Source organism: Pseudofrankia saprophytica (genome assembly GCF_000235425.2).
Taxonomy (GTDB): Bacteria; Actinomycetota; Actinomycetes; order Frankiales; family Frankiaceae; genus Pseudofrankia; species Pseudofrankia saprophytica.
Window position 1 is genome coordinate 4,283,756 of record NZ_KI912266.1, and the last position, 51,129, is coordinate 4,334,884.

A 51,129-nucleotide genomic window follows, 5' to 3' on the forward strand; every position below is an offset into this window, starting at 1 on the left:
CTGGGCGGCGGTCGGCACCGGCGTCGGGCAGCGGGCGGCGCCGGCCGGGGCCGGGCGCACCGGTTCCGGCCGTTCGGAGGTGGGATGGGCCTGGTCGGCGGGGACGAGCTGGTCGATGCAGTACTCGACCATCGCGAGCATCTCGTCGAGGTCCTGGCCGCCCTGGGTGAACCAGGAGCGCACGCCGACCTGCACGGCGGCGAGGAACGCCGCGGCGGTCAGCGTGGGGCGCAGGTCGGCGCCACGGCCCGGCGCGGGGCCGGTCGGTGGCGGGAAGCGGGGGGTGATCGCGGCGGCGAGGCGGTCGCCGAGGCGCATCATCCGCTGCAGCATCGCGGCGCTCACCGCGGGCGCGCTGTCGGCGATCAGCAGGTGCTCGACGTAGCCACGGAACGCCGCCGGCCGCGGGCCCATCGCGGCCCAGGCGTCCAGCGAGGCGGCGCGCAGCGCCGCCAGCGGCCGCTCGTGGGCCGGGCGGCGCTCGAGCGCCGCGAGCGCCAGCTCGCCGACCTCGTCGAGCGGGGCGAGCGCGACCTCCTCCTTGTTGGCGAAGTACCGGAAGAAGGTGCGCACCGAGACCTCGGCGCTGACCGCGATCGCGTCGATCGTGGTCGCGTCGTAGCCGTACTGGGCGAACAGCGCGTGCGCGGTGTCGACGATCGTGCGCCGGGTGCGCTGCTTCTTGAGCTCCCGCAGCCCGCCCGGTACCGCCTCGTCCAGGTCCCCGGCCTCGCCGGCACCCCCCGGCTCGCCGGGGAGTGCCGCGCCGCCAGCGGGCTGCCCCCGCTCGGCGGGTGCCGCGGCGCCGTGTCGCCCGACCGGGCGGATCACCGGGGTGCCCGCGGTCGGCGCGGTCAGGCCGGCGAGCAGGCGACGCGCAGCGGTGCCTTTCGACGTACCCGTCGCCATGCGTCCTCCCCTGGACAGTGGCCGCCGATGGACGGCTGCCACCTTGTCTGAGGAGATCGTATGACAGGAAATGGCAGATGGCACCAACTGCCACTTTTTTGACAGTCCCTGAGCCCGAGGCGGATCGGTCCGCGCCGACGTTCGCTACCTTGTGCTTACATGGCGAAGCATTCGGTAATTTTCTGTGGCGAGAAGGATGGATTCGTGGCTTTTCGCGCATGCGACAGTCGCATCTGCCGTGTCCCGACGGCCGGCTTCTGGGAAGGCCCCCTCCCGATGCGGGAGGGGGTCGGCGGCGCCGGCGGGAGCCGGCCGGGGAGGAGCCGCGCCGGCCGGCCGCCGGCGCGGCCGGGTCACTTCGGCATGAGCTGGGTGACCGAGTTGGCGACCTTGCCCTTGACCTCGCCGCCAGCGAGGTAGGCCTTGTTGTCCGTGGCCGCGGCCGCCGCGTTCTGGACGCCGTCCGGCAGGTCGCCGGCGTCGGTGACCGAGTTGTCGCTCGGGTCGAACTTGTAGATCTTCGGAGAGGCCTGACCGTTCGCCTGGCCGCCCGCCAGGTAGGTGGTGCCGTTGACGGTGAAGGCCGAGGCGCCCTTGAGATCCTGGGGCAGCTTGCCGACGGTCGTGGTCTTGCCGGTCGCCGGGTCGAACTGCTGGATCGCGTCCGTCGTGCCGTTGTCCGACTCGCCGCCGAAGACGGTGACCTTCTGGCTGGAGCCTGAGCCGGTGGTCGCGACGGCCGCGTTGCGCACCGGGGTCTCCAGTTTGCCGACGTTCTGGAACGTCTTGCCGTCGCTGGTGGCCAGCACGTCGCTCTGGATCTTGCTGCCGTCGTCGCCGCCGACCAGGTAGGTCTTGCCGTTGGCCGTCGCGACGCCGTGGTTCTCCCGTGGCGCCGGCAGCTTGCCGACCTCCTGGCTGGTGCCGTTCGAGAACGTCTGGACGACGTCGGTGACGCCGCCGGCCCCCGAACCGCTGGTGTTGCCGCCGAAGACGGTCGGCGTTCCGTTCACGACCGCGGCGCCCGCGTTCGTCACCGGCTTGGACAGCGTGCCGGCGGAGGTCGCCGTGCCCGCGCTCGGGTCGATGGCGGTCACCTGGTTGGCGGCCTTGCCGTTGGTGTCCTTGCCGCCCATCACCAGCACCTTGCCGTTGTCCGCGACGGCGCTGGCCTCGGTGACCGCGGTGGGCAGGGTGAACGGCGCGTTGGAGGCGGTCAGCGCGCCGGCACCCGGGCTCGCCGTGCCGGAGGGGCTCGCTGTGCCGGAGGGGCTTGCCGTGCCGGAGGGAGAGCCCGTGCCGGTGGGTGAGGCGGTGTCGCTGGGCGAGGCCGTCCCCGTCTCACCGGGGAGCAGGCTCGTCGAGACGCCGGGACCGCCCGTCTCGAATGTCTGGGCGGAGGCGCCCGGCTGGCTGTCGCCACATCCGGACACCAGCGCGGCCGCGAGCACGCAGGTCGCGACGCCCGCGGCGGCGGTCGTCGCACGGGTCGCCGGCCCGCGTCGGGGTCGGCGGGACGATGATCCGTTGTGTCTGTCCACGTCGGCATCCTCACCCAGGGTGACGACGCCGACGAGTCGACCATGGCCAGGGCCGCCTGGCAGGTGAAGCCGCGAAACCGTGGCGTCCTTCAGCCGACACCGGTCGGCGACGAGGATCGGTCGGGTCCATGATGGGTGGCGTTCAATGCCCGATTCGTTCCCCGGCCCGGTGCCCGCGCGGCCTCAGCTTTCCGGCCGCGGCCGTCCTGTCCGTCGGAGCGCTGCAGGAAGGACGGCGATGCGGCCGTTGGGGCTGGTGGCGCGGACCGCCACCGGGGTGCTCGTCGGCATGCTGGCGCTGGCGGTCGCCGGCTGCTCGCCGAGCCTGAAGGACGACATCCCCGCGGGGCTGACCGCGAGCCCGGCGCCGCCGGCGACACCGACCGGCGCGGGGGGCACGGCGACGCCGCGGCCCTCGGCGAGCGCCGCGCTGCCGCCTGGTGACAAGGCCTACCTGGCGCAGCTCACCCAGACGCTGCCCGACCTGAACGCCGACGAGCAGTGGAAGATCGACCAGGCGACCTGGACCTGCACCCTGTTCGACGCCGGGATGACGCTGCGCGGAGCGGCCACCACGTCGGCGCAGGTCTCCGACGACAAGCTGACCGTCGGTGACGCGGTGACCCTCGCCAGGGCCGCGGTACCGAACTACTGCCCCAACCACACCGCCGAGCTGGCGGCCGACGGCGACGCGCCGCTTGACCGGAGCCTCGACGCCTACGCCCAGGCCGCCTGCTTCTGGCTCGACTACGCCCGCGAGCTCAACAACGGCGGCAAGCAGGTCGGCGACATCAACCTCGCCTACGCGGTGTTCGCCGCCAGCGTGGAGGCCAAGAAGGCGATGCCGGTGGACTTCCGCAACGCCTGGCTCGCCATGACCAGCGACATCAGCACCCCACAGGGCCTGACGGACCGGCGCACCCTGTGCGAGCAGCACGGCTGGGGCGGTGCCGGCCAGCCCGCCTAGAACCAGGCTGGCCAGCGCGCTCAGCCAGCGCGCGCTCAGCTGGTCCCGGGGGAGGCGGAGAAGTCGCTTTCGGTGGCGTGGAAGATCGGCGTGGCCGACGGCGCACGCACGGTGCGGCCGGTCGGGCTGGTCGCGATGCTGGGCAGGCCGGGGTCGTACGTGGCGAGCCCCCTGGGCCAGCCGTCGGCGGTGACCGTCATCAGCAGCCTCCGGGTGGCGGGCCGGTTCCACAGCTCCGCCAGGCCGTCGCCGAGGTCCTCGTAGCCCTCGCGCCGCCAGGTCTCCTCCAGCAGGACGGCGAACGACGAGTACAGCATCACCTGGCGGATCTCCGCCGCCGCGATCTCGGGCGCCACGCCGTCGTGGCCGCGGATGGCGGCGCTCGCCGCTACCTTCTCCGCGTTCGCCGGGTCGGTCAGCGCGAGCCTGCGGGCCTCGTCGACGTAGGTCGGCACCGCGCCGAGCGAGGTGCTCACCCAGCGGTGGCGCCCGACGACCGACCACTCCAGCCCGCTCACGAGGTCGTACTCGGGGGAGGCGGTGAGCCAGCCGCGGATCAGCTCGGCGCGCCGGCCGAGCGAGCGGTTGAGGTTGTCGTGCGGGCTGAACTCGCGCAGCTGGCGGGTGAGCCCGGCGAGCTCGTGGAACAGCTCGGCGTCGGTCGGCGCCGTCTCGGTCAGATAGCGCAGCCGGCCCATCATCGTCAGCAGCGTCTCGGCGTCAGCCGTGTCCGACGAGCCGCGCCGGGCCTCCCGCCAGGCCTCCGTCACCCGCCGGTGCATGGCGGTGACCATGCCGGGGCTCGCCAGCGGCGGCATCGAGGAGCGCAGGTCGCGGTCGCGCCGGCGCCACTCGTCGAGGTCGATCTGGCCGTCGTAGGCAGCGCGTGACAGGTTGCCGATCTCGTCGATGAGCGGGACGGGCCATCCGAACAAATAGGCCGGCGGGGCCTTGATCAGTTCGCGAATGTCGTCGTCCACGCGTCTCAGGATGAACCGTCCTCCTGTCGCACCCGACGCCGGGGCGATCGACATGCCCGTCGGCAGCCGGCCCGCGCTCGGCCGGTCACCCACGGGTGGTCAACAGGCACAGCACAACCGTTCCCGACCGGCCGCGCCCCAGCCACGGCGGCGGGTCGGGCGGGTCGGGCGGGTCGGGGGAGGCAACCGGCCGCCGTGGCGGCATGTGGCCAGAACGGGCACATACGATTCGTCCCGCCGGCCGTTCACCAGCGGTTCCGTCATCGCCAGGGGTGGACGGCGCCTCCGTGAGCTGAGGAGCCCGACGTGCCCGCCGTCGCCAGACCTGACCGCCCAGCAGCAGTCGCCGCCGCTGTCACAGCCGTCGTGACCGCCGCGGCGGTCACCGCGCCGACCATCGCCGCCGCGGTGACCTCCCGCGCCGCCGCCCGGCCTCGGCGGGCGGCGTGATCGCGGCGGCGGGCGCCCGCCCGCTGGCGGGGCTGCACGTCATCGAGTGCGCGAGTTTCGTCGCCGGGCCGACCGGCGGGATGACGCTCGCCCAGCTCGGCGCCGACGTCATCCGCCTCGACCCCGTCGGCGGCGGCAGCGACTACCGGCGCTGGCCGGTGGCGCCGACGGGGGAGAGCTACTACTGGCACTCGCTCAACAAGGGCAAACGCTCTGTCGCGCTGGACATGCGCTCGGCCGAGGGCCGCGAGCTCGTGACCGCGCTGATCACCGCGCCGGGGCCGGACCGGGGCATCCTCATCGACAACGTCGTCGGCCGCCGCTGGATGGCGAGCGACATCCTCACCGCCCGCCGGCCGGACCTGATCCACCTGCGTGTCCAGGGCTACCCGGACGGCAAGCCGGCCGTCGACTACACCGTCAACGCCGAGGTAGGCCTGCCCGGCATCACCGGCACCGAGGAGGGCGGCGCGCCGGTGAACCACGTGCTGCCCGCCTGGGACCTCGTCACCGGCCTGTCCGTGTCGACCGGGGTGCTCGCGGCGCTGCACGCCCGCTCGCGCACCGGCGAGGGCGCCTACGTCGAGCTGGCCCTCTCGGACGTCGCGCTCGCCGGCGTCGCCAACATGGGCTGGCTGTCGGAGGCCGCGGCCAGCGGCCACGAGCGGCCCCGGCACGGCAACCACGTCTACGGCAGCTTCGGCGTCGACTTCGCCTGCCGCGACGGCCAGCGGGTCATGGTCGTGGCGCTCACCGAGGGGCAGTGGGCGGCGCTGTGCTCCGTCACCGGCACCGGCGCGGTGTTCTCCGCGCTGGAGACGGCCCTGGACGCCGACCTGACGCTGGAGGACGAGCGTTACCGGCTGCGCGAGACGATCGCCGCCGTGCTGCGGCCCTGGTTCGCCGCCCGGGACTCCAAGCAGGTCGCCGACGAGCTCGACGCGGCCCGGGTGCTGTGGGGTCGCTACCGGGGGATGACGGACGTCGTCGCCGCGCACGCCCGCGGGGTGCACCCGGTGCTCGCCCACGTGCTGGTGCCGGCGGACGACGCGCCGCGGCGCGAGGTGCCCTCGCAGGGCGTGCCGTCGATCACCGCGCGCTCGCCGATGCGCTGGGACGGGGCCTACGGCGCCCCCGGCGAGGCGCCTCGGCTGGGCGCGGACACGGCGGCCGTGCTCGCCGAGGTGCTGGGGCTCAGCGACGCGGAGATCGGCGGGCTCGCCCAGAGGGGCGTCATCGCGGCGACCGACGGGGCGGCGAAGAACGGTGGGGAGGGCTGATGACGACCGGCGCGGCGCTGGACTCCCTCGTCGCCGAGGGGCCGTACTTCGACGAGCTCGCGGTCGGTCAGGTGTTCCGCTCGGCCCCGGGCGTGACGCTGACCAGCGGGCTGGTCGACGCGCACCGGGCGATCGTCGGCGGCCGGCTCGCGCTCACGCTGGACGCGGCGCTGTGCGCGGACGTCACCGCCACCGTCGCGGCGGTGCCCCCGCTCGCCCCGCCGAACGTCGTCTGGGACGTCGCCATCGGCCAGTCGACGGTGGTCACCCATCACGTCAAGGCCAACCTGTTCTACCGGGGGCTGGTGTTCCGGCGCACGCCGCGGATCGGCGACACCCTGCGCACCACTACCGAGGTCGTGGCGCTGCGGCAGAACAAGCCACGTCAAGGCAGGCGCCCGACGGGCCTCGCGGTCCTGCGGATCACGACCGTCGACCAGCACGGCCGCGGTGTGCTCGACTTCTGGCGCTGCGCGATGCTGCCGCTGCGTGACCCCGACCGGGCCACCGGCCACGGCGACGACACCGAGACCGTCGGCACCCGGCCGGCCCCGGCGGAGCTCGCCGCGGTCGTCGACGGCTGGGACCTGGAACGCTTCGCCGGGCTCGTCGCCGGCCCGCGGTTCGCGGATCTCGCCGTCGGGCAGGCCTGGCGCGTCGGCGGCGGCGACGTCGTCTCCAGCGCCCCGGAGCTGGCCCGGCTCACCCTGAACGTCGCCCAGGTGCACCACGACAGCGCCGCCGCCGGCGGGCGTCGCCTCGTCTACGGCGGTCACACCATCGGCCTCGCGTTCGCCCAGGTCACCCGCGCACTGCCGTCCCTGGTCACGGTCGCCGGCTGGGAGGGCTGTGACCACACCGGGCCGGTCCACGAGGGCGACACCCTGCGCGGCGAGGTCACCGTCGACGCGCTCACCGCGCTCCCGGCCGGCGGTGGGCTGGCCCGGCTGCGCTGCCTGGTCCGCGCCGATGCCGAGACCCCGGGGGCTCCCGCGCGCGACGTCCTCGACTGGCGTTTCTTCGCCGTATTCCCCTGAAACCGTCGGGTGGGCTGCGGTGGTGGTCATCGCGGCTGCGGTGGTGGTCGCCGCGGGAGGCGGATAGCCTGCCGAGGAAGATAACCGCGCGCGCTTCAGGTCGGTCTGGAGGAACGGTGGGAAAATCCGTTCGACGGGCGATCCGAGGAACCTGTGAATACCTTGCCGCCGTCGTGACGTCCGTGCTTTACCACGGGCGTCCCCGCTCATACCCCGCGCATCGTGCCGAATACGGGTGGGGTGGGCGGGGCTCACCGTCGACGAGAACGTCCCAGGACGGCCCGGTGGCGCCGCGTCGGGCAGTGGACGAGCTGACCCGTACCTGAACGGGTAGCCACGCCAGGGAAACCGGGAATGCGATGAACCGGGCGAGCCGGGCGAGCTAGAGGCCTGTCTCGACGATCGTCCGGCGGATTCCCTCCGCCAGCGGGGTGGGAAGCCAGCCGAGCTCCTTCTGCGCCTTGGACGAGTCGGGCGTGGCATTCCACAGCAGATACTGAAGCTGGCAGCGGGCGATCGGCGGCGGCCTGCGGGTGATCCGTGCGGCCGCCTCACCCGCCGCGGCCATCACGGTCATCACCGGCGCCGGGATGGTGACCTTTGGCGCCCGGCCCCGGCCGCTGACCTCGGCGACGGTCCGGGTGAGGCGCGCCACGGTCGCGTGTTCATCGCAGAAGATGTACCGCTCGCCCGGCCTGCCGTGTTCGGCGGCGAGCAGGTGGCCCTGCGCCAGGCCCTCGGTGAAGACGACGCCAAACCCGCCGGGTGGGATGGCCGGGAGCAGCCCTCGGAGCACCGGTCGGAACATCTGGGTTTCCATCGACGCGTATCCGGTCGGGCCGAGGCCGTACACCGTCGCCGAGTTGGCGAAGACGACCTCCACGGCGCCGGACGCCGCGAGCACGGCCTGCTCCGCCCGCTGCTTCGACACCTGGTAGGGCGTGCCCTTGTCCGTGACGGCGAGGTTCGTCTCGTCGAAGAGGCCACCCCGTGGCGCGTCGAACACGTTGATCGTGCTGGTGTGCACCAGGCGGGACACCCCGGCCGCCGCGGCGGCTCGGGCGACATTCACCGATCCCTGGACATTGACCCGTTCGAACAGCGACGGGTCGGCCAGCCATTGTTCAGGTACGCCCATGGCGTTGTACACGATCTCACGGCCGGCGCAGGCGTCCGTCAGCGAGGGCGGGTTCGAAACGTCCCCGGGAGCCAGCTCCACTTCGGGGGGAAGAGCCCCGCCTGCCCGGATGACATCCCGGACGAGTGCGCGCACCTCGTGACCAGCCGCAAGTGCCGCCCTGGCCACGGCGCCGCCGACCTTGCCCGTGGCTCCGGTTATCAATACTCGCACCCCGGCGATTCTATAGTGAGATCAGTGGAACGCGCCTACCGCAACGCCGGCCTAATAGGTTCTGACGGAGCGGTGGTGTCTGTTTCGTCCGGCCGGAGCCTATCCTCGATGGTTTGTCGGCCGGCCTGGCGAGTGTCTCGGGCAACGGCTAGGTTGGCTGCCGGGTAGCTTTAGCGAGATCGGTTCGCGCGAAGAGCGCCAGGTGTCCTCGGATGGCGGCATTGTCGCCTCACCACCGGCCCCATGTCCCGGTTCGGGTTCGAGAATGGCTGGGGCCTGCCTTCGGTCTTCGTTTCGGCCGCTCGCCTCGGGCGTGCCCGGCGTCGACGGACACCCCACGCACGGGGATCGCTATCGATTAGAGCGGGAGAAACCGTGGATATTTCTATTCTCGGCGAGATCGAGGAGATCAAGCAGCTCAAGGCTCGTTACCTGAGGCTGGTGGACGAGAAGAAGTGGGAGGAGTGGGCCGACGTCTTCACCGATGACTTCTGTGGATGGCTCGGTGACGTCCCCGAGGAGGAGTTCAACGGCCGCGACGAGTTCATCGCGTTCATCCGGCGGGCGATCGGGGCCGCGGTCACCGTTCACCACGGCCATATGCCGGAGATCGAGGTCGTAGGTCCCGGGAAGGCGCGTGGGATCTGGGCGATGTACGACTACGTGAAGTTCGCCGGCCCGGAGGGGGATCTGGAGCTGGACGGCTACGGGCATTACCACGAGGAGTACCGGAAATGCGATGACGGCCAGTGGCGGATCTGCTCGCTGCGCCTCACCCGCATCCTGGGGATGGTCGAGCAGCTGGAGTGGAAGCTGCCCAAGCCGTCCATCCCGGCCACTCGGGCGGGCTCCGGCAAAGCGGGGTTCGTGCGCTCCTGAGGAGACGGCGCGCACGGCGCGACCCGAGCATCCCGGTGCCGTCGTGCCGTCGTGCCGTCGTGCCGTCGTGCCGTCGTGCCGTCGTGCCGTCGTGCCGTCGTGCGGTTGGTCGAGGGGCCGCGGGCCCGGGCGAGCCAGGCTCGGCCGGCAAGGCCGCTCAGGTGAGATAGGCGGCTCGGGATGGTCCGGTCGGCGGGGAACGGCGATCGCCGTGAGCGACACTTCGAACGCTATCCGGCGTTGACAACCTAAACAAGCAAGCGCATGCTTGGTTTCCGCGATCGGGAGTCAAGATCCTTCCACTCTCCGCATGGCGGTTCCGCTCGCCCCCCACGTCCTGTGCGCAGCTGTCATCTCTGCCTGCTCACCCGCGCGAAGCCGTGCCCACCCGAGATACCGGCGCAGACTTCGCCGACGCCGAAGGGACCAGTCGATGGATGCCGTTTCGGATCCCGACTTACCGTCGCCCCAGAACGCTCCCCGCCCCGCCCAGCACGCCGGACTCAGCCGCCGCACGGCGCTGCGCGGCGCGGCCCTGGCCGGCGGCCTGCTGAGCACCGGCCTGTTCAGTGGCCTCGCGACTCCCGCGTTCGCCGCCACCGAGTACGACGTCGTGGTCGTCGGCTGCGGCGCCGCCGGGATGACGGCGGCGCTGCGGGCCGCGAAGCGCGGCCTCAGTGCAGTCGTCATCGAGAAGGCGCCGACCTTCGGTGGTTCGGCGGCCCGGTCAGGAGCAGGGATCTGGATCCCGAACAACCAGGTGATCCTGGCGGCCGGAGTGCCCGACACTCCGGCGAAGGCGGCGGCCTATCTGGCGGCGGTGGTCGGCGGCGATGTGCCCGCCGCCCGGCAGAGCGCCTTCCTCAGTAACGGGCCGGCGATGATCACGTTCGTCCTCAACAACAGCCCGCTGCGTTTCCGCTGGATGGAAGGGTATTCCGACTATTATCCGGAGCTGCCCGGCGGGATGCCGAACGGCCGGTCCCTCGAACCGGCCATGTTCGACGGCAACCTGCTGGGCGCGGAGCTCGCCCGGCTCAATCCGTCGTACATTCCGGTGCCGGCCGGCCTGGTGATCTACAGCGCCGACTACAAGTGGCTCAACATCGCCGCCGTGAACGCGCGTGGGGTCGCGGTCGCGGCCGAGGCCGCCGCCAGGGGAGTCGCCGCGTCACTGGCCGGCCAGGTGCCGCTCACCATGGGCCAGGCGCTGGCCGGCGGCCTGCGGGCGGGTCTGGCGGCGGCGAGCGTCCCGGTGCTGCTGAACACCCCGCTCGTGGACCTGGCCGTGGAAGGCGGCCGGGTGGTCGGCGCGGTCGCCACGCTGAACGGGACCAACACCACGATCCGGGCACGGCGTGGCGTGGTCGTCGCGGCCGGCGGCTTCGAGCACAACGCCGGCATGCGCGCCGAGTTCCAGGCACAGCCGATCGGCACGAGCTGGACGGTAGGCGCCCGGGAGAACACCGGTGACGGCATCGAGGCGGGGGAGGAGATCGGCGCCGCGCTGGCGCTGATGGACGACTCCTGGTGGGGGCCGGCGATCCCCCTGCCCGACCAGTCCTACTTCTGCCTGGCCGAGCGCACGCTGCCAGGTTCGATCATCGTCAACCAGGCCGGGCAGCGGTTCGTCAACGAGGCGGCGCCGTACAGCGACGTCGTCCACGTGATGTACCAACGCAACACGACCTCGCCGTGTATCCCGGCTTGGATGATCGTCGACCAGAACTACCGGAACCGCTACCTGTTCAGGGACGTGGCGCCGCTGCTGCCGTTCCCGGACTCCTGGTACAACAGCGGCGCGGTGTTCAAGGACTCGACGATCCAGGGCCTCGCCGCGAAGATCGGCGTCCCTGGCTCCGCGCTGGCGAGCACGGTCAGCCGGTTCAACGGCTTCGCGCTGCGGGGAAAGGACACCGACTTCGGCCGCGGCAACAGCGCCTACGATCATTACTACACCGATCCCGGCGTGGTCCCGAACTCCTGCCTGGCCGCGCTGTGGCTGCCGCCGTTCTACGCATTCAAGATCGTTCCAGGTGACCTCGGCACCAAGGGCGGCATGGTGACCGACGCGTCGGCGCGGGTGCTCCGGACGAACGGGTCGGTCATACCGGGCCTCTATGCCGCGGGCAACTCCAGCGCCGCTGTGATGGGCCACAGCTATACCGGCTCGGGGGCCACGATCGGCCCGGCGATGACCTTCGGCTACGTCGCCGCCAACCACATCGCCGACAATCCGCCCGCCTGACCGGGCGGATATCTGGTCGTCGGTGTCCGGACCAGCGCGGACCGGGGGGCTGTTGGCGCACCCCGGTCCGCGGCGGATGCACCTCAGCTTTTCGTTTGTTCGTCATCTCTCGGATGCCGGTTGTGGAGGAGGGCGCGCCAGTCTGGGGCCCCCAAACCTCGACAAGGAGCATCCGTGGTCGACATCGATCGCCGCAGGTTCCTGAGCCTGGCCGGCGGGACGGCCGCTCTGGTCGCACTCGACCAGAGCATCGCGCGCGCCGCCGCGATCCCCGCCAACCGCCGGACCGGAACCATCAAGGACGTCGAGCACATCGTCGTCCTGATGCAGGAGAACCGGTCCTTCGATCACTACTTCGGCACGCTGCGCGGCGTCCGGGGCTTCGGCGAGCCGCACCCGGTGGTCCTGCCCGGAGGCAAGCCGGTCTGGAACCAGCCCAACGGCACAGGCGAGCTGCTCCCGTTCCACCCGGACGCCGCCGACCTCGGCGCGGCCTTCCTCACCGGCCTCCCGCACAGCTGGACCGACGGCCACCAGGCCCTCAACAACGGCGTCTACAACCAGTGGGTGCCGGCCAAGGGCACGGCCACCATGGCTTACCTGCAGCGCCAGGACGCGGCCTTCCACTACGCGCTCGCGGACGCCTTCACCGTCTGTGACGCGTACTACTGCTCGTTCGTCGGCAACACCGACCCGAACCGCTACTACATGTGGACGGGCTGGACCGGCAACGACGGCAAGGACGGCGGCCCGGTCCTCTACAACGACGAGCTCGGCTACGACTGGAAGACCTACCCGGAGCGCCTTGAGGCCGCCAAGATCAGCTGGAAGGTCTACCAGGACGAGGGCACCGGACTCGACGCCGCCGGCTCCTGGGGCTGGACCAGCGACCCCTACATCGGCAACTACGGCGACACGTCGCTGCTCTACTTCAACACCTACCGCAACGCCCAGCCTGGCAGCCCGCTCTACGAGAAGGCGCGCGTCGGCACCAAGGCCGCGGCAGGCCAGGACTACTTCGAGCTGCTGCGCGCCGACGTCAAGGCGAACAAGCTCCCCAGCATCAGCTACGTCACCGCGCCCGAGGCGTTCAGCGAGCACTCGAACTGGCCGTCGAACTACGGCGCCTGGTACATCGCCAAGGTCCTCGACGCGCTGACCAGCAACCCCGACGTGTGGAGCAAGACCGTCCTGCTCGTCACCTACGACGAGAACGACGGCTTCTTCGACCACCTCGTCCCGCCGCACCCGAACAGCGAGCTGATTCCCGGCGCGAGCACCGTCAAGACGGACAACGAGGTCTACCGCGGCCCGCTCGGCAACGGCCACTACGGCCTCGGCCCGCGGGTCCCGATGTACGTCGTCTCGCCGTGGAGCGTCGGCGGCTGGGTGGCCTCGGAGACGTTCGACCACACGTCGATCATCCAGTTCATGGAGAAGCGCTTCGGCGTCAAGGAGCCAAACATCACCCCGTGGCGGCGGGCGATCTGTGGCGACCTGACCTCCGCCTTCGACTTCTCGAAGGACAGGACTGACAAGCCGAAGCTCCCCGACACCAGCTCGTGGGCGCCGAAGGACCGCGACCGGCACCCCACCTACAACCCGGCCGTGCCGGCGACCGGCACCATGCCGAAGCAGGAGCGGGGGCAGAAGCCGGCCCGGCCGACGCCGTACGACCTCTCCGTCCACGAGACCTCGAAGGTGGGCGCTGCCATCCTCGCGGTCGAGTTCGAGAACGACGGCCGCCTCGGTGCGCACTTCCAGGCCCGGCTGCTCGCGCCCGTCGGCGTGCCGCACAGCTACACCGTCGGCTCGGGCGCCAAGCTCAAGGCGTCGTGGCCGGTCGCCGGTGACTATGACGTCCATATCCACGGCCCCAACGGCTTCTTCCGCCGCTTCGCGGGCACCGTGGGCAAGGACAAGGTCTACGTCGAAGTGCGCCAGTTGGCCAACACCCCTGTCCTGCAGGTGTCCATCGACGCGCCGAAGGACGTCACCGTCGACGTGCGCAGCGCCTACGACAAGCAGGGCGGGAGCGGCACCGGGGACCGCAAGGTCAAGATTGACACCAAGGACTTCGGTAACTGGTACGACGTCACTGTGTCCGTGTCGGGCACGAAGTGGGTGCGTACCTTCGCGGGGCATCTGGAGGACGGCAAGCCGTCGGTGAGCGACCCGCAGCTGGGCGCCTGAACCGGGATGGCCGAAACCCAGTAGCCGAACCGGGTAGCTCTGAGGCCAGGGGTGGTTGGACCCGGCAACCGGGAACTCGGTAGCCAGGACAGCGGTCGTGGGGTCCGCGTGCGTACGCGCGGGCCCCACGACACGTGGCACGGGATATCTCCACAGCGGACACGACTCGGCTGGCCATGACTGACCTGGCGGAGGGTGGAGGATTCGAACCTCCGCGGGCAGAACCCGACCTGCGCTTAGCGGGCGCGTCCCTTACCGACTCGGGCAACCCTCCATCGTTCGGCGTCTGGTACCCACGGAGGGAATCGAACCCCCAACATTCCGGCTCTGAACCGGATGCCTCTTCCAGTTGGGCTACGTGGGCGTGCACCCGGCGCGCGCCGCCGGCGGCGACATCGGTCCGAGTCTTCGGTGCTGGCGGAGAGATTTGAACTCCCACAGCGCAAGCGGCGGCTTTACGGGCCGTTGGGCTCACCAGTGCCCAGCGCCAGCGAGATCCCGCGGAGACATATGTGTCCCACGTGACCGCGGGGTGGAAACCCCCCGGCCTCGTCCGCGCAGTAGGACTCGAACCTACAACCTCAGCCGTCGGAGGGCTGCGTTCTCTCCGTTGAACTATGCGCGGTCGGTCGCGCCTGGCCGTCGTGGCCGGCGCGCGTGCCCAGGGAGGGGTTCGAACCCCCGACCTTCTGCTTGTAAGGCAGCCGCTCTCCCTGCTGAGCTACCCGGGCGTCGCGCTGGTGAGGGGACTCGAACCCCCGCTGTCCTCCCTGACAAGGAGGTGCCCTGGCCGCTAGGCGACACCAGCATCGTGGAACTGGGGAGACTCGAACTCCCGACCTACGGTCTGCCGAACCGCCGCTCTACCGCTGAGCTACAGCCCCAAAAATGGGGTGACCGAAGGGACTCGAACCCTCTCGTACCAGGTTCACAACCTGGTGCCTCGACCACTTCGGCATCGGTCACCATGCGCCGAGTGGAGCCTCGGGGATTCGAACCCCGTGCCTTCTCCGTGCGAGGGAGACGCTCTTCCTAATGAGCTAAGACCCCATGTGCTCCGGACCTGGACCGGCCGGCATGTGGAAACTCGAGCTTCCAGCGCTCTTCCAGCGCTGCCGGTCGGACCTCTCGGTCCGTGGTAGCGGGGGTGGGATTCGAACCCACGATTCCGGGATTATGAGCCCCGTGAGGACGGCCGAACTCCTCTACCCCGCCGTAGCCGTGGAAGGCCTCGAACCTTCGCCATGCCGCTTAAGAGGCGGCTGCTCTGCCGACTGAGCTACACGGGCAGGTACTACGTAGGCAGGTACTACAAGGTGGCGGTGCCAAATGCCGGTCCGTGCCCGCCATGTCGCGGGCCATGCGGGCCGGGTCGCGGAAGACGGAGGACTCGAACCCCAACGGCCTGCGCCGCCCATCCGTTTTCGGGACGGTGGCCACCCCGACGGTGACTTCATCTTCCAGAAGGCCGCGGCGCGGCCCAGTGCTCCGTGCGGGACTTGAACCCGCAGTCTCCGGATTGAGAGTCCGGCGAGTTGACCTTCTTACTCCAACGGAGCATAGTGCCGCTCGGAGGAGTCGAACCTCCACTGGCCGCGATCTCGGCGCGGTGCCTCTGCCCGTTGGGCTAGAGCGGCATGGTGGCCCGTGGGCTGGTACCTAGCCCTTAACCCTGCCTGCCGGTAGCGAGCGGGTGCAGGGGCGCCGCGGGCCGCGGCGCGTGGGAAAGCAGTCACAGTGGTCGCCCGAGGACTTGAACCTCGCGCCCCCCGCGTATCAGACGGGTGCTCTGACCTGATGAGCTAGACGACCGGGCGAGCTGAGGTGAAAGGACTCGAACCTCTATTTCCGGGTCCAGGGCCCGGCGGCCTGCCATTGGCCGACACCCCATCACGGGTACCGCGTGGGTCCGGAAGGTACCGAGCCTTCCTCTCCCGCTTTTCAGGCGGGCGCTGATCCCTCTCAGCTACAGACCCCTGGAGTGGGCGGCCGGGCTTGAACCGGCGACCTTCACCATGGCAAGGTGATGTGCTGCCAACTGCACCACGCCCACACGAGAAACCGAGCCCAAGGGCGGATTCGAACCGCCGATCTTCCCCGTACCGGGGGGACGCACTGCCACTGTGCTACAAGGGCACGCCATGCCACCGGGAGTACCCGGAGGAGCCGCGAAAAGCGTACCTTCGCGTCTCCTCCAGGCCCGGAGCCGCCGGGCGGGCTCGAACCGCCGACCTGTCGCTTACGAGGCGACTGCTCTACCAACTGAGCTACGGAGGCATACCGCGGGGGTTCCCGAGAGCGGTCACGGAGAATCGAACTCCGGTCTGATGCTTGGAAGGCACTCGCTCTGCCACTGAGCTACGACCGCGTGCGGCGGGACCGGTCGCCCCGCTGGTACCCCTCACAGGAGTCGAACCTGTGGCCTCCCGGGTCGCGGCCGGGTGCTCTGTCCTCTGAGCTAGAGGGGTGTGCCGCCGGGCGCCGGAGTCACCGTGATGGTGGCCTCGGGCGCGCCGGCGTCGTCGGGACGGCCGGATTCGAACCGACGTGGGCCTGATCCCAAATCAGGTGGGCGACCTCTACCCCACGTCCCGTCTCGGCGGCTGTGGGGCAGGATGCCCCGCAGCCACCGGTGTGCCAGGGATGGCGCCCTGGCGTGTCATGTCCGCTGTGGAGTTGTCAATCATGCGAGCGCTTCCCGAAAAGGGCGCGCGAGCAGGGACGGAGGGACTTGAACCCCCAACGAACGGTTTTGGAGACCGCCGCTCTACCTTTGAGCTACATCCCTAGGGGATAATCCGCCGGTGGCGATTCCCATGGAAAAGAGAAGACCGCCTCGCGGGTGGATTCCCGGGGCGGTCTGAGTCCAGTGACCTGTCAGGTCAGGACGTCAGCCCCGGGCTTGCGGCGGTGAGCCACATCGGCGCGGCCAGATATGAGAGCCGACCTCGGAAGATATCGGCCTGAGGGTGCAGGGGCTCGCAGGTCGGTCGCATGCCACTGGCCTCCTCTGGTCGTCTCCGCCACTCGGCGTCGCGCTGCTGGGTGCTGTGCTGTGTCGTGCCGTTCGGTACCGTGCCGCCGTGCGTCGCTGCTCTGTTCTGTGCCGTGCTGTTCGGTGTTCTGGGCTCCGTTCGAGCGCCTGGAACAAGAATGCCCCGGCGCCCGCGTCATCTCAAGGGATTTTCCGCGAGAGCCCGCCCGGACGGCGAGCGGCGTCCTCGGCCGGGCGGCGGCGACCGAAGGCCGGGACCCGAGCCGGGGACTTGTGGGTCAGCGCGCGGACGCGGGCGGCGTCGGACCGTCAAGACCGGCGACGAGGCGCCCCAGTGCTGGGAGAGCGGCGCGGAGGCGGCCCTGGTCGACGTCGGTGAGCCGCGCGAGCACCTCGACGACGGCGGAGTGCAGATCTCGCTCGACGCCCGCCACCTCGGCCTGGGCCGTCTGGGACAGGTAAAGGCGGGCGACGCGGCGGTCGTGTGGGTCACCGCGCCGCTCGATCAGGCCGGCGCCGACCAGGTCCGTGATCAGGGTGCTCAGATTGTGCGGGCGCATCGACAGTGCCTCGGCGGCATGCCGCACCGACATGCCCGGCTGGCCGGCGAGCAGGCGCAGCACCTGGATGTGGCGCGGGCGCAGCTTCTCGAACGCCGCCGGGGTCGCGGTCGGCTTCTCGGCACCGACGACCCGCCACAGCAGCCTCGCGGCCTCGACGATCTCGACGGCGAGCTCTTCGGTGCGCCCGTCACGGGCCGCCGTGACCGACAGGACGGTCTCGCGCGCGACCCGGTACCGAGCGTTCGATGCGCCTGGGCGTGCGGTCGAGGCGGTCATACCCGTCGCCCGCGGTCGAGCCGGCTCGGGCTCGGGGCCGCGGGGCGCCGGGACCCGGACGGGCTGGGCGCGCCGGACGGGTTGGGCGTGCCGAACGGGGGAAATCTCCGCGTGCGGAGGCGTCGGTTGGTCGTCGACCGGCCGGTGCTCGGGCGGATGGCCGGTAGGGCCGGTGGCGTCGGAGCCGGGACGAGAAGCAGCCGCGGGCGGATGGGCGGGCTGGGGGTGGCGACGGGTGGGAAGGTGGACCGCTCGCCCCGGAGAGGTTCCTTGTGGAGTCCGCACATCACGCAGCCTGTTCTACCGGAGTTTCCTCTCCGTTCAGTCCAAGTTTCCTGAACGTACCGAGAGTCATAGGTCCTATCGGTCAGACATCCACCACCGGCCGCGACCCCACCATCGACGGACCATCGACGGCGAGAGTCGGTGCCGCGTCTGAAGGCCCGCCTCAGACGGTAGCCGCCGACGGCGCCAGGCGCGATGCCGGGCGGCCGGATCCCGATGACGGCCGCGGCCGGCCCGCGGGCGGAGGCTCGTCCGGCGGTCCTGTCCGAGGACAGACTAGCTCTGCCGGGCCAACAGGTCCGGAAAAAGACTCATCGCCGGCAAAGCGGACCGGCCGGTGTGCCCGCTGTGGGCGGGCATGGGCTGACTGCCGGCAGCGCGATGACGTCGGCTACTGTCAGGCCTCGTGACCAGGTACGGAACTCCTCCGGGCGGTCAGCCCGAGAGCCGTGGCGCCCTTGCCGTAGACGCCACCCACGTCGGCACCCCCGGAGACGCCTCCGCCCTGCCCGCCCGCGGGGTGACCACCCGCGAGGCCGGCCGCCTGGGCGCCGTCCGGCACTCCCGTGTGGCGGCCGCGTGAACTGGTTCCAGGGTGGTGTCCTCGGCCTGGTCCAGGGACTCACCGAGTTCCTGCCGGTCTCGTCCAGCGCGCACCTGCGCATCCTGCCGGCACTGGTGGGTTGGCCGGACCCGGGCGCCGCGTTCACGGCCGTCAGCCAGATCGGCACCGAGACCGCCGTCATCCTCTATTTCCGCAAGGACATCGCCAAGATCGTCTCCAGCTGGGCTCGGTCCCTGGTGAACCCCAAGTACCGCGGATCCCAGGAAGCCCGGATGGGCTGGCTGATCATCATCGGGTCGATCCCGATCTCCATCCTTGGCGTGACGCTCAAGGACTCCATCGAGGGCCCGTTCCGGGACCTGCGGCTGATCGCGACGACGCTCATCGTGCTCGGCCTCGTCCTCGGCGCCGCGGACTGGTACGCCGCGCAGGCGGGCAGGCAGGGCCGGCATGCGTTCCCACGCCGGCGCAAGACCGTCGAGGACCTGACCACCCGGGACGGTGTGCTCTACGGGCTTGCCCAGTCGCTCGCGCTGATACCCGGTGTGTCCCGCTCGGGCGCGACGGTCAGCGGTGGCCTTTTCCTCGGCTACACCCGGGAAGCGGCGGCCCGCTACTCGTTCCTGCTCGCGATCCCGGCCGTGCTCGCCTCCGGGTTGTTCGAGCTGAAGTCGGTCGCGGACGGCTCCGACGGCGACGTGGCCTGGGGGCCGACGATCCTCGCCACCGTGATCGCCTTCGTCGTCGGCTACTCGGCGATCGCCTGGTTCCTGCGGTACATCTCGACGAAGAGCTTCGCCCCGTTCGTGATCTACCGCGTCGCCCTCGGCGTGTTCCTGCTGGCCCTGATCGCCTCCGGCCACCTCGACGCCCATGCCGGCGCGGACGCGGCGACCTCCGGCTGACCCACCCGGCCCCCGGCCTCGCGCGGACACGAGAGACCCGAGGTCCTGCCGCGTCGGCCTCGCCTGATCTGGCCGTACCCGGGCAGGGGCCCGGCGACCAGACCTCCGAGGTTCGCCTGTCGAACCATCGTTCGTAGTCGACCCGAGTTTCGGTTGTCTTCTCATGCGTGTCAGCATCAGGAGACCTATGGCCGCCACGACGCCGACGTACCCGACCGGGAACCGCCCCCCCGCCGCATCCGCGGGCGATCGTGACGCCCCCGCCGGCGGCACTGACCCCGCCACCGACCGTGGCGACGTCGTCGGGCCGCTCGAGCGGGGCCTGGCCGTGCTGCGCTGGCTCGCGGCCCGCGCCGACTCCGGCCCGGCCGTCGGGCCCCGCCCGGCCCCGCTGGCCGAGGTCGCCCGCGCCACCGGCCTCGCCCGCGCCACCGTCGACCGGGTGGCCGCCACCCTGGCCGCCGACGGCCTGGTCCGCCAGGACGGCCGTACGGTCACCCTCGCGCCGCGGCTCGCGGCCCCCGGCAACGCCTACCTCGCCTCGTGCCGGATCCCGGACGTGCTCGCCGCGACCGCGGCGCGCCTGGCGGACACGTTCGACGAGTCGGTCTCGGTCGCGGTGCCGGACGGCGATGGCGTCCGGTTCGTCCTGCAGGTGACCCGACGGCGCGCCATGTCGCCGGTGTTCCGGGTCGGCGACCTGCTGCCGGCCGAGCGGTGCGCGCCCGGCGCGCTGTTCGCCGCCGACTGGGCGCCGGCGCGCTGGGCGGCCTGGCGCGCCCGGGTCGACACCGACCCCGGCTACACCGGCTTCCCCGCGCTGTGGTCACCGGCGTCCCACCCGGCCGGTACTCCGATCGCGGGCCCCGGCGACGTAGAGGACTCGGCCCCCGGACCCGAGGCGGGCGCCGTCACCGGCTTCGCCGCCCGAAGCGCCGCGGCCGCCCGGGCCGGCCACGCGGTCGACGACCAGCTCGTCGAGGCCGGGCTGATCGCCGTCGCCACCCCGATCCACGACCGCCGGCCCGGCTCGCCCACCGCCGGCCACGTCATCGCCGCACTCAGTGTCGTCAGCCATACCAGCCGGCACACCGCGAGCTCGCTCGCCGCCGACGTCCTGCCCCGGCTGCGCGCGGCCGCCCTCGACGCGGAGGCGGCGCTCGCCGCCGACGCGGCCGCCCCGAACGCCGGGTCGGACGCCTGGCCAAACGCGGACCTGCTGCGCGAGACCAAGGCAGAGCTCGGTTCCGGCTACCTGCAGTCGATGGCCCGGGGCCTCGCGGTGCTCGGCGCGTTCGGCGCCGGCTCGCGGGCCCCGACGCTCGCCGACCTGGCGCGGGCCACCGGACTGCCCCGGGCGACCGTGCGCCGCTCGCTGCTGACCTTCGGCCACCTGGGCTACGTCGCCAGCGACGGGCGCCGTTTCCGGCTGCTACCCCGGGTGCTGGAGCTGGGCTACGCGGCGGTCACCGGCCTCTCGCTCGCCGACCTGGCCGAGCCGCACCTGACCGAGCTCGTCGCCGCGGTACGCGAGTCGGCGTCGGTGGCGGTGCTGGCCGGGGACGAGATCCGTTATGTCGCCCGCGTCCCGGCGAGCCGGATCATGAGCGTCGCGATCACCATCGGAACGCGGTTCCCGGCGTACCCGACGGCGATGGGCCGCGTGCTGCTCGCCGACCAGCCGCCTGCCGCCCTCGCTGAGCGGCTCTCCCGCCTGCCGGCGGCCGGCCCGACGGCGCGCGCCGTCACCGATCCGGAGCGGCTGCGCGCCCTGGTCGCCGACGCCGCCCGCGACGGCTACGCGTTGGTGACGGGCGAGCTCGAGGAGGGGCTGCAGTCGTTGGCCGTGCCGCTGCGCGACCGCGCCGGCCGGGTGGTCGCCGCGGCGAACGTGTCCATGCCCGCCGGCCGGGTCCCGCCCGAGCACGCCCGCGGTGTGCTGCTGCCTCGGCTGCGCGTGGCCGCCGCCGCCATCGAGGCCGACCTGCGCACCGTCACCGCCTACCGCGCCTCGCCGGGGGTCTGAGCACGACCCGCCCGCGCGGCGGAGGTCAGTGCAGGTTCCAGAGACGGAGCTTGTCGCCGCTTTCGGCGGCGATGAGGACGCGGCCGTCGGGTGAGAACCGCACCCAGTTCCCCGAGGTGGGCAGTGTCTGGCCGACGGGGTGGGGCTTGGCGGGATCGGTGACGTCCCAGAAGCGGACGGTCTGGTCCGCGCTGCCGGCGAAGGCGAGGGTCGTGCCATCGGGGGACAGGGCGATGTCATTCGTGCCAACCGTCTCACCGACGGAGATGGGCGGTCCGACAGGGGTGGGGGCGGTGGGCTTGGCGAGGTCCCAGATACGGATGTCGCCGCCGAGGACGACCAGGAGATGGCCGCCGCGGGCGAACAGGAGCCGCGCGGTATGCCCGGCGCCGACCGGTTCGGTGAGCGGTATGGGACTCGCGGGGTTGGTGACGTTCCAGAGCTGGAAGGCGCCGGCTCCGGTGGTGGCGAGCGTTCGGCCGTCGGGGGAGAACGCCACCGGCCCGTAGGCGTCCTTGGTGACGACCGGCCCGCCGATGCGCGAGGGCCTGGTGGGTTCGGTGATGTCCCAGAGCTGGACCGTGTCCGCGGCCGTGGCGAGGATGTGGCCGTCCGGCGACAGCGCCAGGTGGACGGTGTTCTGGATCTGGGCGACGGTGAAGGCCTCGCCCAGCTGTACGGGGTGGGCGAGATCCGTGACGTTCCAGAGGCGGACCTGGTTGTCTGCGACGTCGATGTCGGCGGCGGCGCCGATCTCCTCGGCGGCGAGGATATGGCCGTCGGACGACGACGCGAAACCCCAGCTGTCCGTGGTGGTCCCGCCGATGGTGACCGGATCTCCGGGGTCCGTGACGTTGTAGAAGTGAATGGTCCCGGCGGCGGCGACGTCTCGAACGGCGACGGTCCGGCTGCCCAGGAACTCCGCGGCGTCGCCGAGCAGAGGACGACTGTAGGGGCTGGGCGCGGTGGCGGCGAGTCTCCCCGCGGTCGTCGTCGTGGCGGTCCGCACCGGCGTCGTCGGCGATGTCCCCGGGCTGCCACCAGTCCCGTCCCCGCCGCCTGTCGTGAGGATGATCGCGGGAATGGCGACCGCGGCCACTATCGCGGTGGCGAGCGCGGCGATCAGGACGTTGCCCGGTCGACGTCGGGCAGACCGCCGCCGGGTCGGCGGGGCGGTGATGGCCGGGTCCTGGCGTGGCGATGTGTGGTCTGCCTGCTGGGCGGTCGGTGCCGCCTCACCGGCCGGCCAGGTCGGCGGGGGCGTGGCCGGTGCCGGCACCGGGAGCGGGCCGGTGGACGCCGCGTCCGTCTCGGCGGTGTCGAGGCTGGCGAGATGTGGTGCGGCGCCGCGGGAGCTGTCTGGATCCAGGACGCCGCGGAGATGGTGGAGGGCGAGGAGGAGCTGCTCGGCGCTGGGGCGTTCGGCGGGTTTCTTGGCCATGGCCTGGGCGACGAGCGGCCTCAGCGCGCCGGGGATGCCGGTGAGGTCCGGGGTGTCATGGACGACGCGGTGCAGGATCACCGGGGTTGGCCCGTTACCGAACGGGGTGCGGCCGGTGGCGGCGAAAAGGGTGACAGCGCCCCAGGCGTAGATGTCGGCCGGGGTCGCGGCGGGACGGCCGAGGGCCTGTTCTGGAGCCATGAATCCGGGAGTGCCGATCGAGCCCTGGGTCAGGGTGGCGTTGTCCAGCGCGCGGGCGACGCCGAAGTCGATGACGCGGGCGCCGGACGACGACAGCAGGATGTTGCCGGGCTTGAGATCCCGGTGGACGACGCCGGCGGCGTGAATGGCGGTCAGTGCCGAGGCGATGTTGATGAGGAGACGGTCGAGCTCGCCGGTGGCCAGAGGCCCGCGTTCCCGGACCGCGACCCCCAGGGTCGGGCCGTCGATGTACTCGGTCACCAGGTAGGGGCGTGCGCCGTCGGTGGCGACGTCGAGGACGGCGGCGGTGCAGAACGGCGCGACCCGGCGGGCTGCCTGGGCCTCCCGCAGGAACCGTTCCCGGAACTGCGGGATCCGGGCCAGGTCGGGCCGGATCACCTTGACCGCGACGAGTGGCCGGGCGTCGGGCCCGTCGGCGCGACGGGCAAGGTAGACGCTGCCCATGCCGCCGTCACCGAGCCGGCCGAGCAGCTGGTAGGGCCCGAGGCTGGTCGGGTCCATCTCGTCCAGTGGCGCCACACCCGGCGGCATCACCGCCACGTCCATCCCCCCGCCGCACGACGCGACCCGGCCCCACCCCAGTGACGTCGACCGAAGTGAGGAACTCCACGGAGGTTATATCGCGCTAACGCCACCATCCGGGCACGACCCGTGTCCGCTGGACGACCTGCCGGCGCCGCGACCGGCGGCGGTCAGCGCAGGCGCCACAGGCGGACGGTGTGGTCGTGGCTGGCGGAGGCCAGAGTCGCGCCGTCGCGCGAGAAGGCGACCGAGTAGACCCAGGGATCGGCGCCGGTGTGGCCGATGAGCTGGCCGCGGGAGTGCGGCCGGCCCCGGTCCGTGACATCCCAGAGGGTGACCGTGCCCGTGCGGTCGCCGCTGGCGAGAGTGCCGCCGTCGGGGGAGAAGGACAGGGCGAGGACGGAGTCGTGGTCGGCCGCGCCCGTCCTGCCAGTGCCGCCGGCTGCGCGCACCGGCCCGCCCAGGGCGGTCGGGCTGGTGGGCCGGCGCACGTCCCAGAGCCGGATGTCGCCGTCGGAGCCCGCGCTCGCCACCGTCGCGCCGTCCGGCGAGAACACGACCGACCGCACGTCGCCGGTGTGCCTCACGGGCGTCTCGGCGAGCAGCCTGGACACCCGGGGGTGGCTGACGTCCCAGAGGCGGACCGCGCCGTCGCCGCCACCGGTCGCGAGGGTGGCGCCGTCGGGAGAGAACGCCAGCGTCCACACCGCGCCGGTCTTCGGGCCGCGCAGCGTGCGCACGGGCACGGGGTACATCCGGTCGCTCAGGTCCCAGAGGCGGATGGTGCCGTCGGCGCCGGCCGTGGCCAGGACGTTCTGGCCGGGGTCGAAGGCGACCGCCTTGATGGCGTCCCGCTGGCCGCCCGACAGGTCGTCGGTGAGGAGAACGGGACGCGTCCGGTCCGTGACGTCCCACAGGCCGCACCAGCCATGGTCGCCCGCGACCGCGAGGGTCGTCCCGTCGGGGGAGAACACCGCGGCGAGCGCGGCGCCGTCCCCGGGACGCAGCGAGCCGTCCTCGTGGCGGGTGATCGGCTGGCCCAGCGGCGTGGGGCGCTTCGGATCGGCGAGATCCCAGAGCCGGACGGTGCCTTCGGCGCTCGCGGTGGCGAGCGTCCCGCTGTCCGGGGAGAACGCGGCCTCGTAGACGCCGGCGGTGAACGCCGTCAGCGGCCGGCCGAGGAACTGGGGCCGCGCCGGGGCGGTGGCGGTGGGGGTCGCGGTGGTCGATGGCCGAGTCCCGGCGTCCTCCCGCCCGCCCGACCCGAGACCCGTGGTGAGCGCCGCGGTGAGCGGGACGGCGACCGCCGCCGTGACGACCGCCGCCGCCAGCGCGGTGAGCGGGACCGTCAGCCACCCCCGCCGCGCCGCGTCGTCGGCAGGGCCTCCCAGGTGCCGCGGCGGACGTGCCCGGTCGAGCGCACGTCGCCACCACGGCCCGGGCAGTACCGCCGTGGAGTCGAGGCTCCTGCCCGCCCACCCGTACCCGCCGCCCGTGGCCCCTTGGTCGGCGACGTCGACGGGCGCGGGGTCGACGGGCGCGGGGTCGGCGCCGGCGCCGCCGGCGAGCAGCAGGCTCAACAGCTCCGCCGCGGTGGGCCTGTTCTCGGGGTGCTTGTCCATGGCCCACTCGACGAGCGGGCGCAGCGCGCGAGGCAGGCGGTCGAGGTGGTCGGGCGGGTCACGCTCGATCCGCAGCAGCGTCTGGGGAGTCGACGCCGCCAGGAAGGGGGGCTCGCCGGACGCGGCGTAGACGAGGACCGCGCCCCAGGCATGGACGTCCCCGGCCTCGCCGACCCGCTCGTTGCGCGCCTGCTCGGGGGCCATGTACGCGGGCGTGCCGATGATCCGCTGGCTGAGCAGCGTCGTGGCGTCCGGCGGGCGGGCGATGCCGAAGTCGATGACCCGCGTGCCCTTCGCCGACAGCATGACGTTGCGCGGGCTCAGGTCCCGGTGGACGACACCGGCGGCGTGGATCGCGACCAGCGCCGCCGCGATCTCGATGGCCAGGCGTTCCAGCTCCGCCGCCCGCAGGGGCCGCGGCTCGGCCCGGCCGTATGGCTCAGCGTGGCCGTACGGCTCGACCCGCTCGGACAGCGTCGGGCCGTCGATGTACTCCATGACCAGGTACGGGCTGGGGCCGTCCATGTTCACGTCGAGGACCTCGGCGGAACAGAACCGGGGAACCCGCCGCGCGGCCGCCGTCTCGCGCGCGAAACGCCGCCGGAAGTCGGGCAGCTCGGCCAGGTGGGCGTGGATGATCTTCACGGCGACATGCCGGCTCGGGTCACCTTCCGCGGCCCCGGGGCGGTCGGCCAGGTAGACGGTGCCCATTCCGCCGGTCCCGAGCCGTCGGAGCAGCCGGTACGGCCCGATCGCGACGGGTCCGCCGTCAGGGCGCTCGTCCACGGCTCGCGGCGTGATCATCGCAGTGTCCAGAGCTCGATGCCGTTCACGTCGCCCGCCGCGCCGGTGGCGAGGACGGAGCCGTCGGGGGAGAACACCGCGGTGACCACATCCCCGGTGTACTCGCCGGGGCGGGTGATGCGCGCCTGCTCGATCTCCCTGGCCTGGGCCGGGTCGGTGACGTTCCAGAACCGGACGTCGGCGTCCTCGCCGCCTGTCGTGGCGAGCGTGCTGCCGTCGGGCGCGAAAGCCATGGCGAAGTACGCGGGGCCGAGGATGAACAGGGGTTGGCCGAGCGGAACCGGCTCCACGGGGTTGGCGATGTTCCAGAACCGGATGACCCCCGGCATGCTGTCCGCGGTGGCGAGTGTCCGCCCGCCGGGGGAGAGGACCACGCCGTCGTAGGCGGGGATCTCGCCAGGCGGGTCGAGGCGGGTGGGACGGGCGGGGTCGGTGATGTTCCATCGATGGCTCCCGGTGACGAGCATGTGCCCGTCGGGGGAGAACGCGACCCCTTCGCGCGCCAGGTAGACCGATTCGTTGGGCAGGGGCTGGCCGACGGCCGCGGGGCGCGCCGGGTTCGCGACGTCCCAGAGGCGGACGGTCTCGTCGTTGGCGGCCGTGGCGAGCAGGCGGCCGTCGGGAGAGAAGGCCACGCCGAACACGATGGCCGTGTGGCCGGTGAGGGACGAGCCCCGCGGGATGGGTGAGGCCGGATGGGTGACGTCCCAGAGGCGGACCGTCTGGTCCTCGCCCACGGTCGCCAGCAGGCGGCCGTCGGGTGCGAAGGCCACGTTCTCCACCCCGCCGGAGTGGCCGGTCAGCGGCTTGCCCAGCGCGGTGGGAGCGGCGGGGTTCGTGACGTTCCAGAGGCGGACCGTGCCGTCCTGGCTCGCGGTAGCCAGCGTGTGTCCGTCGGGGGAGAACACGGTGGCGTTCACCGCGCCGGTGTGACCGGTGAGCGGTGAGCCGGCGAGGCGCGGCGGGGTACGGGCGAGCCGGTCGGCGGTCGTCGTTCGGGGCGTCGCCGCCCGCGTCCCGGTCGCCGACGAGGCAGCGGGGCCCCTCGCCCCTTCGCGGTCGGACGTGCGGAGAACGATCGCGGTGATGGCCACGACCGCCGCGACGGCCAGGGCGAGCGCGAGGGCCAGCGGGCGGCGCGACGACCAGCGACCCCGCTGCCGCCCGGGCGCCGCCGCCGCCCCGGCCGATCCCGCCGCCATGGCGGGACGGATGGCGGCCACATCGTCCTCCCGCCCGGCCGCCACGGGCGACATGCCGGCGGTTCGGGTCCTCGTCTGAGCTCCCGCCAGGCCCGGCGGCGGGGTGGACGGCGTGCCCGTGGGTCGCTCGCCGGAGGTCGGCGCCGGCCTCGGAGCGGCTCGGAGGTGGTGCAGGGCGAGGAGGAGCTCGTCCGCGTCGGGCCGCCGCGCGGGATCCTTCGCCATCGCGCGCGCGACGAGGGGACGCAGATCGGCGGGGACACCGGAAAGATCGGCGGTCTGCCTCACCACACGGCGAAGGATCTCCGGTGTCGGCCCCTCCCCGAAGGGGGGCCGTCCGGTGGCGGCGAAGAGCACGACCGCGCCCCAGGCGTAGATGTCGGCGGCGGGGGCGGCGGGTTGGCCGAGGGCCTGTTCGGGGGCCATGAAGCCGGGGGTGCCGATGGTGCCGTGGGTGAGCATGGTGGTCGCGTCGAGGGCGCGGGCGATGCCGAAGTCGATGACGCGGGCGCCGGATGACGAGAGCAGGATGTTGCCGGGTTTGAGGTCGCGGTGCACGACGCCGGCGGCGTGGATCGCGGTGAGCGCGGAGGCGACCGCGACCGCCAGGCGCGCCAGCGCGGTCGCGGCCAGTGGGCCGCGCTCGTGGACGGCCTCGCCCAGGGTGGGCCCGTCGATGTACTCGGTGACCAGGTAGGGCAGCCGGCCGTCGGTGCTGACGTCGAGAACCTCGGCCGTGCAGAACCGCGCGACCCGGCGGGCGGCCTGCGCCTCCCGCAGGAACCTCTCCCGGAACTGCGGGATCCGGGCCAGATCCGGCCGGATCATCTTCACCGCGACCAGCGGCTGGCCATCCCGAGTGGGCATGGGCTCGGCGGCGTTCTGGCGGCGGGCGAGGTAGACGCTGCCCATGCCGCCGTCGCCCAGCCGTCCGAGCAGTTGGTAGGGCCCGAGGCTGGTCGGGTCCGTCTCGTCCAGTGGCTCCACACCCGGCGGCATCACGGCCACGCCCATCCCCCCGCCGCACGACGCGACCCGGACCCCATCCCGACGACCCGCGCCGGAGCGAGGAACTCCGCAGGAGGTTATATCGCCCTAAGGCCACCATCCGAGCACGACCCGTGTCCGCTGCACGACCTGCCGGCACCGCGATCGGCGGCGGTCAGTGCAGGTTCCAGAGGCGGACGGCGAAGCTGTCCCCGGCCTGGACGAGGACGGCGAGGGCGTGCCCGTCGGGGGAGAACGCCACGCCGGCGTTGCCGGACGCGGCGCCGGTCAGCGGCCAGCCGATCGCCGCGGCCTTCCCGGGGTCGGTGACGTCCCAGAAGCGGACGTTGCCCTCGAGACCGTCGGCGCTGACGAGGGTGCTGCCGTCGGGGGAGAAGGCGATGTCGAACCCGCCGTTGCTCGGTACGTCGAAGATCGGCTGGCCGAGGGGAGTGGGTCCGGCCGGGGCGGTGAGGTCCCAGAAACGGATCGCGACGCCGACGGCCACCAGCGTCCGGCCGTTCGGGGAGAAGGCGACCAGCCAGGCGCCGCTGGCGTCGACGGCGTCACCGACGGGAGTCGGGCTCGTCAGGCTGGTGATGTCCCAGAGCTGGACCGTGCCGTCGCCCCCGCCGACGGCGAGGCGGTGGCCGTCGCGGGAGAAGGCGAGATCGACGATGCCGTCGGCGCGGCCGATCGGCTTGCCGAGAGCCTTGGCGGCGGCCGGCGACGTGACGTCCCAGAGCTGGACGGTGCCGTCCTCCTTGCTGACGGCCAGGGTGTGGCCGTCAGCCGAGAAGGCGACAGTGGCGTTCTCGGCGGGCACCGGCTTGCCGACGGGCGTCGGGCTATCGATCTTGGTGATGTTCCAGAACCGGACCGTCTGTCCCTCGACGGCCAGGGTGCGGTCGTCGAGGAAGTGGAGCGATGCCCAGTCCTCGTGGATGTCGAGAGGCTGGCCGAGGAGAGTGGGGGTGTCGGGCTTGCTGGCGTCCCAGAAGCGGACGACGCCGTCGCCGCTCGTGGCCAGTATCTGGCCGTTCGGGGAGTACGCCACGCTGAACGCCGAGCCGGTGAACGTCCCGGCGAAAGGACTGGGCGGGACCTTGGACAGGGTCTGCGCGGTGGTGACGCGCGCCGGGGCCGCCGCCGACGCCGACGCGCCGAGCGTGGCCGATCCGGAGGGCGTCGTCGCCGCGTCCGTCCCCTTGTCCCGGTCGGCGGTGGCGAAGATGATCACGGGCACGGCCGCGGCGGCAACGACGGCCGCGGCGATGGCGACGGCGAGCCGGCGGCGGCCCGCCCGGCGTTTCCCGGGCGCCCCGCCAGGCGCGTCGGCGAAGGACCCCGGCCGTGCCGGCCGGCCGGTGGTGGCGGCGGTGGCCGGGGCCGCCCAGCCGGCCGTGGTCGATCCGCGTCGGGGCGGCGGGAGTGGGGTGGTGGCCAGGCTGACCAGGTCGGTGGCGTCGTCGGACCCCCGCGGCGATGGCGCGCCGCGGGGCGCCCTGGGGGCGGTGTGGACGCGGTGCAGGAGGAGGAGCAGCTCGTCGGCGGTGGGACGTTCGGCGGGGTTCTTCGCCATCGCGCGCGTGACGGTGGAACGCAGGGCGCTGGGGAGACCGGCGAAGTCGGGCGTCTCGGTCACGACGCGGTGCAGCACGGCCGGGGTCGGGCCCTCGCCGAAGGGGGGCCGTCCGGTGGCGGCGAAGAGCACGACCGCGCCCCAGGCGTAGATGTCGGCGGCCTCGGTGACAGGCCGGCCGAGGGCTTGTTCGGGGGCCATGAAGCCGGGGGTGCCGATGCTGCCGTGGGTGAGCATGGTGGTCGCGTCGAGGGCGCGGGCGATGCCGAAGTCGATGACGCGGGCGCCGGATGACGAGAGCAGGATGTTGCCGGGTTTGAGGTCGCGGTGCACGACGCCGGCGGCGTGGATCGCCGTCAGCGCGGAGGCGACCGCGACGGCGAGCCGCTCGAGCGCGGTGGCCGGCAGCGGGCCGCGTTCGCGGACCGCCTCCCAGAGGGTGGGCCCGTCGATGTACTCGGTGACCAGGTACGGGCGCGAGCCCTCAGTGCTGACGTCGAGGACCTCGGCCGTGCAGAACTGGGCGACCCGGCGTGCCGCCTGCGCCTCCCGCAGGAACCGGTCGCGGAACTGGGGAATCCGGGCCAGGTCCGGTCGGATCACCTTCAGCGCGACCAGCGGCGCCTCCTGGCCATGCCCTGGGCCCTGGCCATGCCCGGCGTCGCCAGCGGGCCTGGTGGCACCGGCAGGTCCGGTGACGGCGCCAGGTCCCGTGGCGCTCCGGCGGCGGGCGAGGTAGACGCTGCCCATGCCACCGTCACCGAGCCGTCCCAACAGACGGTAGGGCCCGACCGTTCTCGGGTCGGTCTCGTCGAGCGGCGCCACCCCCGGCACCACGGCCACGGCATCCTCCGGCCCGAACGACTGGCCGTGTCCGTCTTCCCGACAGGCCTGGGAGATCTTCTTCGCGGACCTTATATGCCGCTTCGCTGGCACACGCGGCCGAGTAACCGTTACGACAGGCGCACGCCCCTCGCGGTGGATCGCCGGCGCGGGAAGCGGGCCGGCGTGGGCGCGGACAGGCTCAGGTCCTGGGCGACCGGAGGCCGCGCAGCAGCCGGGTCCAGGGCCGAGGGCCGGGCTCGGGCGGCCGGGGCGGGGGTAGGGGTGCGCGCGGCGGGGCACCCGCCCAGCCGGGGGGCGGCGGCCCGGGGTAGGCGCTTGCCGGGGGAGGGGTCGGGACCGGGGTCGGGGGAAGCGGGAGGAGCGCGGTGCCGGCCGGCAGGCGCAGCGTGGCCTCGCCCGTCGGGTCGGGGGCGGTGACGTCGGTCAGCCGAAGAAGGAGCTCGCGGGCGGTGGGACGGTCGGCCGGGTTCTTCGCCATCGCCCGGGCGACGACCGGGCGCAGCGCGGCGGGCAAACCGGCCAGGTGGGGCGCCTCGCACACGACCCGGCGCAGCAGCTCGGTGATGCCCGGCTCGCCGAACGGGAGCTGGCCGGTGGCGGCGTAGATGACGTTGCCACCCCAGGCGTGCACGTCGGTGGCGGTGGTGGCCGGCTGGTCGAGGGCCTGCTCGGGCGCCATGAACACCGGCGTGCCGAGCTTGCCGATGGTGATGGCGGTGACGTCCTCCAGCGGCCGGCAGACGCCGAAGTCGATGACCCGAGCCCCGGACGAGGAGAGCATGATGTTGCCCGGCTTGAGGTCGCGGTGGATGACCCCGGCCGCGTGGATCGCCGTCAGCGCCGAGGCGACCGCCACGGCGAACCGCTCCAGGTCCGCGGGCGGAAGCGGCCCCCACCCGACGATGGCGGTGGAGAGCGTCGGGCCGTCGATGAACTCCGTCACCAGATAGGGGCGCGGGCCGGAGACGTCGACGTCGAGCACCTCCGCGGTGCAGAACCGGGCGACCTTGCGCGCAGCGTGCGCCTCGCGGCGGAACCGTTCCCGGAACGCCGGCACGCTGGCCAGGTCCTCGTCGATGACCTTCACCGCGACCAGTGGCGCCGCCTCACGACCGGCGCCGCCGTGGCCGTGGCCATGACTGGGGCCGTGGCCGTGGGCCGCGCCGTTCAGGACCGGCGTGGCGCCGCCGACGCGACGGGCCAGGTAGACGGTGCCCATGCCGCCCTTGCCGAGCACGCCGAGCACCCGGTACGGCCCGACCTGGCCCGGGTCGTCCGGGCCGAGCGGCGCCACGTCCGGCAGGCCCACCACGCACACTCCTACCCGAGAGCTCGGCGCCTTCCCGGCTCGCCGCGGTCCGCGTTACGAATCTCCCCGTAGGGCAGGCTATCCCGCGGACCACCCCGGAGCCGGACCACCCCGGAGCCGGACCACCCCGGAGCCGGGCCAGCCCGCCGGTCGCCGGGTCCGGCGGGGTCAGCGCAGCCTCCAGAGGCTGATCGTCTGGTCGTTGCCGCCGACGGCGAGGACGTTGCCGTCGGGAGAGATCGCCACGGCCCTGACGAACAGGCGGAACGTGAGCCCCTGGCCGATGGGCCTCGGCCTCGACTTGTCGGTGATGTCGTAGAGGCGGACGAGGTTGTGGCCGGCGCTCGCGGTGGCCAGAACGGTGCCGTCGGGGGAGAGCGTCACGCAGTAGATGTTGTCGCCGCTCTCGATCGGCTGCCCGATGGGAGTCATCTGGCGCCCGACGGCGCGCCGGTCGGGTCGACCAGAGGCACCCCTGCCGGATCGGTCGGGGCTGGCGGGTAGGAGCCCGGGGCGGCGCCGGTCCACGGCGCGGTGTCCCCGGTCGTCGTGGGGGTGGCGGCGCCACGCGGGTCGGGTGGCCGGGTGAGCGCGGGTGAGATGGCGCCATCCGCGCCATGCAGGTGATGCAGGAAAAGGAGCAGCTCCTCGGCCGTGGGACGTTCGGCGGGGTTCTTCGACAGTGCTCGGGAAACGACGGGCAGCAGCGCCTCGGGAATGCGGCCGAGGTCGGGTTCGTCGTCGACGACGCGGCGCAGCACGACGGGCGTCGCACCCTGCCCGAATGGGGAACGGCCGGTTGCGGCGAACAGCAGGACGGCGCCCCAGGCGTGAATGTCCGCGGCCTGGGTGGCGTCCAGGCCAGTGCCTGTTCGGGGGCCATGTAGGCGGGGGTGCCGAGGCTGCCCTGGGTGAGCCCGGTCGTGGCGTCGAAGGCACGGGCGATGCCGAAGTCGATGACACGGGCGCCCGACGGCGACAGCAGGATGTTGGCCGGCTTCAGGTCGCGGTGGACCAGGCCGGCGGCGTGGATCGCGGTCAGCGCCGAGGCGATCGCGACCCCGAGCCGTTCCAGCTCGGCGGCCGGCATGGGTCCCCGGTCCCGCACCGCGGCCGCGAGCGTCGGCCCCTCGATGTACTCGGTGACGAGGTAGGGCCGGCCCGCGGTGTTGACGTCGAGGACCTCGGCGGTGCAGAACCGGGCGACGCGCCGCGCGGCCTGGGCCTCCCGCAGGAACCGGTCCCGGAACTCGGGGATCCGGGCGAGGTCGGCCCGGACCATCTTCACCGCGACGAACGCCGCTCACCGCCCGCAGCGGGGCCGTCGGTTCGCCAGGCCAGGTAGACGCTGCCCATGCCACCGTCACCGAGCCGTCCCAGCAGCGTGTACGGCCCCAGAGACCGCGGATCGTCGTCGTCCAGCGGCGCGACACCGGGCACACCGACCATGCAATCCCCCCGAAAGGAAGACCGGTGCGGACCCTCCCCAGGCAGGCCCGCAGGTCGAGCCCTCCGCGCTTCTGACATTACGGAAACCTCGCTCGAAGCGCCCGTCCCACGCAGGTCGTCGAGACGACAGGGAACCGTTCGGGGCGAAGCGGGGAGAGAACTCCGGATCCCGCGGTCACGAGTCGTTCCGTGTTCCGCGCCCGAATGCCCGAATGCCCGAATGCCCGATGGCTTGTGTCTGGTGAATGCGGACACGCGAATTCATCGAATTCTCCCGGCGTTCCCGGATCCGGGATCTGGGTCCCGGGGACGCGATCGCCCCGGCAGACCGGCCGGCGGGCGATGCGGCCAGCCGCGCGGCGTCGCGTCGGTCAGCCGGGCGGCGCCGCGGTGGTGAAGAGGCGGCCGACGGCGCGGATGTGCTCGGCGAGTTCCGGCGGGCCGAGCACCTCGAACGGCGCGCCGACCCGGGCGAGCAGCAGCATCGCCCAGGCGGGGTCGTCGGCGCCCATCCGCAACCGGCACGGGCCCCTGTCACCCGGCTCCCCGCCGGCGCCTCCTCCGCCGCTCCCGGTACCGGCCCGCCCGGCGGTACCCGTCTTCCCGGATGTACCCGCCGGCCTCGTGGCGTCGCCCCGCTTCGCGGGGTCCCAGGGCTCGACGGCGGCCCAGCGGCCGACCACCCGAGCGACCTGGTCGGCGGGCGCCCAGATCAGCACCTCGGCCTGGCGGCGCGCCGGAGCGGACCGGACCGCGGCACGGACGAACGCCGCCGCGTCCCCGCCGGGAAGCTCGCGCGGGCGGAACCGGCCGCCGGTGGTCAGCGGCTCGGTGATCCGGTCGAGCCGGAACGTCCGCCAGCCGGACCGGTCGACGTCGAAGCCGACCAGGTACCAGCGCCCGCTGAGCGACACCAGCCGGTGCGGCTCGACGTGGCGGTGGGTCGCGGCGCCCTCGCGGTCGGTGTAGCCGAAGCGCAACCGCTCCTCCGCCCGTGCCGCCAGCGCGATCGCGGTCAGCATCCCGGCGTCGACGGCCGGCCCGCCGACCGGCACCGGCACGGTGTAGGCGCCGAGCGCGTCCGCCCGGTGCCGCAGCCTGCGAGGGATCACCTGCGCCACCTTGGCCAGCGCACGCACGGCGGCCTCCTCGACCCCCGCCACCGAACCGGCCACGGCGGCCCGCAGCCCGACGACGATCGCGACCGCCTCCTCGTCGTCGAGCAGCAGCGGCGGCACCGCGGCCCCGGCCTTCAGCTGGTAGCCGCCGGCGACGCCCCGGCTGGCGAGTACCGGATAGCCCAGCTCGCGCAGCCGGTCGACGTCGCGGCGCAGCGTCCGGGCGCTCACCTCGAGCCGGTCGGCCAGCTCCACCCCCGTCCAGTACCGGTGGGTCTGCAGCAGCCCGAGCAGCCGCAGCATCCGCGAGCTCGGCGAGGTCCGGTCACCGGCGTTCCCGCCGCGCCCGCCCGCCGTGGCTTCGGCTTCGGCTTCGGCCTCGTCGAAGGCGTCGCCGAGGACGTCGTCGGGTGGGTCGCTCGCCATGCCTACCAGCATGCCCGGGATTGCGGCCAGATCCTGGCCGCAATGTGCCGCAGGCCGGGTGGCGGGCCGGCCTTGGGCGGTGGGTGTGGAAGGTCAGCGGCCGTGCGGGCGGTCGCACTGCATGACCCGCGTGATCTCGCCCGGGGCGAGCGCGGGGTGCGGCAGCGGGCTCGGGGCCGCGCGGTCGGTGCGCAGGCCGTCGAGCACGAGGGCGAGGAAACGGCGCCACGACTCGGGTGCCACGTCGCGGGTGAAGTCGGCGACGGCGGTCAGCATGAGCTGGACCAGGGCGAGGTCGGTGCCGGCGACGTCGGGGCGCAGCGCGCCGGCCCGCTGCGCCCGTTCCACCAGCGCCATGAACAGGGGGCCGATGCGGTCGCGGTCCGCCGCGATGCGGGCCCGGCCATGCGCGGTGCTGAAGACCAGCTCCTTCAGACCCCGGTCGGCGACCTGGCGCGCGGTCGCCTGGTCGAGGAAGGACACGAGGCCCAGCCACGGGTCCTCGGCGCGCAGGCACTCCTCGGCGAGCTCGGCCAGCTTGCCGATCCGGTCCTCGAACAGGGCTTCGATGAGCAGTTCCTTGGTCGGGAACCGACGGTAGAACGTGCCGATGCCGACGCCCGCACGCCGGGCGATCTCGTCGGTGGTGACGTCGAGACCCTGCTCGGCGAACGCCGCCGCCGCGCCCTCGAGGATCCGTCGCCGGTTGCGCTCGGCGTCGCGCCGCAGCGGCCGGTCGGCGGCCGTCGCTCGCGTCGCCTGCTCCGTCACGTACTGATCATAGGCGCGGGCCCCGCCGCGGGGTCCGCCTCGTCGTCGCCGCCGTCTGCGGCCTGGTCCTGCCCGGCGGCCGGACACTGCCGCACGTCGCCCCCCCGGCGAGGGCGCCGACGGCGCCGAGGGTGAGCCCGCGCCAGCAGCGGTCCACTTCTGACCCCGCCGAATCCCGCCCCCGCCCCCGCTCCCGTCCCCGGGGCGCTGGCGCCGGCAGCGGCCCCACCGCGTCCTTCCGTGGTCGATGGTCGACCGCGGGGACACCACAGTCGACCACGGATCCACCATCCGCCGATGGATCGTGGTCGATGGTCGACCGTAGGAAGTCGACCATCGACCACGCTTCCGCCATGGAGGGTCAGCCGCGGACGGTGGCGTGCATCTCCCAGACGAGGATCTCGCTGGGCTCGGTGGCGGTGATCTCCTGGCCACCGGAGGCGGTGAAGCGGACCGCGTCGCCGGTGTCCAGCGCCCCCGCGCCCTCCAGGGTCACCGCTCCGCGCGGCACGAACAGGTGCAGGTACGGCGCGTCGGGCAGGGTGACCGACCGGCCGGGCTCCAGGCGGGCCGCGTGCAGCGCGGCGTACCGGTTGCTGATCCGGATGGCGGCGGCGTCCTTGTCCCGTTCCATACCGGAGGCCACCGGCACCAGCCCGCCGGCGAGCAGCTCGCCGTCGATCTCCAGCTGCTCGTAACCCGGCTCGATCCCGGTGGTGTCCGGGACGACCCACATCTGGACGAAGTGCACCGGGTCGGTGTGCTCGCCCTCGCCGGTCAGGCGCCAGGAGTCGTTCTTCTCCGAGTGCAGGATCCCGGCGCCGGCGCTCATCCGCTGGGCCAGGCCCGGGTAGATGACGCCCGAGTGCCCGGTCGAGTCCTGGTGGACGAGGGCGCCGTCCAGCACCCAGGTGACGATCTCCATGTCCCGGTGTGGGTGAGTCTCGAAGCCGGTGCCCGGGTCGACGACGTCGTCGTTGTTCACCAGCAGCAGGCCGTGGTGGGTGTTGTCCGGCCTGTAGTGGTGGCCGAAGGAGAAGGAGTGCTTCGAGTTCAGCCACGACATCCGGGTCGCGTACCGGTCCTGTGCGCGCCGGATGTCGACACTCGCCTCGCGGGTCGCGGTCGCAGCGGCCATGGTGACTTCCTTTCCTGCCCGGTCTCCCGGTCCGTCCTCCGGTTCAGCCGGTCCAGATAGTTGCTTGTGCAACTATGAAGCGTCCCTGTCGGTCGGTCATTCCCACGGTTCCTGACCGGCGGTGGCGATCTAAGCTTCCGGCATCCGTATCTCATCGTGCGAGCCCGGACAACGGCCACCGACCAGGCGGGCTGGCAGCCGGTCGGCGGACCGGAGGGACGGACGGGGCCGACGGGGCGACGGGGGTGGGGCGCATGAAGGAGCGGCTGCGGAAGATCGCGGAGGAGACGGTCAGGATCGTCGACGCCGGCGGATACACAGCGCCCGACGGTCGACGGGTCGACATCTCCGAGCGGGTGCGCCGGGCCGTCGAGGGCACCGTCCTGTACGGGCCCGAGCCGGTCGACGCCGTCCCTCCCGCGACCGTCCCTCCCGGGGCCTCCGCCCCCGCGGCGCCGGGCCAGGCACCGCGGCCGGCCCGCCTCGAGGTGACCGGGGAGACCACCTTCGCGGCCGCCCGCCGGATGCTCGCGGCCAGCCCCGGGCCGGTGGCGGCGTTGAACTTCGCCTCGGCGCGCTGGCCTGGCGGCGGCTTCCTCAGCGGCGCCAGGGCGCAGGAGGAGTACCTGTGCCGCCTGTCGGCGCTGTACGCCTGCCTGGTCGGCGTCGACGACTACTACCGGCCGCACAACGCCGCGGGCACGTCGCTCTACAGCGATCGGGTGCTGCACTCGCCGGCGGTCCCGGTCTTCCGGGACGAGGACTTCAGCCTGCTGCCGGAGCCGGTGGACGTCGGCATCCTCACCGCGGCGGCGCCGTACGCGACGGGCCTCGCCCGCGACGAGCCGCACCTGCTGTGGCTGCTTCCGCGGACCTTCCAATCTCGCTGCCGGCAGGTCCTCGCGGTCGCCGCGCGCCACGGCTACCGCCGCCTCGTCCTCGGCGCCTGGGGCTGTGGCGCGTTCGGCAACGACCCGGCCGTCGTCGCCGCCGCGTTCGCCGAGCTGCTGCTGCCCGGCGGCGCGTTCGCCGGCCACTTCGACGAGGTCGGCTTCGCCATTCTCCGTCAGCACGAGTCCGAATCCGGCACCGGCAACGTCTTCGCCGCCGCCCTTGGCCTTACCTGACGACGCCGGGAGTGGCCCGTGGGTGGTCGGTGAGGACGACGGGGGCCGCCAGGACCGTGTCGTCGTGGCAGTGGTCGTCACCGCTGACCAGGACCGGCCAGGCGCGCTCGTTGTGGCAGCACGCGGTGAAGGTGACGGCCCACCAGGGCGGGTCGGTCAAGGAGAGGAACCGCCAGCCGGGCGCGTACAGCACCAGGTGCGCGGCGAGCAGCGACCGGCGCAGTGCCTCGTCGCGGGCGGCGGCGCGCTCGGTCGCTCCCGGCGCGGCGAGGCCGTCCGTCGTCGGGCCGGGCGACCAAGGTGAGGTGTTCCGCAGCTCGGCGTACAGGCGCGCCACCCGGAACGGGCCCGGGAGCCAGCGGGCGGACAGGCACAGCTCGGCGTCCAGCCGATGCCAGGCGCGGACCACCCGGCCGCTCGCGACCAGCGCCTCACCGGCCGAGGACGACTGGGACGCGGCGCCGGGGTGCCACGCGCCACCGGGTGGCGGCGCCGCGAACGGGGTGGCGGTGAGCAGGACCTCGCGGCCGGCCGGGGCCACCAGCGGGATCGTGCGCGGCGCCGGATCGGGGTCCGGATCACCGGGCGTGCCGAGCAGGTCGGTCAGCGGGACGAGCACGTCCTGCTCGCACGGCGCGGACTCCCGCCAGGCGCGCAGCTCGCCGTGCGGGTCGCGGACGGCGTCCACCGGGGCGAGCCCGCCGCGGCGGCCCGCCCACACCGACCGGTCGACGAGCCGCCGGAACCGGACCCGCACCCGCAGCACACCGAGGTCGGCCTGGTGGTCCACGTCCGTGACCAGGCCGGCACCGCGGCCAGGTTCGTGTTCGAACAGGCACTCAGCGTGGCAGGAGGAGTGCTCGCCGACGCCGGCGGCGAACGCGGGCGGCGCCAGCACCCCGACCTGGCCGCACGCCTCGCGCGCCTCCTGGGTCGGCCCGCCCGAGAGGTAGGGGAAGGGCTGGTAACCCTCGTAGAGCACGGCATCGGCCACCGCCCGGGCCGTCTCGACGCCGGTCCGCCCGCTCATGACCGCACCGTCCCACGGTCCGTCGCCGACGGTCCGCCGGCGTTGCGGGCGGCCTCGCGAGCAGCCGGCCGGGCGCTCCTGAGGCCGGCACCACCGGGCGCCCGGTCCGTCCAGTCCGTCCGGTTGGCGATCACCTGTTCGGCGGATCCCGGCGCCGTGACCTCGGCGGTGGCGAGCAGGGCGAGGATCGCTTCGTCCCACGAGGCGATGGCCTTCGTCACCTTGTAGCGGGCGACGGCGTCGACGGTGTCGCGGCGCAGCCGCATCCAGGCCTCGCCGGGGAAGTAGGCGTCCATCAGCTGACCCCAGACCTCCACCGGCAGCCGGTAGCTCGCCTGGAGGTGCCAGGGAACCGGTTCGACGCACGGCCCCGACAGCGTCGAGCGGAACACGGTGCCGCTGAACAGCAACGACAGCGGGACGACCCCGTCCCGCAGCGAGTGGAAGTACTTCCCGGCGGCGACCTCCAGGTCATAGCTCACCGGCACGTGCAGCTCGGCCCCGGTACTGCCGACGAACGGGCCGACCATGGCCGACACCGTCGCGACCGGGAACGACCGCATCGAGCGCGACCATCGGGCCGGGCCGCCGAACACGGCGCAGAGCTGCTCCCGCTCGTCGTCGCGGTAGCCACGCTCTGATGGCTCGACCCGGATCTGGCAGCGCAGCGCGATCGCCTGGATCGAGGCCCCGGTCGTCTCGGCGATCCGCAGCCGGGCTACCAGCGTCGGGCTCGCCCCATGGGGCATCGGAGCGATGTCCAGACACGCGATGTCCAGATGGTTGAACGCGAACTCGGCCACTCCCGTCACCCCTAACGGGTGATGCCCGCCCTGGCCGCCGATAACGTCCCGACCGTAGGCCGGCCTCCGGCTGGCCGCCCCGCGGGCTCAGCCGGCGGCGGGCTCGCCGGCGGCGGACCGTGGCTGGGAGGCGACGAGCGGCTTGGACAGGACGGTGAAGGCGAGGTCGTCGCGCCGGGGGAGGCCGAAGCGCTCGTCGCCGTACGGGAACGGCCTGATGTCGCCGGTCGGCCGGTAGCCGCGGCGGACGTACCAGGCGATCAGCTCGGCGCGCTGGGAGATCACGTACATCTCCATCCGGTCGGCGCCCCATGCCTCGCGGGCCCGCCGCTCCGCCTCGGCGAGCACCGCCGAGCCGAGCCCGCCACCCTGCCTGGTCGGTCGAACCGCGAACATGCCGAAGTAGCCCGTCGAGCCGTGTCGCTCCAGCTGGCAGCACGCGATGATCCGCCGCCCAGGCGTCGCCGCGGCGCGGGCACCGTCCTCGCGGCCTTCGACGTCATCCGCCCCGGCACCGCCCGCGGCCTCCTGCGCCACCAGGATCATGCCGTCGGCGCTGGTCACGATCTCGACGATCGCCTGGGCATCGGTGCGCTGGCCGCCGAGCAGGTCCGCCTCGGTCGTCCACCCCGCCCGGCTCGCCTCGCCCCGGTAGGCCGAGGTGATGAGCGTCAGCAGCTCGGGCACGTCGTCGAGCGTCGCCGCCCGGAACCGCGCGTCCACCCGCCCCGCCGTTCCATTCGTCCGCACGCCCCCATCCTCGCAGCGCCCGCCAGTTCGCGGCCGGGGCCCGGCTCGCGGCCGGGGCCTGGCGTGGTGGCCGGAGTCTGGCCCGGTGGCGGGGCTCGGACCGGCGGTGGTGATCGTGGCGGCCCGTGGTCGACGGGCCGCCGCCGACGGCCCGTGGGGCGACGGCCTCAGGAGGTGACGGTGAGCTCGTGGGCGAGGGCCGGGAGGATGTCACCGAGGGGAGCGTCGACGAGGAGGGCGGCACGGGCGTCGGCGCGGGTGGGGCCCTGGTTGACGATGGCGACCGGGATGCCGAGCTTGCCGGCCCGCAGCACGAACCGGTAGCCAGACATCACGGTAAGCGACGAACCAAGGACCAGCAGGAGGCGGGAGCGCTCCACGACATCCATCGCGGCCGCCACCCGGTCGCGTGGGACCGTCGCGCCGAAGAAGACGACGTCGGGCTCGAGCCGGCCGTCGCCGCAGCGCCCGCAGCCGACCATGGCGAACCGGGTGATCTCGGCCTCGGCCAGCGTGGCGTCACCGTCCGGGTTGACCCGGCCGGCCGGCGGCGGCGCCGCGCCGGCCGCGCCGCCGCCCTCCCCGGCCGCCGCGGGCGGGCCGCCCCCGCCGTCCCATTCCTCTGGCGGGCCGGGCTCCTCGGCGCCGGACACGCCGGCGTCGACCGCCTCGGGGCGGAAGTCGGGGTTGGCGGCGGCGAGGCGCGCCTCGAGCTCGGCGCGTGGGCTGACGTCACCGCAGTCGGAGCAGAGCACCCGGGCGAGGCTGCCATGCAGCTCGACGACCGAGCGCGCGCCGCCGGCCTGGTGCAGACCGTCGACGTTCTGCGTCACGATGCCGGTGAGCAGGTCGGCACCTTCCAGCGCGGCGACCGCGGTGTGCCCGGAGTTGGGCCGCGCGTCGACGATGTGCCGCCAGCCAGCGTGGCTGCGGGCCCAGTACCGCCGGCGGGCCGCCGGGTCGCCGGTGAACTGCTGGTAGGTCATCGGCGCGTGGTTGCGCCGCAGCGCGCCGCTCGGTCCGCGGTAGTCCGGTATCCCGGACTCGGTCGACATGCCGGCGCCCGTCAGCACGGCGACGCCGCCGCCGGCCGTGACGCCGACGGCGGCCGCGATGGCCTCCCGCAGGGCCATCACTCCGGCCGCCGCGTCCCTGATCACCGGCACGTCCGCCGGGCGTGGGCCGAGGGCCGCGGCACGGGTGAACGGCCTGACGCGGTAGGCCAATGGTGTCGCGCCCGCGGCCAGCCCTTCGGTTGCCATGGTCCTATGGTGCCGCCTCGGCGGGCAGCGGCACCCGGCAAACGGCTCGTGGCGCCGTGTTCGGGCCGGGATCGCGGCAACCACGACGGCAAGGGCGCCCGTTCCAGCGGTGGGCGGCGCGTGAGTCCGCGTCCGTGGAATCGCCCACGTGAGACCTACCTCATAGCCGGACGCCGGTGCGCCTCGCGTCCCGCCCGGCGCGTCTGCCCGTCCGCCGCCTTCCATTGCGCGCCTGGCGGGCAGGCCGTGGGCCCCCACCGGACGCCGACCCCGGCGGGCCAGGGTTCCGTCACCGGCTGGTCGAACTCCTCGCATAGGTTGGCGATGTACGCGCAGAGTGCCGGTCGCTCCGCCGCGCCGCGGCCACGCGTCCGACTGAGCGAGGGGAACCGAAGCATGGAGCAGCGGGTCGACGCCGGCCCGGCCACGCCCGGCCTGGCCGGCGACGGCGCACCCGCGAGCACCCCGGCCGGTCCCGCCGCCCCGGCCGCCCCGGCCGACGGCGCGTCCGCCAGGGCCGCCAGTGGTGGCGGCGTGGCCGTCCCACGGGAGGCGTCCGCTCCTGACGACGCGGACGGCATCTCGGCCGCGCCCGCCCTGCCGGCCCTGGTGGGCGGGCTGGACGGTGCCGGGAGCGACGGCGGGTCCGCGAGCGACGTCCTGGTGTTCTCCCCGGGCGGGCTGACCGCCGCCGAGGTCGCGAGCCGGGTCGCCGCCGGCCAGGTCAACGACGTGCCGACCAGGTCCAGCCGGACCGTCCGCGAGATCCTCACCGCGAACGTGTTCACCCGGATCAACCTGATCATTGGCGTCCTCTTCGCGCTGATCTGCGTCGTGGGGCCGATCCAGGACGGCCTGTTCGGCGCGGTGATCGTGGCGAACTCGGTGATCGGTATCATCCAGGAGCTGCGCGCCAAGCGGACCCTCGACCGCCTCGCCGTCATCGGCGAGGCCCGCCCGACGGTCCGCCGCGACGGTCAGGCCGTGGAGCTCGCGCCGGGCGAGATCGTCCTCGACGACCTGATCGAGGTCGGGCTCGGTGACAAGATCGTCGTCGACGGCACGGTCGGCGAGGCCGACGGCCTGGAAGTCGACGAGTCGCTGCTCACCGGCGAGGCCGACCCGGTCCACAAGCGTCCCGGCGACCCGATGATGTCCGGGAGCTTCGTCGTCGCCGGCACCGGCGCGTTCGTCGCGACGAAGGTCGGCACCGAGGCCTACGCCGCCCGCCTCGCCGCCGAGGCCAGCCGGTTCACGCTGGTGAACTCCGAGCTGCGCAACGGCGTCAACAAGATCCTGCGGATCGTCACCTACCTGATCATCCCGGCCGGGATCGCGCTGGTCATCAGCCAGCTCACGATCGACGACAACGACCTGGCCGAAGCGATCCGGCGGATGGTCGCCGGCCTCGTCAGCATGGTGCCCGAGGGGCTGGTGCTGCTCACGTCACTGGCGTTCGCGGCCGGCGTCGTGCGCCTCGGGTCGCGTAACTGCCTGGTCCAGGAGCTGCCCGCGATCGAGGGGCTCGCCAGGGTCAGCGTCGTCTGCCTGGACAAGACCGGCACCCTGACCGAGCCGGCCATGGACGTCCTCGAGGTCCGCCCCCTGGGGCGATACGCCGACGACGCGTCCGGCGACGGTGATGCGCCCGCGGACGGTGGCGGGGCCGGTACGGACGGGCGGGTGGCCGCGGTGCTCGGCGCGCTCGGCGCGGCCGACCGGCGGCCGAACGCGAGCCTGCAGGCCATCATCGACGCATACCCGGCGCCGGACGGCTGGCGGCCGGTGGACGCCGCGCCGTTCTCGTCGGCCCGCAAGTGGTCCGGGGCTCGACTCGCCGAGCCGGACGGCGCGGAGTCGACCTGGCTGCTCGGCGCCCCCGACGTGCTGCTCGACCGCGGCCACCCGGCGCTCGCGGACGCCGACGCGTTCGGCGAGCGCGGCCTGCGGGTGCTGCTGCTCGCCCGCTCCGACCGGTCGCTGGCGGACGCGCTCGCGGGCGGCGTGGACGGCGCGGTGGAGCCGGCGGCGCTGGTCGTCATCGCTCAGCGGCTGCGCGCCGACGCCCCGGACACGCTGCGCTACTTCGCCGAGCAGAGCGTCGCTACCAAGGTCATCTCCGGCGACAACGCCCTGTCGGTCGGCGCGGTCGCCCGCGAGCTCGGCCTCGCCGGCGCCGACAACCCCGTCGACGCCCGCTCGCTGCCCGAGGACCGGGCCGAGCTCGGCGTCGAGCTCGAGACGCACACGATCTTCGGCCGGGTCACCCCGCACCAGAAACGGGAGATGGTCGGCGCGTTGCAGGCCCGTGGCCACGCCGTCGCGATGACCGGCGACGGCGTCAACGACGTGCTCGCCCTCAAGGACGCCGACATCGGGGTCGCGATGGGATCCGGCAGCCCGGCGACCCGGGCCGTCGCGCAGATCGTGCTGCTGGACAACAGCTTCGCGGCGCTTCCGTTCGTCGTCGCCGAGGGCCGCCGCGTCATCGGCAACATCGAGCGGGTCGCGAACATCTTCCTGACCAAGACGGTCTACTCGGTGCTGCTGGCGATCGTCGTGGTCGCCGCGCAGGTCCCGTACCCGTTCCTGCCCCGGCACCTGACGCTGATCAGCTCGCTGACGATCGGCATCCCGTCGTTCTTCCTCGCGCTCGCGCCGAACCACGAGCGGGCCCGGCCGGGCTTCGTCTCCCGGGTGCTGCGCTTCGCCATCCCCGCCGGCGTCCTGGCGGGCCTGGCGACCGTGGCCACGTACTTCCTGGCGCGCGAGGTCTTCTACGACCACGACCTGAAGGCCGAGACGTCCCTGTCGACGTTCACGCTGTTCCTGGCCTCGATGTGGGCGCTCGCCATGATCGCCCGGCCGTACACCTGGTGGCGGGTCCTGCTGGTCGCCGCGATGGGCGCGCTGTTCGCCGTGGTGCTGGTCGTCCCCTACCTGCAGGACTTCTTCCAGCTCTCCCTGGTCGGGACCACCGGCCCGCTCGTCGCTCTCGGCATCGCCGCGGCCACGGCCGTCCTCATGGAGATCGTCTGGTTCTTCGTCCGCCCGCCGAACGGAACCTCGCGGTCGGCCGGCTAGGATCGGGTTCTACGGCATGTAGTAGAGGTGGGCGCGAGAGATGGTCAGGGTCATTGCCGTCGCGGTGGCGGTCGCGGCGCTGCTGCTCGCGGCCTGGGTGTTCTTCCTCGCCTGGCGCAACCGGCCGATCGGGCAGTCGGTGCTCGCCGGGGCCGGGGTCGTCGAGGCGCTGATCCTCGCCCAAGTGGTCGGCGCGATCGTGCTGGTCGCCCGGGGCGAGCACGCCGACGAGCCGCTGACGTTCGTGCTCTACCTGGTCGCGTCCGTCGTGGCGCTGCCCATCGGGGCATGGTGGGCGGTAGGGGAGCGGTCCCGGTCGGGGACGGCGGTGCTCGGGGTCGCGGCCCTCGTGGTGGCGGTCATGGTGCAGCGCCTGCAGCAGACCTGGTCGTGACGGGGGTCGACGCCCGGACCTGCCCCGAGGCTCCGGGACTCCGGGGCGTGCGCGGCTTGGCCACCACCGGGGCCTTCGGCCGGAGCCGGGGTGAGCCAGACAGGGACGGCGGGAGGACGGGATGACGACCGAGACGGCGGGGGAGCCGGCCACGGTGGGCGGTACGCCTCCGGAGGACACGGCGGCGCCGGTACCGGGCGCGCGGCGGACGTCGAGCGGGCCGGGACGGCTGCTGGTCGCCGTCTACGCGGTGTTCGCGGTCGCGGCGACGTCGCGCGCGCTCGTACAGATCATCACGAAGTTCGACGAGGCGCCGGTCGCCTACCTGCTGTCCGCGTTCGCGGGCGTCGTGTACATCCTGGCGACGATCGGGCTCACCCGGTCCTCGGCCGGCGGCCGGCGGCTGGCGACCGCCGCCTGCGCCGCCGAGCTCGCCGGGGTGCTCACCGTCGGCACGCTCAGCGTCGTCGACCGGGACCTGTTCCCCGACGAGGCGGTCTGGTCGGTCTATGGCCAGGGCTACTTCTTCCTGCCGGTCGTGCTGCCGGCGCTCGGCCTGTGGTGGCTGCGCCGCACGGCCCCGCCTGTCCGCCTGCCTGACTGACCGACGGCCGTGAGCCGTGAACCGTGGCCGACCAGCGATCGTGGGGACACGACCATCGGCCACGTTTCGCCTTCCGGTCGTGGATCGTGGTCGATGATCGACCGCGGGGACACGCTCACCGACCACGGTTTGGGCGGTCGCCGTCGCGTCGGTCGGGTTGTCGTGGGGCTTGGGAAGGGGGCGCGATGCGGTTCGTGGGGTTCCGGGAACGCGGCAGGTCGGTGGTCGGCGTCCTGACCCGGGCCGGTGGTGGCGCGCCGGGGGCGGCGACGGCGGCCGGGTCGATGCCGGCCGGGCCCGGGGTGATCGGGCTCGCGCCGGTCGAGGAGTTCTATGCCGACGTGCCCCGCTGGCGTGACCGCGCCGCCGAGGCGCTGGCGCTGCCGGGGACCGCGGCGCGGCCCGTCAGCGAGCTGACGATCGTCGCGCCGGTCCCGCCGGCGGCGCGGGTGCTGTGTGTCGGGCTGAACTACCGGGCGCACGCGGCCGAGACCGGTCTCCCGCTGCCGAAATACCCGGCGATCTTCGGGCGGTGGACGGTGTCGCTGACCGTCGACGGGACGCCGGCGCCCGTCCCGGCGGGGGAACGCGGGCTGGACTGGGAGGGCGAGCTGGGTGTCGTCCTCGGCGCGACGCTCGCCGACGCCGACGAGGCGACGGCCCTGGCCGGGGTGCTCGGCTATGCCGCGTTCAACGACCTGTCGGCCAGGCGGGCCCAGGGGCGTTCGCCGCAGTGGACCCTCGGCAAGAACTCCGACCGAAGCGGGCCGCTCGGCCCGGTGGTCACCGCCGACGAGGTCGGCGACCCCGCCGACGGGCTGCGCGTCGTCACCCGCGTGCGCACCCGGGCGGACGACGGCTCTCAGGTCGAGGAGGTCGTCCAGGACGGCGACACCAGCGACATGATCTTCAGCGTCGGTCAGGTGCTGTCCTTCATCAGCCAGACGATGACCCTGTACCCCGGCGACCTGCTGGTGACCGGCACCCCCGCGGGCGTCGGCTACATCCGCAGGCCGCCCCGCTACCTGGTGCCCGGGGACTGGGTGGAGGTCGAGATCGAGCGGGTCGGCCGGGTCGCCACCCCGATCGTCGACGCCACCGGTCGCGGCTGACTGCCGCTGCGCGCATCCCGGCCGAACGGCCCGGTCTTGTCCCGTGCCGACTCAGCCAGGCCGGGCCGCGGGCCGGACTCGTGACCATGCCCGCGGCCGGGTACCGACGCCCCGGAGCCCGGGCGGGGATGACCTGACCGATGGTGCCCGCCGGCATGGCGGACGGCCGTGGGAGGTCGGGCACTTGTTCCCGGGAATACTGTCAAGCACCGGCACCGGTCGGTTCCGTGATGGCTCCACCGGTCTTCTAGGCCGTTTTCTTCCGGCCCATTTCCGTCGCCGGAATCGATGGAATACGCGGATATCGTCGGCGCCCTGCCTGGCTTTGGAGCTGGTATGACCGGAACCGGCGCGAAGGCCGGGACGGGAACGTATAAGCCGAAATGGCAAGACGCTCCCTGATCCTTTTTTCGGCTGGGCGAAATCCGGTTACGCTGCGTCGCGAAGTCATTCCGACGTCGCATTCAGCGGCGGCCGGCCGACGTCCGCGCGAGAGAGATCCCGCCGGGCCGCAGGCCATCAGGTGATATGGGGGACCGGTTAGATGAAGAAGTCGATTGGTCGACGCGCGGCCACCATTGCCGTGACCGGCGCCGTCGCCGTGGTTCTTGGATTCGGCCCGGGCGTCGCTGCCGCGCAGGCCTGCGACTGGGGCTGGGGCGACAAGAAGGACGGTGGCTGGGACAAGGGCAAGGACGAGTGGGGCAAGGATGGCAAGGACGGTTGGGGTAAGGACGGCAAGGACGGCTGGGGCAAGGACCGTAAGGACGGTTGGGGTAAGGACGGCTGGGGCAAGGACCGTAAGGATGGCTGGGGCAAGGACCGTAAGGACGACTGGGATTGGGGCTGGTAGTCGTCGCTGCTGGACCGGCCGGTCGGCTCCTGTCGTGACCATCCGGAACGGCTGATGCTCCGGAGGTCCTGATGGGCTGGGGCGGTGCCTCCTGTCGAGGCACCGCCCCTCTTTCGTGCGTCGCCGGCTTCCGGGTCCGGCGGCGATGCCCGTTATCTCGCGTATGCCCATCGCCCATGGAGCTGTCCTCGCGGATCCGGTGATACCGGAAATGGCCGGCGGTCGGGCTGGCAACGGCTACCTGTCGACACGCGATGAGTTCGGAGGGCGTGCCGGGGTGCCATCGGGCGGGCCGCTCGTGTGCTCGCGGCGGCTGGTGGCCGAGGACGCGCAGGGGCGGTGCGACCAGGTCGCCGACCTCGGCTTCACCGAGCGCGTCGCCGCGGGCGACCGCATGCCTCCCACCGGTGGTGACCTCCCGGTAATAACGTAACGCATCCAGGTGGACTCCTACGGTAGTTGTCGGGCGTACAACTACATCGGTATTCGATTACCGAAAGTGGTCGAAATATGGTGAGTCTGTATTTGTGGTGGTCACGGCCAGCTCAGAGGGGGAGTGCGCTACGTGAGTTCGGGTGAATCGTCCGACGACTACGGCGTGCGGCTGCTGAATCCGGACGGGTCGGCGGTCGAGCATGTGGACTTTCGCCCGCTGCTGGGTGTCGAGGAGCTGAAGGGCTGCTATGGGGCGATGCTGCGGGCGCGTCATCTCGACGAGGCGGCGACGGCGTTGCAGCGTCAGGGTGAGCTCGCGCTGTGGATCCCGCTGCGTGGCCAGGAGGCGGCCCAGATCGGCTCCGTGCGCGCGGCCGCACCGGCGGACTTCATCTTCCCGAGCTACCGGGAGCACGCCGTCGCCTGGGACCGGGGCCTGCCCGCGGTCGAGGTGATGCGGCTGCTGCGCGGGATCACCCATGGTGGCTGGGACCCGGCCGCGCACAACCTGGCCAACTACGCGCTCGTGCTCGCCTCGCAGACGCTGCACGCCGTCGGCTACGCCCTCGGTCTCCAGCTCGACGCCCAGCTCGGCCCTCGGCTGGAAGCCCAGGCCGGCGTGGCGGGCGGGCAGGAGCCGGCGGCGGTCCTCGCCTACCTGGGTGACGGCGCGATGAGCCAGGGCGACGCCAACGAGGCGTTCGTGTGGGCGGCGAGCTTCAAGGCCCCGGTGGTGTTCTTCTGCCAGAACAACCAGTGGGCGATCTCGACGCCGGCGGCGCGCCAGTCGCGGGTGCCGCTGGCCGCGCGGGCCGCGGGTTTCGGGTTCCCCGGGGTGCGGGTCGACGGCAACGACGTCGTCGCCGTGCATTCGGTCACGTCGGCGGCGCTCGCCCGGGCACGCGCGGGCGAAGGCCCGACACTGATCGAGGCCTATACCTACCGGATGGGACCGCACACCACCTCGGACGACCCGACGCGCTACCAGCCGGCCGGCGAGGTCGACCTCTGGCGGGCGCTCGACCCGATCGACCGGGTCGTGCGGGCGCTGGCGCCGGTCTGTGACGCCGCCTGGTTCGACGGGCAGCGGGCCGAGGCCGAGGCGGCCGCCGCCGAGCTGCGGGCGGAGACGCTCGCGCTGGCGGATCCTGCGCCGGACGCGTTCTTCGACGAGGTGCTGGTGACCGAGACGGAGGAGGCCCGCGTCCAGCGAGCCCGCTTCCGCGAGTACCGGGAGTCGTTCCAGGTATGAGCACACGCACACCGCCACCAGGCACACTCCTGGTCCCCGAGGCCAGGGCCGCCACCGAGCCCGCGCCGGCCGCCGTCCCGATGGCCAGGGCGCTGGGCGCCGGGCTGCGCGACGCGATGGCCGCCGATCCGAAGGTGGTGCTGTTGGGGGAGGACGTCGGCCGCCTCGGCGGGGTCTTCCGGGTCACCGACGGGCTGCAGGAGCAGTTCGGGGAGGCACGGGTGATCGACAGCCCGCTGTCGGAGAGCGGCATCGTCGGCGCCGCGATCGGGCTCGCGATGCGCGGTTACCGGCCCGTCTGTGAGATCCAGTTCGACGGCTTCGTCTACCCCGCGTTCGACCAGATCGTCACCCAGCTCTCCCGGCTGCACCAGCGCTCCGCCGGTCACCTGCGGATGGCTGTGACGATCAGGATCCCCTACGGCGGCGGGATCCACGCGGTCGAGCACCACAGCGAGTCCCCGGAGGCGTATTTCGCGCACACCCCGGGGCTGCGGCTGCTGACGCCGTCGACGTCCGCCGACGCCTACCTGTTGCTGCGCCAGGCGATCGCCTGCGACGACCCGGTGATCTTCTTCGAGCCGAAGCGGCGCTACTGGGAACGTGGCCCGCTCGCCGTCCCCGAGGACCCGGCGCCGCCGATGGAACGCGCCCGGGTGGCCCGGCCCGGCACCGACGTCACGCTCATCGCCTACGGGCCGACGGTGCGCACCTGCCTGGACGCGGCGAGCGCCGCCGCGGCCGACGGCCGCTCGGTCGAGGTCGTCGACCTGCGCTCGCTCGCCCCGCTGGACTGGCCGACGCTGGCCGACTCGGTGCGCCGCACCGGCCGAGCCGTCGTCGTGCACGAGGCGGTGGTGACGGCCGGGCTCGGCGCCGAGATTGCGGCGCGGCTGACCGAGGACTGCTTCCACCACCTGGAGGCGCCGGTCGGCCGGGTCGGCGGGTACCACACTCCCTACCCGGCGGCGCGCCTCGAGCAGGAGTACCTGCCCGACCTCGACCGGGTGCTCGACGCCGTGGACCGCACCTTCACGTACTGACCGCACGTACTGACACGTACTGACCGCACGTACTGACCGCGCCGAGGGCGCCGAGAGCGCCGAGGCCACGGCCGGGACGGCCGACCGCCAGACCGGTGGAAAGAGGCCAGATGTACGACCAGTTCCACCTGCCAGACCTCGGCGAGGGCCTCGCCGAGGCGGAGATCGTGCACTGGCTGGTACAGCCAGGGCAGACCGTGGAGCTCAACCAGCCGCTCGTCGAGGTGGAGACGGCCAAGGCCGCGGTCGAGATCCCGTCGCCGTTCGCGGGTGTCGTCCATGCCCTGCACTGCGCCGAGGGTGACCTCGTGCCGGTCGGCTCGGCGCTGCTCACCGTGGCCAGGGCCCAGGCCGAGGAGGCGCCGCCCGCCCTGGTCGTCGGCCACGCGCCGGTCGAGACCGCCGGTGGGGAGCCGCCGCGCCGCCGCCCGCGCCGCCCGCTGGGCCAGACGGCGCCCCGGCCCGTCGCCGCGTCGCTGGCGCTCGCGCCG

40 protein-coding genes, 23 tRNA genes and 1 pseudogene are annotated in these 51,129 nt (G+C 73.1%); 20 read left to right on the top strand and 44 right to left on the bottom strand.

Annotation, left to right across the window (positions count from 1 at the left end; translation table 11 throughout):
• Nucleotides 1-909: TetR/AcrR family transcriptional regulator (locus FRCN3DRAFT_RS45005; protein ID WP_007517075.1), on the bottom strand; the 909-nt coding region annotated here is incomplete at its 3' end.
• 353 nt (nt 910-1,262) lie between these two features.
• Complete coding sequence (locus FRCN3DRAFT_RS0217800) at nt 1,263-2,450, bottom strand: Kelch repeat-containing protein (protein WP_007517076.1); 1,188 nt, start codon at nt 2,448-2,450, stop codon at nt 1,263-1,265.
• Nucleotides 2,451-2,688: 238 nt separating this feature from the next.
• Here FRCN3DRAFT_RS0217800 and FRCN3DRAFT_RS0217805 point away from each other — a divergent pair, with 238 nt between their 5' ends.
• Entirely contained in the window at nt 2,689-3,417 is a 729-nt protein-coding gene (locus FRCN3DRAFT_RS0217805) for a DUF732 domain-containing protein (RefSeq protein ID WP_007517077.1), read from the top strand.
• Nucleotides 3,418-3,452: 35 nt separating this feature from the next.
• Here the strand turns inward: FRCN3DRAFT_RS0217805 and FRCN3DRAFT_RS0217810 are convergent, their stop codons facing one another.
• On the bottom strand, nt 3,453-4,397 hold the full coding sequence (locus FRCN3DRAFT_RS0217810) for a hypothetical protein (RefSeq protein ID WP_035928378.1): 945 nt from the start codon (nt 4,395-4,397) through the stop codon (nt 3,453-3,455).
• Nucleotides 4,398-4,703: 306 nt separating this feature from the next.
• On the opposite strand from FRCN3DRAFT_RS0217810, the gene FRCN3DRAFT_RS54145 reads away from it, so the two are divergent.
• Genes FRCN3DRAFT_RS54145 through FRCN3DRAFT_RS0217825 form a run of 3 tightly spaced genes read left to right on the top strand, consistent with a single transcriptional unit; the run spans nt 4,704 to nt 7,164 of the window.
• Entirely contained in the window at nt 4,704-4,847 is a 144-nt protein-coding gene (locus FRCN3DRAFT_RS54145) for a hypothetical protein (RefSeq protein ID WP_157845229.1), read from the top strand.
• Entirely contained in the window at nt 4,844-6,127 is a 1,284-nt protein-coding gene (locus FRCN3DRAFT_RS0217820; RefSeq protein WP_007517080.1) for a CoA transferase, read from the top strand. The genes FRCN3DRAFT_RS54145 and FRCN3DRAFT_RS0217820 overlap by 4 nt, the downstream gene beginning before the upstream one ends.
• Nucleotides 6,127-7,164 carry a MaoC family dehydratase gene (locus FRCN3DRAFT_RS0217825; RefSeq protein WP_007517081.1) on the top strand — a complete coding sequence of 346 codons (1,038 nt, stop codon included), beginning with the start codon at nt 6,127-6,129 and terminating at the stop codon, nt 7,162-7,164. Before FRCN3DRAFT_RS0217820 ends, FRCN3DRAFT_RS0217825 begins: the two co-directional genes overlap by 1 nt.
• 382 nt (nt 7,165-7,546) lie before the next feature.
• Here the strand turns inward: FRCN3DRAFT_RS0217825 and FRCN3DRAFT_RS0217830 are convergent, their stop codons facing one another.
• Nucleotides 7,547-8,515 (bottom strand): NAD-dependent epimerase/dehydratase family protein, encoded by a 969-nt coding sequence (locus FRCN3DRAFT_RS0217830; protein WP_027140698.1) that lies wholly within the window; start codon nt 8,513-8,515, stop codon nt 7,547-7,549.
• A 375-nt stretch (nt 8,516-8,890) separates the two neighbouring features.
• On the opposite strand from FRCN3DRAFT_RS0217830, the gene FRCN3DRAFT_RS0217835 reads away from it, so the two are divergent.
• From FRCN3DRAFT_RS0217835 to FRCN3DRAFT_RS0217845, 3 genes are all read left to right on the top strand, one after another.
• Nucleotides 8,891-9,394 (top strand): nuclear transport factor 2 family protein, encoded by a 504-nt coding sequence (locus FRCN3DRAFT_RS0217835; RefSeq protein WP_007517083.1) that lies wholly within the window; start codon nt 8,891-8,893, stop codon nt 9,392-9,394.
• Between the two features lie 433 nt (nt 9,395-9,827).
• Nucleotides 9,828-11,642, top strand: coding sequence for a 3-oxosteroid 1-dehydrogenase (gene kstD / locus FRCN3DRAFT_RS0217840; protein WP_007517084.1), 1,815 nt, complete (start codon nt 9,828-9,830; stop codon nt 11,640-11,642).
• A gap of 174 nt (nt 11,643-11,816) precedes the next feature.
• Nucleotides 11,817-13,835 carry a phosphocholine-specific phospholipase C gene (locus tag FRCN3DRAFT_RS0217845; RefSeq protein WP_007517085.1) on the top strand — a complete coding sequence of 673 codons (2,019 nt, stop codon included), beginning with the start codon at nt 11,817-11,819 and terminating at the stop codon, nt 13,833-13,835.
• A 186-nt stretch (nt 13,836-14,021) separates the two neighbouring features.
• Here the strand turns inward: FRCN3DRAFT_RS0217845 and FRCN3DRAFT_RS0217850 are convergent.
• The 24 genes from FRCN3DRAFT_RS0217850 to FRCN3DRAFT_RS45010 form a co-directional block, all read right to left on the bottom strand.
• Nucleotides 14,022-14,109, bottom strand: a tRNA-Ser gene (locus FRCN3DRAFT_RS0217850).
• A 13-nt stretch (nt 14,110-14,122) separates the two neighbouring features.
• Nucleotides 14,123-14,199: transfer RNA gene (locus FRCN3DRAFT_RS0217855), tRNA-Leu, on the bottom strand.
• A 48-nt stretch (nt 14,200-14,247) separates the two neighbouring features.
• Nucleotides 14,248-14,327: transfer RNA gene (locus FRCN3DRAFT_RS54150), tRNA-Tyr, on the bottom strand.
• Nucleotides 14,328-14,387: 60 nt separating this feature from the next.
• Nucleotides 14,388-14,460, bottom strand: a tRNA-Arg gene (locus FRCN3DRAFT_RS0217860).
• A 33-nt stretch (nt 14,461-14,493) separates the two neighbouring features.
• Nucleotides 14,494-14,566: transfer RNA gene (locus FRCN3DRAFT_RS0217865), tRNA-Val, on the bottom strand.
• A gap of 4 nt (nt 14,567-14,570) precedes the next feature.
• Nucleotides 14,571-14,643: transfer RNA gene (locus FRCN3DRAFT_RS0217870), tRNA-Asp, on the bottom strand.
• Between the two features lie 4 nt (nt 14,644-14,647).
• Nucleotides 14,648-14,719: transfer RNA gene (locus FRCN3DRAFT_RS0217875), tRNA-Ala, on the bottom strand.
• Nucleotides 14,720-14,724: 5 nt separating this feature from the next.
• Nucleotides 14,725-14,801, bottom strand: a tRNA-His gene (locus FRCN3DRAFT_RS0217880).
• Between the two features lie 11 nt (nt 14,802-14,812).
• Nucleotides 14,813-14,885 (bottom strand) — tRNA-Ala (locus tag FRCN3DRAFT_RS0217885).
• 86 nt (nt 14,886-14,971) lie between these two features.
• Nucleotides 14,972-15,050: transfer RNA gene (locus FRCN3DRAFT_RS0217890), tRNA-Met, on the bottom strand.
• A 1-nt stretch (nt 15,051) separates the two neighbouring features.
• Nucleotides 15,052-15,122 (bottom strand) — tRNA-Lys (locus FRCN3DRAFT_RS0217895).
• Between the two features lie 197 nt (nt 15,123-15,319).
• Nucleotides 15,320-15,394 (bottom strand) — tRNA-Glu (locus FRCN3DRAFT_RS0217900).
• Nucleotides 15,395-15,398: 4 nt separating this feature from the next.
• Nucleotides 15,399-15,472, bottom strand: a tRNA-Leu gene (locus tag FRCN3DRAFT_RS0217905).
• A gap of 101 nt (nt 15,473-15,573) precedes the next feature.
• A tRNA-Ile gene (locus FRCN3DRAFT_RS0217910) sits at nt 15,574-15,647 on the bottom strand.
• A 7-nt stretch (nt 15,648-15,654) separates the two neighbouring features.
• Nucleotides 15,655-15,725, bottom strand: a tRNA-Gln gene (locus FRCN3DRAFT_RS0217915).
• Between the two features lie 14 nt (nt 15,726-15,739).
• Nucleotides 15,740-15,811 (bottom strand) — tRNA-Phe (locus FRCN3DRAFT_RS0217920).
• Nucleotide 15,812: 1 nt separating this feature from the next.
• Nucleotides 15,813-15,888, bottom strand: a tRNA-Gly gene (locus FRCN3DRAFT_RS0217925).
• Nucleotides 15,889-15,899: 11 nt separating this feature from the next.
• Nucleotides 15,900-15,971: transfer RNA gene (locus FRCN3DRAFT_RS0217930), tRNA-Thr, on the bottom strand.
• Nucleotides 15,972-16,039: 68 nt separating this feature from the next.
• Nucleotides 16,040-16,112 (bottom strand) — tRNA-Thr (locus FRCN3DRAFT_RS0217935).
• Nucleotides 16,113-16,132: 20 nt separating this feature from the next.
• Nucleotides 16,133-16,203: transfer RNA gene (locus tag FRCN3DRAFT_RS0217940), tRNA-Gly, on the bottom strand.
• Nucleotides 16,204-16,227: 24 nt separating this feature from the next.
• Nucleotides 16,228-16,303, bottom strand: a tRNA-Arg gene (locus FRCN3DRAFT_RS0217945).
• Nucleotides 16,304-16,357: 54 nt separating this feature from the next.
• Nucleotides 16,358-16,429: transfer RNA gene (locus FRCN3DRAFT_RS0217950), tRNA-Pro, on the bottom strand.
• A gap of 122 nt (nt 16,430-16,551) precedes the next feature.
• Nucleotides 16,552-16,623 (bottom strand) — tRNA-Trp (locus FRCN3DRAFT_RS0217955).
• Nucleotides 16,624-17,108: 485 nt separating this feature from the next.
• Nucleotides 17,109-17,669, bottom strand: coding sequence for a MarR family winged helix-turn-helix transcriptional regulator (locus FRCN3DRAFT_RS45010; RefSeq protein WP_007517087.1), 561 nt, complete (start codon nt 17,667-17,669; stop codon nt 17,109-17,111).
• A gap of 691 nt (nt 17,670-18,360) precedes the next feature.
• On the opposite strand from FRCN3DRAFT_RS45010, the gene FRCN3DRAFT_RS55140 reads away from it, so the two are divergent.
• The 3 genes from FRCN3DRAFT_RS55140 (at nt 18,361) to FRCN3DRAFT_RS45015 (ending at nt 21,450) form a co-directional block, all read left to right on the top strand.
• Nucleotides 18,361-18,537: a hypothetical protein gene (locus FRCN3DRAFT_RS55140; protein ID WP_198535995.1), complete on the top strand. Its 177-nt coding sequence runs from the start codon at nt 18,361-18,363 to the stop codon at nt 18,535-18,537.
• The gene (locus tag FRCN3DRAFT_RS0217965; RefSeq protein ID WP_007517088.1) at nt 18,534-19,424 is read left to right on the top strand and encodes an undecaprenyl-diphosphate phosphatase; all 891 of its coding nucleotides are present in this window, start codon (nt 18,534-18,536) and stop codon (nt 19,422-19,424) included. Before FRCN3DRAFT_RS55140 ends, FRCN3DRAFT_RS0217965 begins: the two co-directional genes overlap by 4 nt.
• A 187-nt stretch (nt 19,425-19,611) precedes the next feature.
• Complete coding sequence (locus FRCN3DRAFT_RS45015; protein ID WP_007517089.1) at nt 19,612-21,450, top strand: IclR family transcriptional regulator domain-containing protein; 1,839 nt, start codon at nt 19,612-19,614, stop codon at nt 21,448-21,450.
• A gap of 25 nt (nt 21,451-21,475) precedes the next feature.
• Here FRCN3DRAFT_RS45015 and FRCN3DRAFT_RS45020 read toward each other — a convergent pair whose 3' ends face one another.
• The 12 genes and pseudogenes from FRCN3DRAFT_RS45020 to FRCN3DRAFT_RS0218030 form a co-directional block, all read right to left on the bottom strand.
• A complete protein-coding gene (locus tag FRCN3DRAFT_RS45020; RefSeq protein WP_007517090.1) occupies nt 21,476-23,659 on the bottom strand; it encodes a WD40 repeat domain-containing serine/threonine protein kinase in 2,184 nt (727 codons plus the stop codon).
• A 146-nt stretch (nt 23,660-23,805) separates the two neighbouring features.
• On the bottom strand, nt 23,806-26,061 hold the full coding sequence (locus FRCN3DRAFT_RS45025) for a WD40 repeat domain-containing serine/threonine protein kinase (RefSeq protein WP_007517091.1): 2,256 nt from the start codon (nt 26,059-26,061) through the stop codon (nt 23,806-23,808).
• Nucleotides 26,058-28,250 (bottom strand): WD40 repeat domain-containing serine/threonine protein kinase, encoded by a 2,193-nt coding sequence (locus tag FRCN3DRAFT_RS45030; RefSeq protein ID WP_342435329.1) that lies wholly within the window; start codon nt 28,248-28,250, stop codon nt 26,058-26,060. The genes FRCN3DRAFT_RS45025 and FRCN3DRAFT_RS45030 overlap by 4 nt, the downstream gene beginning before the upstream one ends.
• A gap of 175 nt (nt 28,251-28,425) precedes the next feature.
• On the bottom strand, nt 28,426-30,675 hold the full coding sequence (locus FRCN3DRAFT_RS0217990; protein WP_007517096.1) for a WD40 repeat domain-containing serine/threonine protein kinase: 2,250 nt from the start codon (nt 30,673-30,675) through the stop codon (nt 28,426-28,428).
• A 181-nt stretch (nt 30,676-30,856) separates the two neighbouring features.
• Nucleotides 30,857-31,990, bottom strand: coding sequence for a serine/threonine-protein kinase (locus FRCN3DRAFT_RS0217995; protein WP_007517097.1), 1,134 nt, complete (start codon nt 31,988-31,990; stop codon nt 30,857-30,859).
• A gap of 165 nt (nt 31,991-32,155) precedes the next feature.
• Nucleotides 32,156-32,419 carry a WD40 repeat domain-containing protein gene (locus tag FRCN3DRAFT_RS0218000; RefSeq protein WP_007517099.1) on the bottom strand — a complete coding sequence of 88 codons (264 nt, stop codon included), beginning with the start codon at nt 32,417-32,419 and terminating at the stop codon, nt 32,156-32,158.
• Nucleotides 32,416-32,748 carry a serine/threonine-protein kinase gene (locus FRCN3DRAFT_RS56265; protein ID WP_007517100.1) on the bottom strand — a complete coding sequence of 111 codons (333 nt, stop codon included), beginning with the start codon at nt 32,746-32,748 and terminating at the stop codon, nt 32,416-32,418. The genes FRCN3DRAFT_RS0218000 and FRCN3DRAFT_RS56265 overlap by 4 nt, the downstream gene beginning before the upstream one ends.
• 167 nt (nt 32,749-32,915) lie before the next feature.
• Nucleotides 32,916-33,269 (bottom strand): annotated as a pseudogene (locus FRCN3DRAFT_RS56270) (protein kinase domain-containing protein); the annotation flags it as partial.
• Between the two features lie 2 nt (nt 33,270-33,271).
• Nucleotides 33,272-33,436, bottom strand: a complete 165-nt coding sequence (locus FRCN3DRAFT_RS56275) for a hypothetical protein (protein WP_007517102.1) — start codon at nt 33,434-33,436, stop codon at nt 33,272-33,274.
• Nucleotides 33,437-33,807: 371 nt separating this feature from the next.
• Nucleotides 33,808-34,980, bottom strand: a complete 1,173-nt coding sequence (locus FRCN3DRAFT_RS0218020; protein ID WP_198535996.1) for a helix-turn-helix transcriptional regulator — start codon at nt 34,978-34,980, stop codon at nt 33,808-33,810.
• 93 nt (nt 34,981-35,073) lie between these two features.
• The gene (locus FRCN3DRAFT_RS0218025) at nt 35,074-35,751 is read right to left on the bottom strand and encodes a TetR/AcrR family transcriptional regulator (RefSeq protein WP_007517104.1); all 678 of its coding nucleotides are present in this window, start codon (nt 35,749-35,751) and stop codon (nt 35,074-35,076) included.
• A gap of 361 nt (nt 35,752-36,112) precedes the next feature.
• Nucleotides 36,113-36,889 carry a pirin family protein gene (locus FRCN3DRAFT_RS0218030; RefSeq protein WP_007517105.1) on the bottom strand — a complete coding sequence of 259 codons (777 nt, stop codon included), beginning with the start codon at nt 36,887-36,889 and terminating at the stop codon, nt 36,113-36,115.
• Between the two features lie 254 nt (nt 36,890-37,143).
• On the opposite strand from FRCN3DRAFT_RS0218030, the gene FRCN3DRAFT_RS0218035 reads away from it, so the two are divergent.
• The gene (locus FRCN3DRAFT_RS0218035) at nt 37,144-38,016 is read left to right on the top strand and encodes a TIGR02452 family protein (RefSeq protein WP_007517106.1); all 873 of its coding nucleotides are present in this window, start codon (nt 37,144-37,146) and stop codon (nt 38,014-38,016) included.
• Here FRCN3DRAFT_RS0218035 and FRCN3DRAFT_RS0218040 read toward each other — a convergent pair.
• The 4 genes from FRCN3DRAFT_RS0218040 to FRCN3DRAFT_RS0218055 form a co-directional block, all read right to left on the bottom strand.
• Entirely contained in the window at nt 38,009-39,046 is a 1,038-nt protein-coding gene (locus FRCN3DRAFT_RS0218040) for a hypothetical protein (protein ID WP_007517107.1), read from the bottom strand. The two genes, FRCN3DRAFT_RS0218035 and FRCN3DRAFT_RS0218040, sit on opposite strands and share 8 nt — an antisense overlap.
• Nucleotides 39,043-39,849 carry a DUF6084 family protein gene (locus FRCN3DRAFT_RS45040; RefSeq protein ID WP_007517108.1) on the bottom strand — a complete coding sequence of 269 codons (807 nt, stop codon included), beginning with the start codon at nt 39,847-39,849 and terminating at the stop codon, nt 39,043-39,045. Before FRCN3DRAFT_RS45040 ends, FRCN3DRAFT_RS0218040 begins: the two co-directional genes overlap by 4 nt.
• Nucleotides 39,850-39,936: 87 nt before the next feature.
• Entirely contained in the window at nt 39,937-40,599 is a 663-nt protein-coding gene (locus FRCN3DRAFT_RS45045) for a GNAT family N-acetyltransferase (RefSeq protein WP_007517109.1), read from the bottom strand.
• 167 nt (nt 40,600-40,766) lie between these two features.
• Nucleotides 40,767-41,732 carry a Sir2 family NAD-dependent protein deacetylase gene (locus FRCN3DRAFT_RS0218055; RefSeq protein WP_035928400.1) on the bottom strand — a complete coding sequence of 322 codons (966 nt, stop codon included), beginning with the start codon at nt 41,730-41,732 and terminating at the stop codon, nt 40,767-40,769.
• A 525-nt stretch (nt 41,733-42,257) separates the two neighbouring features.
• Here FRCN3DRAFT_RS0218055 and FRCN3DRAFT_RS0218060 point away from each other — a divergent pair.
• The 9 genes from FRCN3DRAFT_RS0218060 to FRCN3DRAFT_RS55145 all read left to right on the top strand — a co-directional run.
• Entirely contained in the window at nt 42,258-44,945 is a 2,688-nt protein-coding gene (locus FRCN3DRAFT_RS0218060; protein WP_007520155.1) for a cation-translocating P-type ATPase, read from the top strand.
• A 40-nt stretch (nt 44,946-44,985) separates the two neighbouring features.
• The gene (locus FRCN3DRAFT_RS0218065) at nt 44,986-45,339 is read left to right on the top strand and encodes a hypothetical protein (protein ID WP_007520154.1); all 354 of its coding nucleotides are present in this window, start codon (nt 44,986-44,988) and stop codon (nt 45,337-45,339) included.
• 121 nt (nt 45,340-45,460) lie between these two features.
• Nucleotides 45,461-45,943 (top strand): hypothetical protein, encoded by a 483-nt coding sequence (locus FRCN3DRAFT_RS0218070; RefSeq protein WP_007520153.1) that lies wholly within the window; start codon nt 45,461-45,463, stop codon nt 45,941-45,943.
• A 185-nt stretch (nt 45,944-46,128) separates the two neighbouring features.
• Nucleotides 46,129-47,055 carry a fumarylacetoacetate hydrolase family protein gene (locus FRCN3DRAFT_RS0218075; RefSeq protein WP_007520152.1) on the top strand — a complete coding sequence of 309 codons (927 nt, stop codon included), beginning with the start codon at nt 46,129-46,131 and terminating at the stop codon, nt 47,053-47,055.
• Between the two features lie 544 nt (nt 47,056-47,599).
• Nucleotides 47,600-47,908 (top strand): hypothetical protein, encoded by a 309-nt coding sequence (locus FRCN3DRAFT_RS0218080; RefSeq protein ID WP_007520151.1) that lies wholly within the window; start codon nt 47,600-47,602, stop codon nt 47,906-47,908.
• Nucleotides 47,909-48,119: 211 nt separating this feature from the next.
• Entirely contained in the window at nt 48,120-48,341 is a 222-nt protein-coding gene (locus FRCN3DRAFT_RS0218085; RefSeq protein WP_027140702.1) for a hypothetical protein, read from the top strand.
• 132 nt (nt 48,342-48,473) lie between these two features.
• Nucleotides 48,474-49,595, top strand: coding sequence for a thiamine pyrophosphate-dependent enzyme (locus tag FRCN3DRAFT_RS0218090; protein ID WP_007520149.1), 1,122 nt, complete (start codon nt 48,474-48,476; stop codon nt 49,593-49,595).
• Nucleotides 49,592-50,638: an alpha-ketoacid dehydrogenase subunit beta gene (locus FRCN3DRAFT_RS0218095; protein ID WP_007520148.1), complete on the top strand. Its 1,047-nt coding sequence runs from the start codon at nt 49,592-49,594 to the stop codon at nt 50,636-50,638. Before FRCN3DRAFT_RS0218090 ends, FRCN3DRAFT_RS0218095 begins: the two co-directional genes overlap by 4 nt.
• A gap of 110 nt (nt 50,639-50,748) precedes the next feature.
• On the top strand, nt 50,749-51,129 hold a 381-nt coding region (locus FRCN3DRAFT_RS55145), incomplete at its 3' end, for a biotin/lipoyl-containing protein (protein ID WP_007520146.1).

Excerpts from the sequence above, each read along its gene's own strand:
- FRCN3DRAFT_RS56275 (WP_007517102.1), bottom strand. The coding sequence starts at position 33,436 with ATGGTCGGTGTGCCCGGTGTCGCGCCGCTGGACGACGACGATCCGCGG.
- FRCN3DRAFT_RS45025 (WP_007517091.1), bottom strand. The coding sequence starts at position 26,061 with ATGATCACGCCGCGAGCCGTGGACGAGCGCCCTGACGGCGGACCCGTC.
- FRCN3DRAFT_RS0218060 (WP_007520155.1), top strand. The coding sequence starts at position 42,258 with ATGGAGCAGCGGGTCGACGCCGGCCCGGCCACGCCCGGCCTGGCCGGC.
- FRCN3DRAFT_RS0218040 (WP_007517107.1), bottom strand. The coding sequence starts at position 39,046 with ATGAGCGGGCGGACCGGCGTCGAGACGGCCCGGGCGGTGGCCGATGCC.
- FRCN3DRAFT_RS0218065 (WP_007520154.1), top strand. The coding sequence starts at position 44,986 with ATGGTCAGGGTCATTGCCGTCGCGGTGGCGGTCGCGGCGCTGCTGCTC.
- FRCN3DRAFT_RS45020 (WP_007517090.1), bottom strand. The coding sequence starts at position 23,659 with ATGGACGTGGCGGTGATGCCGCCGGGTGTGGCGCCACTGGACGAGATG.
- FRCN3DRAFT_RS0218055 (WP_035928400.1), bottom strand. The coding sequence starts at position 41,732 with ATGGCCCTGCGGGAGGCCATCGCGGCCGCCGTCGGCGTCACGGCCGGC.
- FRCN3DRAFT_RS0218095 (WP_007520148.1), top strand. The coding sequence starts at position 49,592 with ATGAGCACACGCACACCGCCACCAGGCACACTCCTGGTCCCCGAGGCC.
- kstD (WP_007517084.1), top strand. The coding sequence starts at position 9,828 with ATGGATGCCGTTTCGGATCCCGACTTACCGTCGCCCCAGAACGCTCCC.
- FRCN3DRAFT_RS0218000 (WP_007517099.1), bottom strand. The coding sequence starts at position 32,419 with ATGACTCCCATCGGGCAGCCGATCGAGAGCGGCGACAACATCTACTGC.
- FRCN3DRAFT_RS0218070 (WP_007520153.1), top strand. The coding sequence starts at position 45,461 with ATGACGACCGAGACGGCGGGGGAGCCGGCCACGGTGGGCGGTACGCCT.
- FRCN3DRAFT_RS0218075 (WP_007520152.1), top strand. The coding sequence starts at position 46,129 with ATGCGGTTCGTGGGGTTCCGGGAACGCGGCAGGTCGGTGGTCGGCGTC.
- FRCN3DRAFT_RS0218035 (WP_007517106.1), top strand. The coding sequence starts at position 37,144 with ATGAAGGAGCGGCTGCGGAAGATCGCGGAGGAGACGGTCAGGATCGTC.
- FRCN3DRAFT_RS0218030 (WP_007517105.1), bottom strand. The coding sequence starts at position 36,889 with ATGGCCGCTGCGACCGCGACCCGCGAGGCGAGTGTCGACATCCGGCGC.
- FRCN3DRAFT_RS0218020 (WP_198535996.1), bottom strand. The coding sequence starts at position 34,980 with ATGGCGAGCGACCCACCCGACGACGTCCTCGGCGACGCCTTCGACGAG.
- FRCN3DRAFT_RS45015 (WP_007517089.1), top strand. The coding sequence starts at position 19,612 with ATGGCCGCCACGACGCCGACGTACCCGACCGGGAACCGCCCCCCCGCC.
- FRCN3DRAFT_RS0217825 (WP_007517081.1), top strand. The coding sequence starts at position 6,127 with ATGACGACCGGCGCGGCGCTGGACTCCCTCGTCGCCGAGGGGCCGTAC.
- FRCN3DRAFT_RS0218085 (WP_027140702.1), top strand. The coding sequence starts at position 48,120 with ATGGCCGGCGGTCGGGCTGGCAACGGCTACCTGTCGACACGCGATGAG.
- FRCN3DRAFT_RS0217805 (WP_007517077.1), top strand. The coding sequence starts at position 2,689 with ATGCGGCCGTTGGGGCTGGTGGCGCGGACCGCCACCGGGGTGCTCGTC.
- FRCN3DRAFT_RS0218080 (WP_007520151.1), top strand. The coding sequence starts at position 47,600 with ATGAAGAAGTCGATTGGTCGACGCGCGGCCACCATTGCCGTGACCGGC.
- FRCN3DRAFT_RS45010 (WP_007517087.1), bottom strand. The coding sequence starts at position 17,669 with ATGACCGCCTCGACCGCACGCCCAGGCGCATCGAACGCTCGGTACCGG.